Genomic DNA, 57,671 nt, shown 5'->3' with positions numbered 1-57,671 from the left:
CTATTATTTACAAAGGGCTGCTTATGCCCGAAGATATTAATATTTACTATACCGATCTTAATGACCACGACCTGGTAACCAAGCTCGCCCTGGTACACCAGCGATTCTCTACCAATACCTTCCCGAGCTGGGATCTCGCACAACCTTTTAGATATATGTGCCACAATGGAGAGATCAACACGCTGCGGGGCAACTTAAGCCGAATGAAAGACCGGGAAGAGCTCTTTAAAAGTGACCTTTTAGGAGAGTATATTAAGGAGATACTTCCTGTTACTGCCGAAGGAAAGTCAGATTCTGCCTCTATGGATACGGTGCTGGAACTTCTTTTACACACCGGCCGCTCCCTGCCCGAAGCCATTATGATGATGGTTCCTGAAGCATGGGAAAAAAATCCTGTGATGAACCCCGCAAAAAAGGCATTTTACGAATACAATTCGTGTATCATGGAACCCTGGGATGGGCCCGCTTCTATTCCCTTTACAGATGGCAACTACATTGGAGCCCTTTTGGACAGGAATGGATTACGCCCTTCGCGCTATACCGTAACCAAAGATGGGTACGTGGTAATGGCTTCGGAAACAGGAGTCATTGAAATAGCCCCCGAAAATGTGGCACGGCATGGACGTCTTGAACCGGGCCGAATGTTCCTTGTAGATATGAATGAAGGAAGGATCATTGAAGATGAAGAAGTTAAGAGCAATATTGTTGCTGAAAGACCATACCAGCAGTGGCTTGATGAAAATTTACTACCGCTTTCTAATGTTCCCTACACCGGAAATAAAACTCCTGTAGAAAAAACCGATTTCAAGACAAGACAAAAACTTTTTGGTTATACCCAGGAAGATATCAATACCATCATTGCGCCCATGGCAAATTTGTCAAAGGAAGCAATAGGTTCTATGGGGTCTGACACTCCGCTTGCAGTACTTTCAGACAAGCCGCAGCTTTTGTTCAATTACTTTAAGCAGCTATTTGCACAGGTGACCAATCCGCCCCTGGACGGAATAAGGGAAGAAATTGTTACAGACATCAGCCTTTCTTTAGGAGAAGACAGGAACCTTTTTGAGATAACGCCTGAACATGCTAAAAAACTCCGTATCCAGAATCCCGTGATCTCTAATGAAGACCTTGACAAAATCAGATATATAGACATCCCCGGATTTAAAGCTGTTTCTATCCCCATCCTATACCAGGCTGATAAAGGGCTTAACGGTATGGAAGAGCGACTGGATGAGATCATCATTGAGATTACCGCAGCGGTTGACAATGGATGTAACATCATCATACTTTCAGACCGTAATACCAATAAAGACCTGGCGCCCATTCCATCGCTGCTGGCTTGTTCATACGTGCATCACACCGTAAAAAAACATCATAAAAGATCTGGCTTTGAGATTGTAATAGAGTCTGCCGAACCGCGTGAACCTCATCATTTTGCGTTGTTGTTTGGTTATGGCGCCAGTGCGATCAATCCGTTCATGGTAAATGAGATCATTTATGACCTGGTAGAAAAGAAAGAGCTGGATGTGACAGACCCCGAAGTTGCCGTTCAAAACTTCAATACTGCAGTGGGAAAAGGAATCATCAAGATCATGAATAAGATTGGGATCTCTACCCTGCACTCCTACCGCGGGGCACAGATCTTTGAGATCCTGGGGCTCAACAAAAAATTTGTAAACAAATATTTCTGCAGTACGCCTACCCGTATAGAAGGAATAGGCCTGTATGAGGTTGAAAAAGAAATTCAGAAGAGGTACCGCAAAGCTTTTAATCCCGCAGAGGATCAAAAGGGTATGGATCTCGAAATAGGTGGAGATTACAGATGGAGGAGAAACGGGGAAAGACATATGTTTAACCCCGCCACTGTTGCAAAGCTCCAGCAGGCAGTGAAACAAAATAACCCAAAAAGCTATGAGGAATATTCGAGGCTGGTGAATGAACAAACCCGCAACCTCATGACCATACGGGGAATGTTTAAGTTCAAAGATCTCAACCCGGTACCTATAGAAGAAGTAGAACCGTGGACGGAGATTGTAAAAAGGTTTAAGACAGGAGCTATGTCTTTTGGTTCCATCAGCAAAGAAGCACACGAGAATTTATCAATCGCAATGAACCGGATGAAAGGTAAAAGTAATTCGGGTGAAGGAGGAGAAGATGAAAGCCGTTTTCACAAAAGCCCCGATGGCGACTGGAGAAATTCGGCCATTAAGCAGGTAGCTTCAGGAAGGTTTGGTGTTTCTATCAATTACCTCACCAATGCACAGGAGATCCAGATCAAGATGGCCCAGGGTGCAAAACCGGGAGAAGGCGGGCATTTACCTGGCCCAAAGGTAAATCAGGAGATTGCAAAGACGAGAAATTCCACCCCTTATGTGGGGCTTATCTCACCGCCGCCACACCATGACATCTATTCTATTGAAGATCTTGCCCAGCTTATTTTTGATCTTAAAAACGCAAACCGGGAAGCGCGAATCAACGTTAAGCTCGTTTCTAAAGTTGGCGTAGGTACGATTGCAGCCGGGGTAGCAAAAGCCAAAGCAGATGTGGTCCTGGTTTCGGGTTATGACGGTGGTACGGGAGCCGCTCCCCTTACATCTTTGCGCCATGCCGGACTCCCATGGGAACTGGGAATAGCCGAGGTACAGCAAACCCTGCTCCTCAATGACCTGCGAAGCCGGATTGTAGTGGAATGTGACGGACAGTTAAAAACAGGAAGAGACGTAGCCATAGCATGCCTGCTGGGAGCCGAAGAATTTGGTTTCTCGACAGCACCACTGGTAGCTTCGGGTTGTATCATGATGCGTGCCTGTCACTTGAACACCTGCCCCGTGGGCATCGCCACCCAGGATCCTGAGCTGCGAAAGAACTTTAAAGGCACCCCCGAGCACGTGATCAACTTCATGTATTTTGTTGCACAGGAGCTACGGCAAATCATGGCCGATCTGGGTTATAGAACCATTAATGAAATGGTAGGGCAAAGCCAGAAACTGGATATGAACAAAGCCATAGAGCACTACAAAGCCCAGGGAATTGATCTTTCTAACATCCTATACAAGCCGGATATTGATGAAAGCATGACTTTATACAATTCAAAGCAGCAGGACCATCGCCTTGATGATGTTTTAGATTTTGAGATCCTGAGACAGGCACATCCGGCCATATACAGGAAAGAAAAGATGAAGCTGGATTTTCCTATTACAAATATCAACAGGACTACAGGCGCTATAATCAGCAACGAGATCTCAAAAATCCACGGGGCAAAAGGTTTACCAAAAAACACCCTTACCCTTAATTTTACGGGAGCTGCAGGCCAGAGTTTTGGTGCATTTGCCACCCGGGGCCTTACACTTAATGTAGAAGGAAATACCAATGATTACTTCGGAAAAGGCTTAAGTGGCGCCACATTATCAGTTAAAAAACCTTCAACCGCAACTTTCAAATCAAATGAGAATGTCATTATTGGAAACGTTGCCCTTTACGGTGCCACAAACGGCGAGGCTTACATCAACGGAATTGGAGGAGAGCGCTTTTGCGTCCGAAACTCGGGTGCCAGGGCAGTTATCGAGGGAATTGGCGACCATGGTTGTGAATATATGACCGGAGGCGTTGCAGTGATACTTGGGAACATCGGAAGGAATTTCGCTGCCGGAATGAGCGGCGGAGTAGCCTATATCTACGATCCTCAAAATAAAGTAGATAGCCATAACTTTAATATGGAAATGATCGATTTGGAGAAACCTTCCGAAGAAAACCTGGAAGAATTAAAAACACTCATCCAGAATCACCACAGTTATACCCAAAGTGATGTAGCCAAAGAAATACTGGAAGCCTGGGAAACTGCTGCTACTGGCTTTATAAAAGTTATGCCTGTGGAATACAAAAAAGCCCTGAAGATTTTGGAAGAAGAAAAGTTGAGAAATGCCCAGACGGAATTAAAAACAGCCTGAAATGAATAAATTAAGAGGATTTTTAGAATACAATAGAAGAGAAGAAGAAACCCTTGCCGTTAAAGACAGGGTTAAGAACTATAAAGAATTCACTCAGGAAATGAACAACGAGGAGCTCCAGGAACAGGGCGCCCGTTGCATGGATTGCGGAATTCCATTTTGTCACAGCGGCTGTCCCGTTGGTAATCTCATCCCCGATTTTAATAATGCAGTGTATAAGAATGACTGGAAACGGGCTTCAGAAATTCTGCACTCCACCAACAACTTTCCCGAATTCACAGGCAGGCTTTGCCCCGCACCCTGTGAATCGGCTTGTGTTTTGGGGATTATAAAATCGCCCGTAGCCATAGAATTGATGGAAAAGTATATTCCTGAACGCGCTTTTAAAGAGGGATGGATCCAACCTGCACCTCCAAAAGTACGCACAGGGAAAAAAGTGGCGGTGGTAGGATCTGGACCGGCAGGTTTGGCAGCAGCGCAGCAGCTCAACAGGGCAGGACATTGGGTGACAGTCTTTGAAAGAGATAAAAAACCAGGAGGATTACTGCGATATGGCATACCCGATTTTAAGATGGAAAAATGGGTGATAGATCGCAGGTTGAATGTTTTGGAAGAGGAAGGCATCACCTTCAAAACAGGAACCAATATTGGAGTAAATTATGATGTGGAAAAGCTGAAGGAATTTGATGCTGTAATTCTATGCGGCGGTGCCACTCAGCGCAGACCTCTACCCATTGAGGGAGCAGATGCACAGGGAGTGGTACAGGCTATGGAGTTCCTTAAAAGAAACAATGAAGTAGTTGACGGGCAGGCCGAACCAGCAGAAGCCCTCAACGCCCGTGATAAACATGTAATTGTAATTGGCGGGGGAGACACAGGATCAGATTGTGTGGGGACTTCTAACAGGCACGGTGCAAAATCTGTAACAAATTTCGAGATCATGCCTATGCCGGCAGAGACCCGTACAGATGCCAGCCCATGGCCCTACTGGCCTTTTACCCTGAAGACTACTTCTTCTCATGAAGAAGGTGTTGAAAGAAACTGGAGTATTGCCACCAGGGAGTTTATAAAGGATAGCAACGGAAAGCTGAAGGCCCTCAAAACTATAGAAGTGGAATGGGTAAATACCGGAACCGGCAGACCTCAGCTAAGGGAAATTCCCGGAAGTGAGAAAGAATGGCCGTGTGACCTGGCTCTCTTGGCCCTGGGATTCACCGGGCCAGAAAAGACCCTGAGTGAGAAACTAGGTTTGGAGGTAGATGAAAGAACCAATATAAAAGCCGAAAATAACTACCAAACCAATATTCCAAATATATTTACGGCAGGAGATATGCGCCGCGGGCAATCTTTAATTGTCTGGGCAATTTCTGAAGGCAGGGAAGCAGCAAGAAGTGTTGATATGTTCCTGATGGGAACCACGCAACTTCCTACCAAAGGGCCGGGAGATTTACCGGCCGCTTAACCGTTATAACAAAACAAAAAAGCAGCCTTGATAGCTGCTTTTTTGTTTCCATTGTTTCTAAGCAAACGACTTATTGTGCAGGTTAAACACCTCCTCAAGATCGAGGTCTTTTACTGAATCTACAATAAAATCGGGTTTAAAGGCATAGTCATTCAGGCTCTCTCTGGTAGAAATTCCCGAAAGCGTAAGTATGGTAGTGTAACCCAACTGCACGCCGCCTAAAATATCTGTATCCATAGTATCACCAATGATCACAGTTTCCTTTGCTTCAAGTCCGAGATATTTGCGGGCAGAACGCATCATTACCGGGCTGGGTTTACCTACCGAAAATGCCTTTTTTCCTGTGGCTTCTTCAATCATAGCCACTACGGCACGAATCCCCAGGTTGGTCCAGCCTGTTTTTTTAGGGGATGGGTCAAGGTTTGTGGCTATAAGCCGCGATCCCGAAAGGATCATATCTACTGCCGAATTCACCATTTCAAGAGTGAAATTGCGGCCCTCTCCCACCACTACAAAATCTGGACGTTGATTCACAAGATTATATCCTTCCCTTGCGAGGCTGGTAATCAACCCGCCTTCGCCCAGGACGTAAGCACTGCCGCTGGGCTTCATAAAGGAGAGGAAAGAAGCTGTTGCCATGGCACTCGTGTATACATTCTGCTCAGTAATATGAATTCCCATTTTTGCAACTTTATTCACCGCATCTAATGGGGTACGCTGGCTGTTATTGGTCATAAACAGGAATGGAATATCCATTTCCTGAAGTTTTTCAATAAACTTATCGGCTCCGGGGATCAAAGTGTCATTTCCATAGATCACTCCATCCATATCTATTAAAAATCCCTTTTTCATAGGCTTTAAATATTGATTGGCTAAAAGGTTCTCACAGCACCAGAATTTGGTGCAGTATTACGTCCTGAAGTTACGCAATCTTTTAAAACCGGTGGTTAGAGCAAAAAAATATTATCATTAAACTCTTTCCCTTTGAAGACCCGTGCGTAGAACTCCAAATCTCCTCGTGTAGTTTGAAAGGAAGCTGTTAATTTATCCTCCAGTTCATCAAGCGGAAATTGATACACCGTGATCTCGGGATAAGATGCAGCTCTTTGCTTCGACTCATTCACCCCAATCTCAATCTTCTCAAGATGCGCGTTGTAGGAGGCGTATTTTGCAAATAGATTGTGCTTGATAAGTTCCACTAAACCTCCAGGCAGGCTCTTATTTACCCTGCAGCTTTCAATCATTTTTCCCAGCGAGATCTTCCAGAGCGACCTCATCTCATTTTGGGTTACGTAAGTTGTGGTCATATTTTCTAAGTTTTATGCCGAAACAATTTCTTCTTTTCTGAAATTTTCTTCAGAATGACCCTTCAAAAATGTCATTTTTGAACAGCCTTTTTGAAGGGAATGGATATTTAAGTAAAATCCGAAAATCACTTTTCAAATAACAACATTGTTACTTCAATTTATTAGCAACAAAATTTAAAATTGAGATTAAATTTATATAAAAAAAGACACAACCCCCTATAAATCACTGGGATAAATTATATTTTTATGATAAAATGAAATCCTACCCCCAAATTTTATGAGGTTAATATTTATAAATGACATTTTTATTAAATTGATTATATGGAAATCCACACAAAGTCATTTGCGGGTAGAAAAATGAGCTTTCCCTTCCAAAAATCATAGTCTATTCTACCCTTTTTGAAGGCTAATCTACTTCCAGAGAAGGGGAAAATTATTTTTTAACCTGTCATCACCTGAAAATTTCAGAAAAAAATTTATTCGATCAGAGAAATCGTAAAAGAGTATTCGTAGCTGTCATTTTCAAGCCTGTAAGGTTCATGAGGGTAGGCGCCCCAGCTGTTATCACCGCCCAAACCGCGCTGTTTATAATCAATATGAAGAAATACCTTGTCCTGCACCTCAAGGTCTACAGGATGTCTTCCTGTTTTCCTTTCTCCTGCATCAAGATCTTCTGTAGAAATATTTAGCGCACTAAACCCTAAAGGTTGACCTCCGGTGATTTTAATTCCGCTGCCAGCATTATCTTTAAGGGAAACCCAGCGAACATCGGTTTTGTACCCGGCTTCCTGCGGCCTTATATATTCCCATGTGAATTGGTTTGCCACCTTATCCTTATAAACACCTAAAAAAGCCGAAGTATTTCTATCGGAATAATTTTCCCAGGGCCCACGGCCATAATATTCCAGATGCTCAAAGTTTCCCTCCAGGATCATGCGCATACCAAATCTTGGAATTTCCGGAAGATCTTTTTCAGAATTAAGAGTTGCGGTAACCTGAATATTTCCGTTGTTTTCAATTAAATAATTGACCAAAAAAGGAACATCTACCCCTGCCAGGTGATAAATAACCGTTATTGGCTGACCTGCTTTTGTCTTTTTACCCACTTCGACCTTAGTAACTTCAGAATTATAAGTTGCTTCTTTCCATGCCTTAAGTCTTTCGGGCATCCTGTTCCCATAGTCATTATCTGTAGGTGCCCTCCAGAAAAATGGTTCGGGAAATTGAGAAATCGGTGCTTTATTAAAACCTTTCAGCTTATAAATTTCAAAATTTCCGGTTCCTGTATTAAACACTCCTTCAACCATAGCTGTTGAAAATGCCATTTTTTTACCATTTTTCCTGATTTGAAGTTGGCCTGAAGTAATATCTTCCGATTCAAAAAAGTCATTTTTACTTAACCCGAATTGTTCGCGTGCAACTTCATGTCCCGCCGGAACCAACGCCCTTGCATTTTTTGAATAAGCATAAACGTTTAAGAAATATTCTTTATCACCGGGTGCTGGGAGTTCGATTTTCACCTCTTTAGAATCATTGGGTGCTACTTCTGCATTAAACTTCCCGGTTTTCACCACTTCTCCATTCGCTAAGAGTTCCCATTGAAAATCAAACTCATTTAGATTAGTGAAATTAAATTTATTCTTTACCTGAATTGCATTTTCCTGCTTTTCAAATTTAATGTTCTGATGCACCTTTTTCACCTCGTGAAGTGCGGGATGCGGGGTACGGTCTGCACTTACCAATCCGTTAGCATTAAAATTCCCATCATTATAAAGGTGCCCGCCGCCAAGGTCACCTCCATAAGCCCAAAATTTGCGGCCATCTTGGGTTTCGGCGTGTAGCCCTTGGTCTACCCAGTCCCAGATAAATCCGCCCTGCATGTGATCGCTGCTCTCGATAATATCCCAGTATTCCTGGAAGTTTCCGCTGCTATTACCCATGGCATGCGAATACTCGCACATGATGAAGGGCCGGGTTTTACTTTCATCTGCAGCATAACTCCTCATATAATCCAGACCCGGGTACATTGGTGCCACAATATCGGTATTGCGCTCCTGCCCGGCCTGTTCAAATTGCACCGGTCTTGTGGTATCTCTTTCTTTGATCCAGTCATACCCATCAAAGAAAACCGGGCCGTTCCCACTTTCATTGCCTAATGACCAGATAATAATTGAAGTATGATTTTTGTTGAATTCCAGCATTCGTTTCATACGATCCATATGTGCAGGTGCCCAATCTTCCAAAAAGGCGGGATGAACCGTTTTATCAAAGCCTCCCTGGTGTTCGGCTCCCATGCCGTGGGTTTCTATGTTTGCCTCGTCTACCACGTACATCCCGTATTCATCTGCCAGATCATAAATGCCGGTATCATGAGGATAATGGCTCATTCTTATTGCATTGATATTGTTTTTCTGCATCAATTCAATGTCTTTTACATTGATTTGACGATCTGGCACATGCCCTTTTACAGGGTGATGCTCATGCAGGTTCACACCTTTTAGGGTTAGTGGCTCTCCATTAATCATCAATTGGGCATTTTTTATCTCAATTTCCCTAAACCCCGTTCTTCCAGCCAGTGCAACCACTTCTTCCCCTTTTTTATCTAAAAAGGTGATAGTGTAAGTATAGAGGTGAGGATATTCTGCGCTCCATTTCTCTACGGAAGGAATTATTTTTTTGAACTGAACTTCCTTCTGATGCTTTGAAACCTGTTTTGTCTCAGAATAAATTTCTCTTCCCCCGGCATCCAGCAAAGTGAATTTTACCTGGGGCTTTACTGTTCCTCCCTTATCAAATTCCTGAAGTTTTACATCTACAACAAGATTTCCATCCTTGTAATTATTGGTAAGACCACTTTTTATGAAATAATCCCATAGCGTGGTTTTAGGCAATGCCTGTAAGTGAACGTCACGTTCAATCCCACTTAAACGCCAAAAATCCTGATCTTCCAGGTAACTGCCATCATGCCATCTAAATACCTGAACAGCCAGAAGATTTTCTCCTTTTCTCAAAGCTGAAGTGATATCAAATTCAGCCGGGGTCTTGGCAGCTTTGGTCATCCCTACTTCGTTACCATTCACGAAAATTCGGGCATAACCTGAAATGGAACCAAAATGAAGAATAACCTCTTTATCGGTCCAGGTCTCAGGCACTGTAAAGGTTTTGCGATAAGAACCTACAGGATTGTAGATCTCTTCCTCCCCTTCTTTAGTATTTAAATTCAGGACTTCTCCATTGGATGCTTTTTTTTCAGAAGGATAGCCTATATGCGGCGGATTCTTCGGAAAAGGATAAACTACATTGGTATAGATAGGAATATCATAACCTTCCAATTCCCAATTGGAAGGAACATTAATTTCATTCCAGGCATCGTCTTCCAGATTTACTTTGTAGAAATCAACAGGCCGTTGACTGGGATGCTTAACAAGATTAAATTTCCATTTACCATTTAAACTCTTGTAAAGACTGGAGGATTCCCTTTTTTGCCCCAATGCTTTAGATGCCGACTCAAACAGTACGAAGTCACTGCGGCCTTCCAGTTTGTTCCTGTCGATTTTTAAAGGGTTTTCCCATTCGTGGCTCTGCTGGGCAAAAGTGTCATTATTCACCAATGTTGTTAGGAGGATGAAGAGTAGGTGCTGGATTTTCATTTAAAAAAAATTACATTTTAGGACAAAGAAGACTCCTGGTCTTTTATTTATTCCTCACCATTGCTGGTTGTAGGAATAATCTGATCTAAAAGTATTAAAATATTACCTCTTAACATTTTGTATGGGAAGAAAAAAGAAGAATTAGTTCCCGTCTTTAGCCTGAAGTAAAGGCTTTAAATGCCTCTGCAGAATCATTCAATGCAAAAATTAAAGCTTTTAGAAGTCAATTTAGAGGGGTGAAAAATGTAGAATTTTTCCTGTACAGATTAACTACATTATTTAGCTAGTCCACAACTTTTGTTCTTGATCCCTTTTGTTCTTGATCCATGATCAGCTATTTGCCATACCTCTAAAAACAAAAAAACCGAATTGTTTTCACAATTCGGTTTAACATTTACTTTGTTGGCCTACTAGGGCTCGAACCTAGACTCTTCTGGACCAAAACCAGACGTGTTGCCAGTTACACCATAGGCCACTGCTGTAATGCGGATGCAAATTTAAAACAAACTTTTACTTCTACAAATATTTTTTTGAAATTCTTTTTGAACCTCCAAATCACGCCCCTTCAAAAATGGCATTTTTGACACCTTTCCTGGAAAATTTTTGGGTTCCATAAGCAATAGCGGGGAAGTTAAAACCATGTGCTGCACCAAAATATCTTCTTTTAAAATGCGTTCTTCCCACAATAGCTTAATTATTCTTAAATTCGCCACTGTTCTCAAACTCACTAAAATGACAGACTTTAACTTTACCCGGTGGAACAAAATTCTTGGCTGGGTGGTTTTTCTCATAGCACTTACTACCTTTTGGTTAACTGTTGAGCCCACGCTTAGTTTCTGGGATGCAGGAGAATACATTGCCACCTCTTCAAACCTCGAGGTGGGTCACCCTCCCGGGGCACCGCTCTATCAAATGATGGGTGCGTTTTTCTCCATTTTTGCCAGTGAACCTTCACAGGTAGCCTACATGGTGAATTTAATGTCGGTTTTTGCCAGCGCATTCACCATTCTGTTCATGTTCTGGTCTATTGTTCTTTTAGTGCTCAAGATAAGCGGACCTGTCTCTGAGATCTCTGCGGCCAAAAAAGCTGCCGTTCTTGGAAGTGCCGCTGTAGGTTCTCTTGCCTTTACTTTTACCGATAGCTTCTGGTTCAACGCCGGGGAAGCCGAAGTTTACGCCATGGCAACCTTCCTCATGTCTATCCTGTTTTATTTGGGATTGCTGTGGGAACGCGATATGTTCGCACCTCGCGGCAACCGCTGGGTTATCCTCATTAGTTTTATCATAGGGCTTTCTTTTGGGGTGCACTTTATGGGGCTACTCACCCTGCCCGCCATAGGTTTTCTTTACTATTTCAAGAACTTTTCAAAGATCACCGTCAAGAATTTTATCGTTGCCAATTTGGTAGTGGTCGCCGTGCTTATGTTCATCTTTAAGCTGCTGCTGCCCTATTCTCTTGACTTATTTTCATCTACAGAGATCTTCTTTGTCAATACCCTGGGGCTTCCGTTCAATTCGGGAACTATTTTTACAGCCCTTGTGCTTATTGCTGCTTTTTACTTCGGAATAAAATACACCAGGCAAAAACAATACTTTCAGCTAAATACCTTACTGCTTTGCATCCTGTTCATCTTTATTGGTTTCTCCTCCTGGCTGATGCTGCCTATTAGGGCGAACGCCAATACGGTGATCAACGAAAATAACCCAAACAACGCCCGCGAACTGCTGGCTTATTACAACCGGGAACAGTACCCCGAAACGCATTTATTCTACGGCCCACAATTCACAGAGATCTACAGCGGGCTGGATGAGAACAACCCTTATATTGACGATAAGCCGAAATACGAAAAAGACGAGGCTGCCGGAAAATACGTGATTGTAAACGACTACAAAAACGCGAAACAGAATACAGATGATGATCACAAAGCCATACTGCCGCGTATGTGGAGTACAGAACATGCTTCAAATTACATGGAATTCACCGGCCCTTTAGAATTCACCATCAAACCCGAATATCAGCAAGAAGAGCAGCTTATTGCCGCTGTGAATGAATTTAAACGGAACTTTAATCAGGGGAACGTAGATTACGAGCAATACAACAGTTTTTTACGCCGCTTCAGGGAATATCTTGATGTTGAAAAACCTTCGTTTGGCTCCAACCTCAATTACCTTTTTGAGTACCAGATGGGTTACATGTACTGGCGCTATTTTATGTGGAATTTTGTAGGCCGACAAAACGACGTTCAGGGAAAATATACCGACCAGAATGGAAACTGGATAAGCGGGATCGACTTTATTGACGAGGCCCGCCTGGGGAATCAGGATCAGCTTCCTTCAGACGCACTGAATAATCCTGCAAGAAATACTTATTACTTCCTCCCGCTGATTTTAGGAGTGCTGGGGCTCGTTTTTCAGTATACAAAAGACAAGAAGAATTTTTGGGTGCTGCTCGTTTTCTTCCTCTTTACGGGTATTGCGCTAAAAATTTATCTCAACGAACGGCCTTTTGAGCCACGGGAAAGAGATTATGCACTGGTAGGATCTTTCTACGTATTTGCTATTTGGATAGGCTTTGGGGTTTATGCCCTTTTTGACATCCTTAAAGATTACCTGAAACCAAAGATCGCAGTACCCATTGTGGTCACGGCTTCCCTGCTCGCAGTACCTGCAGTACTTGCAAGCGAAAACTGGGACGATCATAACAGGGCTAACCGTTATACAGCGCTGGCCATGGCAAAAATGTACCTTGACAGCCTTGACGAGGATGCCATACTCTTCACTATTGGAGACAACGATACTTTTGCCCTATGGTATGCCCAGCAGGTAGAAGGCTACCGTACCGATGTACGTATAGTGAATACCAGCCTGTTTATGACCGATTGGTATATTGACCAAATGAAACGGCAGGCATGGGAAAGCGAGCCCATACCGGGGCAGCTTGTTCACGAGCAGTACACTTATGGAACAAGAGATGCAGTGTGGTTTCAACCTGTAACCCAGGACACCATGAACATTCAAACCTGGATGAACTGGATTGCGAGCGATGACCCCCGCACCAAAGCAGATCTTATGAGCGGCCAAAGTGTGAGCACCTTCCCTACCAAACATGTGAGAATTCCTGTGAACAGGGAAAATGTGCTGGAATACGGTATTGTAAAACCGCAAAATGCTGATGAGATCGTAGATGAGATCGTGATTGAGCTCAACGAAGATATCTTATACAAAAACCGTTTGTTGATGCTTGATATTGTAGCCAACAACGACTGGAAACGCCCAATATACTTTACCGGCGGAAGCTTTGGAGATGATGATTACCTGTGGATGAAAGATTACCTGCAACTGGATGGCGTGGCCTACAAACTGGTTCCTATTAAGACTCCGGTGAATCCGCGGAACCCGTTTGATATGGGACGTTTAGATGCCGATAAGATGTACGACATCGTGATGAACTGGTACTGGGGTAATTCGGGAGACCCGGGCTTATATTATGATCCTGAAACCCGCAAAAATGCCATTACATACCGCAGCAACCTAGCACGTCTTGCCGAAGCATTGATGAATGAAGGAAAAATGCAAAGGGCAGAAGAGGTTATGGATCTTGCGATGGAAAAAATGCCTGTAGCACATTTTGAATACTACACCCTACTTGAACCTTTTATACAGGGTTATTATGAAGTAGGCCAAAAGGAAAAAGCAAGGGAGTTGTGGCAACAAGTAGCGAAAAAGTACCAGGAGAACCTCACCTATTTTAGTTCCCTTGAACTGGACAGGCAATTCTCACGCGGCAATGAAATAGTTACAGACATTGAGCGGTACAGAAGCCTTGTAGATGTGTTGATTATTAATGATACTGAAGAAATAGCCCGGGAAGAGGCCGATAAATTCAACCAGTACCTAATGCTGTTCCAGCACTTCTACGCAAGGCCTGAAGAGACGCCCGAAGAAATCCCTGCCAGGGAAGCAGAGCTGCTTCAGCAAGAGATCAGGGATTCGCTGTAAAGCCGTTAAAAGAGCAGAATGAGGGAGCGTATACCCCGGGTGATAAAACTTCTGTATCCAAAAAGGATATGGGATGTTGCCACCCGGGAGAAAAGTCTTTACCTCAGCTTTGATGACGGCCCTATTCCTGAAATTACGCCCTGGGTGTTAGACCAGCTTAAAAAATACAATGCCCGCGCGAGTTTTTTCTGTATTGGTGACAATGTTCGCAAACATCCCGATATTTTCAGGATGGTGGTTGAGCAAGGCCATACGGTTGGAAACCACACCCACAATCATTTGAATGGCTGGAGAACTTCTGTCGCAACCTATCTTGAAAATGTGCGGCAGGCACAGGAGGTGATAGAAAAAGAACTTCCGCAGAGAACAGGTCTCAAAAATGCCATTTTTCGCCCCCCGTATGGGAAGATCAGAAATGTGCAGGCCAAAAAGCTTCAGCAGGAAGGTTACAGCGTTGTGATGTGGAGCATTGTGAGTATGGATTATGACCAGCGGCTCTCTTCAGAAAAAGTCCTTCAGAATGTACTTAAAAATGCCGTGCCCGGAAGCATTATCGTCTTCCACGACAGCATAAAGGCCGAAAAAAACCTGAAAGCAGTCTTACCACAGGTGCTGGAACATTTTCAGAAGCAGGGCTACTCCTTTAAAGCGCTGAAATAAAGAATAATACGCTAATATTTTTCAGAATCAGGTTTGTTTTTAGATTATATTTATCTAAAAATGAGCAGCATGAAAAAAGTTACCCTTTTTCCCCTTTTACACCGGAACGAATGGCAGATAGGTATAAAATTCCCTTTTGATCAGGAAATAAAAACCAAATTACAGAAGCTTGACGTTGTGAAATGGACCCGCACGCACAGTTGCTTTTACAGCCTTTACACGCCAGACAATAAACAGCTGCTTTACAACAAACTGCGCGAGGGCAAAATATTTGTTGATTACAGCGAACTTCAAAATTTTAAGCTGCCGGCAAAGGAAGCCAAACAACCACAACCTGTATTGGAATTCAGCCCCGCCCAGAAGAAGATCATGCATGAATACGTGAATTACCTAAGAGGTCAGCGCCTTAGTGAAAGCAGTGTGCGCACCTATTATAGTTTTGTACTGAAGTTTGTACACTACGTTGGAGACAGGCAGGTTTCAGAATTAAGAAAACGGGATATTGAGCTCTTTGTAGAGCAGTACATTGCAGCCGAAAATTATGCCCTTAGCACCCACAGGCAGTGCATAAGTGCCCTAAAACACTTTTTACAGCTTTACGACACTGAACATATTGATGTCAACGAAATCAAGCGACCTTCTAAAAGCAGGTATTTACCGGTGGTGCTCTCCAGCCAGGAGATCATGAAGCTGCTGCAAGCCACCAGGAACCTGAAACACCGCGCCATTTTGGCCATGATCTACTCGGGCGGACTTCGCATTGGAGAGCTGCTCAATCTAAAGCTGGCTCATATAGATATTCACAGGCGGCAAATTTTTGTAAAGAATTCGAAAGGTCGTAAAGACAGGATGGTGGTGCTTGCCGAAAGTATGTTGCCATTGCTGAAGAACTACCTTAGCACCTATGTGCCTCGTGTGTTTTTTGCTGAAGGCCTTTACGGCGGAGCTTACAGCCCACAAAGTATAAGAACATTTCTTGCCGACTCCTGCCGCCGTGCCGGGATCAAAAAAAGGGTTACCCCACATACCCTAAGGCACTCCTATGCAACACATATGCTGGAGAACGGCGTAGACATACGTTACATACAGGAGCTACTGGGGCACTCCAAACCCGAAACTACCATGATCTACACCCATGTCTCCCGAAAAGATATCCTGAAAATTGAGAGCCCCTTAGACGTGATGGTCAAGCAAATCTACAAATCTGACTTAGAAGAAGACCACCTGTTACTGCCACCACAGCATATTGCTGATAAACAGCTATATTAATGGGGATAAACATATTGAGCGTAATTATTCAGAAAAATTCTGCTCCATTCTTAAGATATACGTATATTTTAATTAATTTTGCACGTATAATTATTTTGTTATGGATACAAAGCTGACATTAAAACTTAACCAGGAAATAATCGAACGAGCGAAAAAATATGCTTCAGATAATAAAATGAGCTTATCAAGAATTGTAGAAGCATATTTACAATCGTTGACAACCGACAAGAAAAATTCAGATTTTGAAATTTCTCCTTTCATTAAAAGTCTGGCTACTGGAACAAAAATTCCGATCAATTTAGATTATAAAAAAGAATACACAGATTCATTATGGGAGAAATATAAATAAATGAAAAAGAGATTATTTCTAGATACAAACGTTATCCTTGATTTACTTGGAGAACGGGATCCTTTCTATGACTCAATTGCTAAAGTAGCTTCACTAGCTGACAAAGAAGAACTAACCTTACTTGTTTCCCCAATTTCATTTGCTACACTAAATTATTTTATTTCAAAATTTGAGTCTGCAAAAATTGCTCAGGAGAAACTGAGAAAATTTAAAATCATATGTGAAATCTGCAAACTGGATGCACACATTATCGAAAAAGGACTGAACTCTGATTTTAAAGATTTTGAAGATACTTTACAATATTTCAGTGCTACAGATTCCAATTGTGATATTATAATCACTAGAAATGGAAAAGATTTCAAAAAGTCTTTGTTACCTGTTATGAGTGCAGATGAATATTTGCAGAGTATAAAACCAAAATAACTCCGCCCAACTTAAGTCGGTTATAGCAAATAGCGGGTTTTGCCGAGAAAGTGTAATTTAGAAAACAAAGAAACAAACCGGAAAGCCGTAAAAGTCGAGTCCCTTACTCCACAAACTGGCGATAACCAAGACCGTTGGGTATAATTCTTAAGCAACCTTTTACTATTTTATAGTCATATATATAAATGGAATCCATGAAAAAAGTTATAATTCTTCTATTTTCCTTCATTGCTTTAAGTTGTAGCAAAAATGAGGATGACTATATCGATTCTATAGAAACGGATATTGACTTCATGCCAGTAGAAATTTATAACAATTCAAATGTATCAGAGAATCCCACATTAAAACTTAAACTAATAACAAGAGAAAAATTTCCTTGGCATAATTATAGTTTAATAACAACACAAACTATAGAAGATAATGAACTGATAATACGATTTGAGAAAATCTCAGTTCCAACAATTTGCTTAACTGCCATTGGTCCGGCGATTTCTTACATTGATTTACCAGAAAAAATTAACAAAGTCACTTTTATCAATGGGAATATTACTGACAAGTATTCAATTACAATAGATCAGGAAAAGGTTTCAATAAACAATATTGAAAATAATTTCACGAGCTTATTGTTTAATCAAACTTTTAGATATCCTCAAAATTCATTTGCTTATGTCTCTGGGACAAATACTGATAATACAGAAATTTATGACCGGTTTTTAGAAGTTCTGAGAGAAAATCCCAATTTCACTGAATTTGAATTTGAAGGAGAAGGAAGAATACCTTATCCTACTATTTCAGATGGGCACTGGGTTAACCATGCTTCTAAATATTTTTTATATACAGATTACGATGAATTTGAAAACTTAAAATTAATACTCGAGAATTTTTCAAGAGAAAATATTGAGAAGAATTCAGGGGCCTCTATTTCCATTTACGGCTGGAATAATATAAGTTTTCATAGTTGGCTTAATAACTAAAAAACTATGCTTAATAACTAAGCGTTCGTGTGGCCGGTACGGCCCAACATGAACGCCCTGTTGACTGAACCGGTTCTTTGCTGGTTGTCCTATATGGGTTTTAGTCTATTTTTTAGAGGTGTGATTTGGGAAGGTGGAAGGTTGAGCTATTTAATAACTAAGCGTTCGTGTGGCCGGTACGGCCCAACATGAACGCCCTGTTGACTGAACCGGTTCTTTGCTGGTTGTCCTATATGGGTTTTAGTCTATTTTTTAGAGGTGTGATTTGGGAAGGTGGAAGGTTGAGCTATTTTTCTGTCCCGGTAAATTTTGGAAGTAAATGGAGATTTTACTCTCCACTTATGTTTTCTATTCTGGTTGATTCGATTTTTTCAGTTGTTTTGTTCCCTTTTGACAATAGATCTCCTGTTACACCGTAAAGCAGCGTTGATCGGGAGGGCTATTTCTTCTGTGTTTTAATTTTTTTCAGCCATTGAACCGGAGGTCCGCGTGCAGTAAAAGTGGTAAGCGTAATGAGATTTCCTTTTTTACAGGTCGGGCAAACCCGGTGTTGTAAGGGTTCTTTTTTCTTTAAATGGGCAGGGCCTAAAGTTTCCTGTAATTCCGGAAGGCTGTTCCTTTTGTGATAGGAGCTTAAGATCCCGTAATGGCGGATCCGAACAAAGCCTCTGGGAAGCACGTGCATTGCAAAACGCCTGATGAACTCTGCATCTGGTAGGTACGTGTTAGATTTCCTTCCCCCGTGTCGGTAATCTTTGACAGAAAAGGTGACCTTTTTATTATCGAGGTTCTTGATTCGATGGTTGCTTATGGCGATTTTATGGGTATAGCGACCAAGATATTCCACTACCTGTGGAGGACCTAAAAACGGACGCTTGCAGTAGACTACCCATTTGTGCTTGAACAGGCTTTCATAGAAGCTTGTGGATTGGGGTTCCAGTTCCTTCCGAAGGGCAGCCACAAAGCGAGCCCTGAAGACTTTACTCATAGCCTTCACCGGGAACAGATATTTGCCATTGTTCCTGGCCGGTTTCCATTTGCCTGATTTTGTAATCCCTCCACCGGGTATAATACAATGCAGATGGGGGTGCAGGGAGAGGTTTTGTCCCCAGGTGTGCAGGATTGCGATCATCCCAGGATTGGCTCCAAGGAACTTTGGGTTTGATGCAAAGCCTTTGATTACCTGCCAGGCTGTTTTGAACAACAGGCTATACATCTGTTTTGGCTCATACAGGCATAAGTGGTTAAGCTCACAGGGAAGGGTAAAGACCACGTGGAAGTAAGGCACTTTGAGGAGCTCTTCTTCCCGTGCCCTGATCCATTCTTCCCTTTTGTGCCCCTGGCACTTTGGACAATGCCGGTTGCGGCAACTGTTGTAGCTAAGGTGTAAACGTTGGCAGAAAGGATTGAGACAGCGGTCGATGTGACCACCCAGAGCAGCAGTACGGCATTTTCGCACCGCATGCAGGGTTCTGAGCTGCCAGCTGTTGGCACAATGATCAGCTAAGACCTCCTGGTTACGCTCTAACACCTGAGCTACTTCGTAAGTAGCAGATGCCATTACTATTTGTTGTACAGCCTGTCTAGCGGACTGAACGGCTTTTGCCTACCCAATTGTGCCACGTGAAGATAGGTTAAGGTGGTTTGGATATCTGCATGCCCCAAAAGATCCTTTACGCTCATGATATCCAGTCCCATTTCCAATAGGTGTGTCGCATAGCTATGACGAAGGCTGTGAGTGGTGATCTCTTTTTGGATACCGCTATGTTTGCGTGCCTCCCGTACGATCCATTGAACTCCTCGTGTGGACAAGGCAGTGGGATTATTTTCCCTGTCATAGCCATTGAAGCACCAGGTCGAAGGATTCTCTGCTGTAATGTACTTTTTCAGGCCACGGATCTGCAGCTTTGATAGAGGGACATATCGGTCTTTACGTCCTTTGCCCTGACGGATGTGGAGCATTTTTCGATCAAAATCCAGATCCCTGAGCTGAAGGTTGCGCAGTTCGAAACAACGAAGGCCACAGCCATAAAGCATAGCAAGGACCAGGCGGTGTTTAAGAAGTTTTGGTGCTTTTAGAAGTTGCTTTACCTCACTACGGCTCAGTACCACCGGAAGCTTGTTGGGTCGTTCGATGGACGGAAGAATCACCTGCATCTCTTGCATTCCACACATACGATAAGCATACCTAAGGCCGTAAATGGTATGCTTAAAGAAACTGTCGGATGGTGTTTTATGCTGTGATTTTAAAACGTGCAGGTAATCCAGAATTTGTTCCTCATCAAGATCAAGGGGACTGCACTTAAAATAAAGGGTTAGGTGCGCAAGGCAGCGGGAATAGTTGGTAAGGGTACTTTGACTTTTACCGGCCAGTTCAACAGAACGCTTTAATTTGCGGTACAATTCATTAAACTCAGGTACAGAATTACAGGCCCTATCAATGAGAGTGCTACTTTTTTTTCATAACTTTCAATGTTTATTATTAGATACTTAAAGGTAGTGAATAGTGATCGAAAGGTTTCTTGAAGCTACCTTTAGGTTTAGTTCAATATCGGGTAAGCGCAAATAACGGGCATTCAAGAAAAAATATAATATAGTATCTTAAGAAGAAAATGCTAAAACCGTCAAATCCGTGTCCCCTACTCCACAAACTGGTAATCACCGCAAACCGTTATCAATAACACTTAAACAGAGATTCGAATTGCGAAATAAATATTTTGAATTATCACCGAAACAAAAAAGAAGCTTTTATATAAAGTTGATCTCAATTGTTTTATCTATTCTAATACCAATATTTTTTATTTCGTTTTATTTTAAGGTTTATTTCCTCGCACCAATTATTTTCTGGGTTGTACTTTCAATTATAGCCTCATTTTTCGATATGCCATCGATGATAAAAAATGGAAAATTACAATACGAATCTTCACTTTTAATTTCTGAAAAAGAAAAAGATAGTCAAATAACAATTCATGGAGGCACCTTGTTTGATTATTACTTTGTCTTAAACAAAGACGATATTGGAAAAAATAGAAGGAATGTTATCCTCTCAGAATACTTAAACGGAATTCTGAAATTAGTAGCATCGAACAATGAAAAACCCAATTTAGAAATAACCGGCACTACGTATATACTGAACCCGAGAACGGTAAATAAAATTGGATTTGAAGTCCAAAAAACGAATCCGGCACAACTTATCATCCTGATTTTAAATTATCCAAACTTAGTTTTTACCAGGTCTTTCGCAAGTAAATTTCTCCGGGGCAAGCCCACGGAGCATTATATAGGAGAACACGTTTTCAGACTTTAAACATTTACTAACGAGGCAAGCCTCGGAGTATTTACCCCCTTAGAATAAAAAATTGTCCTTCCCCAACCTTAAGAACATCAAAACATATAAATCAAATATTGAAAAACTGGGAGAGAATAGACAGAGAATTTCTAAAATTAGAGATGCATTACAAAGTACTATTTCCAAAAATGGTCAATAAGCAAATACCAGAAAGCCGTTTAAAAGACATTTTTGACTACCTTTAAAAAGGTAACTTAACCGACAAATCTGCGTTCCCACCCTACTCTCGCCACTTGTCGTTTTACGAACCGGCAGCGTAAATGCTTCCTAAATATCCAGATTGAAAGAATTACATGACTTCAATTGCGCGACTTTACATATTAATTTTTATTCTCACTTTTTTCCTAAGTAATTTTACTTCGGCCCAAGGATTTGATGATCAGGAAGGAAACAGATCTACCAATAAGATTGAAATCAGTTTCAAACCACAATTTACGGCCATTATGGTTCCTTTTGAAGATTATCCATCAAACAGAAACGCTGATTATGAGATAGGCAGTAACTCACGAATCTATGGCCTGGAAATTTCAGCTACCTTAAATTACAAATCTTTTATTGGTATTGGAGCAGGAATTGGTTCAGAAAACCTTTTACTGGAAAATGAGAATATAGATTACCTTCCTGTATTTTTAGAAGTTACTCCTTTCCCCGCAGCCAATCCTAAAAAAGGTTTTGCTTCATTTTCTGGTAGAATTGGGACACACCTGGGTGATCTTGATAAAAAAGGTGTCTATTTAAGAGCAGATTTAGGTTATTACATTCCTTTGATAGATCATATCACTCTATATTTTAAAGTCTTATTTACACATCAAACCCTGTATAAAAGTTTCCCTGATGTTGAGAGGCTCACAAACAAGTATTCATTTAATGGAATAGGTTTCGGTTTTGGTTTGGAATTTTATTTGTGAAAGCGAGGGTTTCCAAATAAACTAACTCAAACGGCAGAATACCTCCCAAAAATGTCATTTTTGACTACCTTTAAAATTAAACCTGTAATTGATGTATTGGAGTTCAAAAACCGAATCTTACTTAACATATAAAACCATGCACAGCCCAGTGTGCAGCAAGTGGAGAATGCCGAAACATCAGTAATTCAGCTTTTATATAGCAGCTTCGAATATTTGTAGATGCAGACAATTCCAAAACTGAATTCTTGAACAAAGAAACCGGGAAACTCTCTGCCAGTAACAGCATATTATAACTAGAAGTGCCACATTTAAAACCATCAAAAGTGAACAAATTAACCAGAACCAGAACGCTACTACTCATTTCTGCAGGAATATTTATCATCGCAATCGCCCAACTGGTGAGCCACTTTATAAATATTTCTGAAAAATACGATTTTGCAATTGGCCTTATTGAAGGCTTAGGCTTGGGGCTCATGGTGATTGCTTTAATAAAAGGAAGTTTCAGGAAAAAACTTTCTCACTGATTTTAAGCCGATACAAAGCATCGAAGTCAGTACATCTACAACGCATAATTTCCCTTCTGAAAAAGCCCAGCATTTTTTTCAAATGAAATGCAGATAGTGAAGACTGTCTTCATCCTGGCCCGGGAACAGGAGTAACAATTCTGCATCATCTCTTTTGTAATAACTCCAATTCGGTCTATCTTGCAGGTCCATTTGAAAGTAAAGACCATGAAAGAGAAAAACGTGCTAAATTACCTTGAAGCAGTTTTAAAAAATATGCCCAATGACTGGGTAACACTCACTACCCACAGGCTGGACATCTACAATGAAGAACAGGCAAAAACTCAGTTCTTAAGACAGTTCGAAAATTTATACCAGAATAATAATTCCAAAAAAGAAGCACTTAGTGCCTTACCTACCGCTTTTGATTATATCCGGCTGGGACATCCACTGTCCAGTATCCTTGAATGGACCATTGCCCGCCTGAATGATCTAAAGCCACAAAATGTGATCAGTTTTTCATCCAGGACAGTTCCCATGCTTGCCGTGCTCAGAAAAAATCTTTTCGCCAAGAAGAACACCCGCATTCTTTATACCGAAGAATTACCCGGCTTTTTTGATGCCGATGTTGTTAAACGGGTTTACGGATATAACTTCGAATTAAAGCAGATCAACAATCTGGAAGAAATCCCTGAATTTGATGGCAGTACAATCCTCATTTCCCAAAAAGCGGATTTTGGTACTGTTGACCTTCCGGCTACGGTCGACTTTTTTATCCAGATCCATCCACAGCTTGGCAGTATCTTACTGGTAAATGGAGATCAAAATGACGATTACGTCTCCGAAATTCAGCATGTGCGAAGAAGGGAAACCATAGCCATGACTCCGGCCGATTCTTTTGCTGCCTTACAGCTTATAACAGGGAAATCATATAAACCCTCAAAAAGTGATCTTGCAGCCAATAAAGCCAGTGTACTAAAGTCGATCAAAGAGATTACCGCTACCGGTTCTCCGGCCTTACTGGCGTCATCTGGGCTTTCTATGCAGTACGCTATTATGATGGGGCTTGTTGACAGTGCGCTTGAAAAACATCCGGGAAAAGACATAAAATTCATTGTGCCACCTAACTGTTATGGCGGCACAAACGACCAGGCAAGAAGGGTCGCCGCCTGCCTTGACCAGGTCGAGATCGTTGACCTGCTTGTTGACGGAGACAACAATATGGTAGATAGCATTGATGCGGTTTTAGAAAAGATCGCACAGCAGGATGCCGTTCCTTATATTATTGCTGAAATTCCTACCAATCCACGAGTAGAAGTGCCCAATCTTGATAACCTAAAGGCAGTTCTCGGGAAAGCACGCGAAACCGCAAATGGCCAGCCTGCTATTGACCCTGTTTTTATTTTAGACCAAACCTTCTGCCCAAATGTGCAGTTCCCGGCTAAAGATGGCATTCTTTCTAATACGCGAGTCATCTCTTATGTGAGTGGTTCAAAATTCCCCAGTGGCGGAAAATGTACTGCGGGCTATTGTGTTGCCAATGAAAAAGCCGAAGGGTTGCTTGATAAAATTGACAGGCATCTAAAACTTTGTGACAATGAGGCTACCCATCTTCAGGTTGAAATACTGGCTGAGCAACTTCCGTCAATGAACCAAAGGATCAAGGATGCTTACAAAAACACACGGGAATTTGTCAATTACATCCACGAAGCCTTACCCGGGGCAAAAATAAATTTTGTTTCCGAAGAACTTGCGAGCCAGGGATTCACCCCGTCGGTATTTTCACTCGATCTTCCTACAAAAGGCGACAGTAAAGAAGAAAGGGAAACTTATAAAAGGGCATTAAATCAAAAGCTTATCGGCATGATGATTAGAGAGATCCCCAATGAGAGCAAGTACTGCGTGAGCTATGGGCAATTAAAAGGCTGTTACTGGACCATTCCTGCAACCTCTACCCAGGGAACTACTAAAGAAGACGATAAAGACTACATTGCGCGGGTTTCTGTATCGCCAAATCTTGATCTTGAACGCCATAAGCAGGTCTTTTCAGATTTTGTAGCGCAGATCTGACTATTGTAGCAGTGGTTTTATAAACTTCCCCCGTTGCTTTGCATTTTTCTGCGGAAATTATCTTCATGAACTGAAGAACTATTTGAAGCAGTTTCCTTCAGAAGTAAAGCCGAACAAAACTAAAACAGGTTCCAAAAATGTCACTCTAAAATGGCATTTTTGGAACCTGTTTTTATACATATTCTTTAATGAGGCCTATCAGCGTGTTGGCATCCTGTTCACCGCTCTGCCTCCACTTCATCTCCCCTTCCTTATAGATCATTAGCGTGGGCAGGCCTTTTATTCGCAAAGCTTCAGCAAGTTCAGAATTCTTATCAACATCAATTTTAATGACCCTGGCCCTGTCGCCCAATGCCGCTGCAACATCTTTTAAAACCGGATTCATAGCTTCGGAAGCTTCATGCCAGTGGGTGTAGAACTCCAGCAGGACCGGCACCTGCAAATCGATTAACTCTCCAAATTTCGACATATACCTGAAATTTATAGTCGGCTGCAAAAACATGAGTTCCTGCAGCCTTTCTCAAATATAGTCAAAAGTTTGTTTTATGCGGGTTTTGGCCCCTTCCGAAGTTCAATTACCGAAACTTCAGGCCAAATACCTACCCGACCCGGGTAAGCCAAAAATCCGAAGCCACGGTTCACGTTAAGAAAACGTCCGGCTTCATTATAGATCCCCGCCCAGTGTTCATACCTGTACTGTGCCGGGCTCCACTTAAACCAGCCGGGAATTTCTATTCCAAACTGCATCCCGTGGGTATGTCCGCTTAACGTAAGATGAAATTTCTTTTGATCTTTCTTCACCTTTTCCTGCCAGTGAGATGGATCGTGCGACAGGAGGATCTTGAATTCCTCTTTAGAAAGTTCCCTGGCTGCTTTACTAAGATCACCCACCTGCTTAAACCCGGCGCCCCAGTTCTCTACTCCCACAATTGCAATAGCATCACTGCCACGGGTAATTTTCTTGTGTTCATCAAGCAAAAGGTTCCAGCCCATCTCCCGATGCACTCCTTTAAGAGCCTCCAAATTTGCCTTTTTTGCAGTGGCAGATTCCCAGTTCACATAATCGCCATAATCGTGATTTCCCAGCACCGAGAAAACCCCATCGGGCGCAGAGATGGTGGAAAAAACTTCCTTCCACGGGTCCATTTCAGATGCTGTATTGTTCACCAGGTCTCCCGTAAACATCACGGCATCGCTCTTTTGCTCATTAATTAAATCTATGCCGTAGCGGATCTTTTCAGGATTGTCAAAACTTCCGGAGTGAATGTCGCTTATCTGGGTGATCCTGTAGCCGTCAAATGCTTCAGGCAGGTCGTCAAAATGTAAAACGTACTTTAAGACTTTATAGTTGTATCGCCCCTGGTACATTCCGTAGAGTAGCGAAGCGAAGGGAATGGCTGCGATTCCCATGGCAATCTGGCTCACAAACTTACGCCGAGACGGCAATGAATAATCTGCATTTGAATGTGCCAGTTTTTGAAAACCACTCACCACCAACCTTACCAGATCTTCGCCAAATAAAAGCACAAAAAGGATAAGTTTAGGCACAAAAAAAGCGAGAAAGAACCCAATCGCATAACTACGCGCCCCGGTAAGCCCCTGTTTTTCGGGCACATTGAACTGGTACAGCAAATATCCCAAAACCCCCAGGGAAAGAGCGAGATAGATAAAGTAGATCCAGGAATGGCGGGTAACGGTTTTAAAAGCCTGATATGCGTATATATCGAGAATGACGTAAATAATTACAAAAATGATCCAGCGCATGTAAAAATTTTTAAGCTGCAAAGGTACTGCGAAAGCCCTGCCAAAAGTTGCGGCCTGCCAAATCTTTCATTTATAGCACAATTAATATTTTGCATAAGTAAGTACTTCAGCATTTTAAAATGTAATGATCTGGCACAAAATTTCTGCGGAAGAGAATTGCATCGGCCTAACTTCAGCAAAAATATATGCTCCGAGCTTGTAAAATGGTCTTAAACAGGCTAATAAATTTTCAGCTTAAAACCTGAGCATTCTCATACTGGCGCAGCTTTACAGGCACACAATTTCTGGATCAGTTTTCATACATTTACGGCAGATTTTTCTTTAACTGTGCTTTAGCTAATTTGAAAACAAATCATTTTACAAAGAACACCTCACGTGGTGCAGCCAAAGCAACTACAGTTTCCCTTTATAATGATTGCGCTAACCTGTCAAAAATGGCATTTTATCAACGTGTTTACGACACCCCCACCGGGGAATATCTTTTTCGGCCCTTGCCGCTACAACGTTTTCTGGCGCTAAGAGAAGTGTGGCAAAAAAAGGCAACCAATAGCAAACTCCCTACTAAACCCTACATTTAAAAATGGAACAAAAAAAATCCTATCGTACCGCATTTATTTTTCTTACTGTCCTCTTCTTTTTATGGGGCTTTATTACCGTGCTGGTTGACTCGCTTATCCCCAGGTTACGAGAAGTCTTTACGCTTTCGTACTTTCAGGCAGGGATGGTTCAATTTGCCTTTTTTGGCGCCTATTTCTTATTGTCAATCCCGGCGGGCTGGCTGCTCTCTAAAATAGGATATAAAAAAGGGATTGTACTGGGGCTTTTCACCATGGCTACAGGGTGCCTCCTGTTTTGGCCTGCGGCATCTTACCGCGTGTTTGGAGTATTTATGCTGGGCTATTTTATACTGGCGGGTGGGATCACCATCCTACAGGTGGCAGCCAACCCATACGTAACTATACTGGGCCCGGCAAAGACTGCATCCAGCCGTCTTAACCTTTCGCAGGCTTTTAATTCCCTGGGAACTGCTATCGCTCCGGCTTTGGGAGCTTTATTGATTTTAAGCGACAAGGTAATGACCAAAGAAGAGATCGCTTACATGACCGAAGCTGAACAGGTAAAATACTATGCTTCGGAAGCTGCAGCCGTACAAACGCCTTTCGTGGGTATTGCAATTTTTATCATCCTTATCGCACTGGTATTCCTTTTTGTAAACCTTCCGAAGGTAACAGATACCGAAGCTTCTAATGATTATGGCATAGTGCTTAAAGACCGAAATCTTATCATGGGTGCCTTTGGTTTGTTCTTCTACGTTGGTGCCGAAGTAGCGATAGGTTCATATATGGTCAACTATTTCCTGACTCTTAACCTGCCTGACGTGATTCGGGAAACGCCATTTATGCGAACCCTCGCCGAATGGATCCTGTCTTCGGGCGTTACCACGTCTACAGATATGGCCGTAGTGGGTGTTTTTGTTACCTTCTATTGGACCGGTGCCATGATTGGCCGCTTTATTGGTTCCTATCTTACCAAAATTCTTAATCCGGCAATGGTATTGAGCACCTTTGCTGTCTGTGCTATTGGGTTGGTATTCATTTCAAATATTACCACGGGGCTGGTAGCCATGTGGACGCTTATCGCGGTAGGGCTGTTCAATTCTATCATGTTTCCCACCATTTTTAGTCTTGCACTTGACGGGCTTGGCGACAACAAACCACAGGGCTCGGGGGTATTGTGTACCATGATTGTGGGTGGTGCCATTATTCCTCCTGCTTTTGGATACCTTACAGATTCCTTCGGATTTAATCTTGCCCTTATCCTGGTCATGTTATGTTATGGGTATATCTTTTTCTACGGATTTAGAAACAGGAACAGAGAATTATCCGTGTAAAAGTCAGGTTACTCCTGAAGTTTATAGATAAAAAAGCGTTGTGCCGGTATGTTTTTCAGAAAAAGCATACCGGCATACTTTTTTGAGGGCGCAGGGTTATTGGCTTTAAACTTACAATTCACTGCTATTGGATTAACACTGAATACATAAACCTCACTCCCGTGCAAGGCACCTTAATACTCATTTAAGTTTCGTAAATTTATCCTCTTAAAATTTAATTCATGCCCGAACAAAAACGCCTATTCCTTCTCGATGCTTACGCCCTGATTTTTAGGGGATATTACGCTTTTATCAACAATCCCATTGTGAACTCCAAGGGTCTTGACACCTCGGCCATTATGGGCTTTATGAATTCGCTGTTTGACGTTATAAGGCGTGAGCAGCCCGATCATTTGGCCGTGTGTTTTGACAAGGAAGGAAGTGTTGCCCGCACCGAATTGTTTGAGGCTTACAAGGCGCACCGCGATGCCACGCCCGAACCTATTTTAAAAGCTATTCCTTACATCCAGGAAATATTGACTGCCATGCACATTCCCGTGGTGGTGCTGCCCGGCTGTGAGGCCGATGATATTATTGGCACCCTGGCAAAACAGGCAGAAAAAGAAGGTTATAAAGTCTTCATGGTAACGCCCGATAAAGATTTTGCGCAGCTGGTCTCCGAAAACATCTTTATGTACCGCCCGGCCCGCATGGGTAACGGAATTGAAATTTGGGGAATCCCCGAAGTACAGAAGAAATTTGCTGTAGAACGCCCCGAGCAGGTGATAGATTTCCTCGGAATGATGGGCGATGCAGTAGATAATATTCCGGGACTGCCGGGAGTGGGTGAAAAAACTGCCAAGAAATTCCTGAAAGAGTTTGGCAGCATGGAAAACCTGCTGGCAAATACCGACAAGCTCAAAGGGAAGATGCGCGAAAAAGTGGAGGCCCATGCCGAACAGGGTATGATGTCTAAACAATTGGCCGCCATTATGACCGACTGTGATGTGAAATTTCACGCTGAAGATTATGAACTTTCTATACCCGATGCCGAAAAGGTACAGGAGATCTTTGAAGAACTGGAATTCAGGCGTCTAAAAGAGCAATTTTTGAAGTTGTTTTCGGGAGAAGAAACAGCCAGGCCTACCCAGGTAACCAGCACAGCTACCGCAAAAGCCCAGGAACGGGAAGCAGGAGCCGGACAATTTTCCCTTTTTGGCACCGAAGCAGCCGAAAGTGTGGAGAAATTTTCAGGAAGAAAGACCATTAAAGATGTACCTCATGTATACCAGAGCGTAAATTCCGGTTTTGCAATGGAGCTTTTCCTTCAGAATTTAATGAAGCAAAAATGCGTTTGTTTTGAGTTCACCACCACCGGAACGAACCCTCTTTCCGCAGAAATTATTGGTGTTGCATTTTCATGGGAAGCCGGAAAAGGATTTTACCTTCCGGTACCCGAAGATCGGGCCGAAGCACAGGAAGTCATGGAAAAACTCCGTCCTTTCTTTGAAGCTGAAGACATTGAAAAAGTAGGGCAAAACTTAAAACACGATATTAAAGTACTGGCCAAATACAACATCAGGTTTAAAGGACCGCTGTTTGATACCATGATCGCGCATTATCTTATCAACCCCGATATGCGCCACAGCCTGGACGTACTTGCAGAAACATACTTAAATTATTCTCCCGTTTTTGTGGAAGAATTGCTGGGAAAAGGAAAGAACCAAAAATCCATGCGCGATATTTCGCTGGAACAGCAAACCGAATTCAGCGCCGAAGATGCCGATGTCATTCTTCAGCTGAAACAGCATTTTACACCTGAATTAAAGGAAGCCAATACTGAAAAACTTTTCAATGAGATTGAGATTCCGTTGGTACGGGTGCTGGCCGATATGGAGCTGGAAGGGATAAAACTGGATAAAGATTTCCTGGCGAGCCTTTCCGAAGCATTAGATAAAGATATAAAGCACCTTGAAAATACCATTTTTGAGACCGCAGGAGAAGAGTTTAATATAGGCTCTCCAAAACAGCTCGGTATCATTCTATTTGAAAAACTGAAACTGGTAGAGAAGCCAAAAAAGACAAAATCGGGACAATATTCTACGGGTGAAGAAATTCTCTCGGCCCTGGCGCCGCAGCATGCAATAGTGCGACAGGTACTCGACTACCGCGGACTCGTAAAACTCAAGAATACCTATATTGATGCCCTGCCCCTGCAGGTAAATGAGAATACGGGCAGAGTACATACAGATTACATGCAAACGGTCGCGGCTACCGGAAGATTGAGCTCAACAAACCCCAACCTTCAGAATATTCCAATCCGTACCGAGAGGGGACGACAGGTGCGACAGGCCTTTGTTCCAAGAGATGAAGACCATATTTTACTGGCGGCAGATTATTCGCAGATAGAACTGAGAATTATCGCAGCCTTGAGTCAGGAAGATAATATGATCTCTGCATTTCAACAGAATCAGGATATTCACGCTTCTACTGCTGCAAAAGTCTTTAATGTACCTATAGAAGAGGTGACCCGGGAGCAACGTAGTAATGCAAAAACAGTGAACTTCGGAATTGTTTACGGAGTTTCAGCTTTTGGATTAAGCAATCAAACCGAACTCTCAAGAGGAGAAGCAAAAGAACTTATAGACACTTATTATAAGACCTATCCAAAGCTTCGGAATTTTATTAGTGAACAGGTAGAATTTGCCCGTGAACATGGGTATGTGCAAACAGTGCTCGGCAGAAGAAGATATTTGCGGGATATCAATTCCCGTAACCAGATGGTGCGGAGTGCAGCCGAAAGAAATGCTGTAAACGCCCCCATACAGGGAAGTGCCGCCGATATCATTAAGCTGGCTATGATTAATATCCACGAAAAGCTACAGGAGGGCAATTACCGAACAAAAATGTTGCTACAGGTTCATGATGAACTTGTTTTTGATGTGTACCGTCCCGAATTACAGGACATTGAAAAAATGGTGAAACATGAAATGGAGAACGCCTTTAAAATGGAAGTACCCCTGGAAGTAGAGCTTGGCCTGGGAGAAAACTGGCTGGAAGCACATTAAGGGATAAGGTCTAAGGATTAAGGAGATAGATGATTCAATTATGTTACTTATGATGTAATCTCATCTACAAAAGTTTCCATATATTGAAACTTTGCATTAGTTTTGTTATTGGAGAACAACAAAGCAATCTGAATGGAGAAAAAGTTTGAAGTCGTTTTTCTAGAGCAGGCAATTGACTTTCTTGAAAACCTGGACGAGAAAACGAGAAAGAAAATTTATTACAATTTAGATAAAGCGAAACTTGTAAACGACCCAAAATTATTCAAGAAACTTACAGATGATATATGGGAATTCAGAACCAAATTCAGAGGACTACAATATAGATTATTTGCCTTCTGGGATAAAACGGGAAAAACTGAAACACTTGTAATTTCCACACACGGCATTATCAAAAAAACCGATAAAGTGCCAAAAGAAGAAATTGAAAAAGCAAAACAGATAAAGAAAGAATATTTTGAGCAATAAAAATCAAAGGTTATGGACACCCCAAAGGAAAAAATGAAAATGATGACGCTCGATCAAATGAAAGACAAACATATTGGTGAAGTTGGAACAAAGGAGCGTGACAAACATGAGTTTGACCTGAAATTGGAAGTTTTAGGAGAAATGATAAAATCTGCCAGAAAAGAAAGACAACTGACTCAAGAACAGCTCGGAGAATTGGTAGGTGTTCAAAAATCGCAAATTTCCAAACTAGAACGAAATGCAAAAAACGTAACTATTGAGACGATTTTGAAAGTATTCCGAGCTTTAAAAGCTAATATCAAATTTAGTGTTGAATTGAAAGATGAGGATTTTAAAGTAGCATAAGCACTGCAGGTATAACAAGGGTTTTAAATACTAACTTTTGTTTGCCAAAACCATATTCCTTAAACATTATTCCTTATACCTTAAAAAAGAAGAGGCTGTCTGAAAAGGCAGTCTTTTTTTGTATAAAAAGGTGGAGCTGCTTATTTTTAAAGTATGAGCAGAAAAGTAGTTTTTAAGACTTATCATCAGAACCAACTAAGTCTTATTCCCCCAAGCTATGATGATCTGGTTCCGAAAAATCACCCTGTCCGGATTGTCAATACCATTGTAGATCATTTAGATATTAGCGCTCTTGCGAAGAGCTATAAAGGAGGAGGCACCTCCAGCTATCATCCACGGATGCTTCTAAAGGTGGTGATCTATTCTTACCTGAGAAACATTTATTCCTCAAGAAAAATTGAACAGGCACTACAGGAGAATGTTCATTTTATGTGGCTTAGCGGACAAAGCAAGCCAGATCATAACACCATCAATGATTTCAGAGGCAAAAGATTAAAGGGTAAGTTTAAAAACATCTTCAATCAGGTAGTTGTATTACTGGCTGAACAGGGAGTGCTATCTCTCAAAGAACTCTACGTAGATGGCACCAAAATAGAGGCCAATGCCAATCGCCATACCTTTGTATGGGGCAAATCCATCAAGACCAGTAAAGAGCGAATTAAGAAACAGCTCAAGGAACTCTGGGCCTATGTTGAGAAGGTTTATGCGGAAGAACAGATGCTTCCTAACCAGCCCGACTTTGAAGAGATCGATCCTGAAAAAGTAGCACAGACCATTGATACTATCAATCAGGCTTTGCAGGATAAAGAGGTAGATAAAAAGGTCAGACAAAAGCTAAACTATGCCAAAAAAAACTGGCCGAAAAACCTGGAGAAGTACACTGAACAGGAAGCTATCCTGGGGAAGAGAAACAGCTACAGTAAAACAGATCCCGATGCCACCTTTATGCGCATGAAGGATGATTATATGCAAAACGGACAGTTAAAGCCGGGATATAATTTACAAGCCTCTACCAACAACCAGTTTATCACCAACTACACCCTTGCTCAAACTACTGCTGATACTACTACTTTAAAAGAGCACCTTAAAGATCATATCGAATCCTACGGTCAAACTCCTGAAACACTTACCGCTGATGCGGGCTATGGTAGCGAAGAAAACTATACAGACTTAGAAGACAAGAACATTACTGCTTTTGTAAAATACAATTACTTCCATAAAGAGCAGCGGGATAAAAAGTACAGGGAAAACCCGTTTCATCCCGACAACTTCTTTTACAATCCAGAAACAGATACTTATTACTGTCCCATGGGGCAGGCGATGAGAAAAACTCATACCTACGAAGGGAAAACCAAAAATGGTTTTATTCAGCAAATCCCCCGCTACCAGGCCCAGAACTGTCAGGGATGTCCTTTGCGGGGTAGCTGTTATAAAGCCAAGGGAAACAGGATCATTGAACGCAACCACAACCTGATCCGCCTGAAAGAGAAAGCAAAAAAACTACTGCTTAGCGACGAAGGAATAGCTCATCGTAAGCGCAGGTGTTGGGATGTAGAGGCCGTCTTCGGAAATATTAAACAAAATATGGGCTTCAAACGGTTTATGCTCCGGGGTATGGAGAAAGTAACCACCGAAATAGGGTTAATAGCGATGGCACACAATTTAAAGAAGTTCAATATAGTCTAGAGGGGGCTATATAACCAACTTTTTCAATGCTCACTACAACGTGAAAAAGGAAAAACCCTCCTTGAAAATCTTATCATGAAAAAAGGCCACCTAAAAATTACTTTTTAGACGACCTCTTCTTTTTTGGGGCAAAAATTACTTTATTCAGCTCTTTGGTATACCATATCAATTTGCTTGATATCGGAAGCTACAGTGTTTCCCGGATCTTTGGCTACATAAACAGCCGAATCGGTCTCTGCTTCAGTCAGTGTTACTTTTAAATATTCTTTCCCATTTTCACTGAAGCGGGAAACGGTTTTAGACTGGGTATACTCCACACCATTCACTGTAAAAGTAACGGTAAGGTCATTCCCACTTATTTGATATGTCGCAGCGTACTGGCCTGTGGTAGCGCAGGTAAATTTTCCAGAAGTACCGTCAAAAAACAGTCTGGCATGTTCGGTCAAAACATCACCATCGGTTTCAAAAACAAAAAACATATTGTCAAAACAATCGGTTTCTTTAAGGAGATCATAAGTAGAATTCCCATCCAGATCAAAATCTACAGTCTTTCCTTCTCCAACAGAGGTCATGGAATACATGTTCCAGGTGCCGGCCAAATCATTCATAGTAAGATTTTGGGTGGGCACAGTAGAGGTTGTGGCATTAAGGGATAGCGCATCATCATTCACACTATCTGCAGAACAGGAAATTAGCATACTTAGTCCTACTCCGCCAATCATCATTCTTTGTAACGTTTTTTTCATTTCTTATCCTTTTCTTTTTCATTGAAACAGGGTGCAAAGATAAATGCAGTTAATCTTTTTTAATAATTTTTTAACACAAAAAAATCCTTTAGTCGGTGATTATGTGCTTTTTAACGACTAAACCCTTTAGGCAAGCGGCCAGAGGAAGGGAAAATTCATTCAAAAAAAGTTTCTGAAAGAAGAAGGCGGGGCAGTGGGTTTCACTAATCCCATTATGAAGAGAAAAAAGGCTCTTATTATATAAAAGTAAATACTCCTGAAAATCAGTTTATTTAAACCTTTTAAATTATTGAAAGTGCCATTTGTAATATAAATTTATAGTTGTACATTTGCACCCCTGTTTTATGCAGGGAATGGAATGTTTAATTATTAAGTAAATTTAATTAGTGTGGACACATTAAGCTACAAAACGGTTTCTGCCAACAAAGCCACTGTAAATAAGGAGTGGGTTGTTGTAGACGCTGAAGGACAGGCCCTGGGCCGCCTTTCTTCTGTAGTAGCAAAGCTACTAAGAGGAAAGTACAAAGCTAATTTTACCCCACACGTTGATTGCGGTGATAACGTAGTTGTTATCAATGCCGAGAAGATCAACTTAACAGGAAAGAAATGGGACTCTAAAGAGTACATTCGCCACACCGGCTATCCTGGGGGTCAAAGAAGTTTAACTGCAACGGAATTATTCACAAAAGGTCCTGAGAGACTTGTGGAAAATGCAGTAAAAGGAATGTTACCAAAGAATAAACTTGGAGCAGATCTTTTCCGTAACCTAAGAGTTTTTGCTGGATCTGAGCATGACGTTCAGGCGCAAAAGCCAAAAACTATTAACTTAAACGATCTTAAGTAATGGAAGTTATTCACAAAATTGGCCGTAGAAAAACGGCTGTTGCACGTGTGTACGTTTCTACAGGAAGCGGGAACATCACTGTAAACAAAAAAGACGTTAAGGATTACTTCTCTACAAGCACGCTTCAGTACAAGGTAAGACAGCCTCTTAACATGACCGGAAACAACGAAAGCTTTGACATCAAAGTAAATGTTTACGGTGGTGGGATCACAGGACAGGCCGAAGCTATTCGCCTTGCCCTTTCAAGAGCTATGGTAGAGTTAGACGCCGAGAACAGAAGCACTCTTAAGCCAGAAGGATTACTTACCAGAGACCCAAGAATGGTTGAACGTAAGAAATTCGGTCAGAAGAAAGCTCGTAAGAAATTCCAGTTCTCTAAACGTTAATATTATTTGGTGTTTAAAGACACTAAAAGTTCATTTAAATCATTAGATTTTTGTTGTTACTCCGGAATCACACTAAGCTCGTCGAAGTGCCGGTGGTTAGTTTAGCATCTAAACGGTCAGGGCCTGATATTGTATCGCCACCTGGTTGTTGCTATCTCAACAGAACGTAAACTATTACAAAAATGGCAAACAAAGTAGAAGTAAAAGAATTACTTGATGCAGGTGTACATTTTGGACACCTCACAAGAAGATGGAACCCGAACATGGCGCCTTACATATACATGGAGCGCAATGGGATTCACATCATCAACCTATACAAGAGTGCTGCTAAAATGCAGGAAGCCGGTGAGGCTCTTAGCAAAATTGCAGCCAGTGGTAGAAAAATACTCTTCGTAGCTACCAAGAAACAAGCAAAAGAAATTGTTGCTGAACAAGCCGAAAGAGCTAACATGCCTTACATCACCGAAAGATGGCCTGGTGGTATGTTGACCAACTTCGTTACTATTCGTAAAGCTGTTAAGAAAATGGCTTCTATCGATAGAATGAAGAAAGACGGTACTTTCAACACACTTTCTAAGAAAGAACGCTTACAAGTAGATCGTTTAAGAGCTAAGTTGGATAAAAACTTAGGTTCTATTGCCGATATGAGCCGCCTTCCAGGTGCCCTATTCGTAGTAGACATCACTCGTGAACACATCGCGGTTAAAGAAGCTCAAAAATTAAACATTCCAATTTTTGCAATGGTTGACACCAATTCAGATCCAAGAGATGTGGATTATGTTATCCCTGCAAACGATGATGCTTCCAAATCAATTAGCAAAGTAGTTTCTTACGTGGCCGACTCTATCGTAGAAGGCCTTTCTGAAAGAAAAGCTTCAGGAAAAGAAGGTAAAGAAGAAGATTCTGCAGAAGACAAACCTGCAAAAAAAGCTCCTAAGGCAAGAAAGCCAAGAGTAGAAGCTGAAGTTCCGTCTACAGATCCACAGGATAAAAAAGACATGAAAGAAGCTCAGCAGGATGTAAAGCTGGAGTCTAAAAAAGAGACTTTAGCTAATGCAAGCTCTAACGACGAAGAAGAATAGAAGTTAATAATATTGATCTGTAAGTCGTTTGGTTGCATTCATTTGAATTTAACTAAACGACTTATTTTTTTTTAATAAAATACATTTAAGACTATGGCTAATATAACCGCCGCAGAAGTAAATAAATTGAGAAAAGCAACCGGTGCCGGTATGATGGACTGTAAAAAGGCATTGGTTGAAGCCGAAGGAGATTACGAAAAAGCTATTGAAGTACTTCGTAAGAAAGGCCAAAAAGTTGCTGCCAATCGTGCCGACAGAGAATCTTCTGAAGGAGCCGTAATTGCTACAGTGAATGAAGGCAACACCAGAGGTGTGATCGTTTCCCTTAACTGTGAGACAGATTTCGTTGCTAAGAATGAATCTTTCATTCAACTTGCTCAAGACTTCGCTGATCTTGCTTTGAACGTAAATTCAAAAGAAGAACTACTTGCAAAAGATTACAAAGGCATCACTGTACAGGAGAAATTAACTGAACAAACTGGTGTTATTGGTGAGAAAATCGAGATTGGTGACTTCAGGACTCTTGAAGCTCCTTTCGTAGGTTCTTACATCCACGCAGGTAACAAGATTGCTGTTTTGACAGGACTTTCTGAACAAACAGAAAACGCTGACGAAATTGCCAAGAACGTTTCTATGCAGGCAGCTGCCATGAACCCTGTTGCTCTTAATGAAGAAGGTGTTGACCAGTCTGTGATCGAGAAAGAAATAGAGATCGCTAAAGATCAACTAAGACAGGAAGGTAAGCCAGAAGGTATGCTTGACAATATCGCTAAAGGTAAGATCAAGCGTTTCTTTAAAGACAACACTCTTGTAAACCAGGATTTCATCAAAGACAGTAAAATGTCTGTTGCTGAATATGTAAAGTCTGAGAATGCCAATCTTTCTGTAGTTGCTTTTGAAAGAGTTGCTTTAGGATAAGCATTAAACTTTTTATACAATAAAAAACCCGCTTCCAAAAAGGAGCGGGTTTTTTGCCTTTTTTGAGACCCATTATTGTCGTTCAAAGATCATAAAAGCACCTTCAACCTCAGGATTGGTGGTGTAAAAATTTCCTATCTGGAACCTTGCGGGATCAAGTTTCTTAAAGAAAAATCTACGCATATCTTCCTGTCCGGGTTTACTCAAATGAATTGAATCTCCTTTAATTTCATAAGAGAAATTCTCTTCATTGCCCTCTCCATCTATTTTTACCATTTTATTTTCCGAAGAAAACAAAAGTGTGGTGCGTTCATATACAGGTTGCACTTCAATCCATGTGCCCGGCAGGGTTCCTTCAATAGCATCATTCTTATCACAGGAAAATCCTAAAAAGATACTCAAGACCAGTAAAGCCTTTAAAACAACTGTTTTCTTCATTGTGAAATTTAATTTGAAGTAATTATTTCTTCATGGTTAAAAATAGGAAAATCATCTTCCCTGCCGGCACGTGCCAATAATCTTTTTTATCGCTATATCACATTAATAAATTCCTTAGTTTTGCACAACCCATCAAATCACGTAGATGCATTACAAAAGAATTTTATTAAAACTTTCGGGCGAGGCTCTCATGGGAACCCGCCAATACGGAATCGACCCAATACGTTTAGCCGAATATGCCAAAGAAATAAAAGCAGTGACTAACAGGGGAGTTGAGGTAGCTATAGTCATTGGAGGTGGTAATATCTTTAGAGGGGTGGCAGGTGCGAGCCGTGGAATGGATCGCGTAACCGGAGACCACATGGGAATGCTGGCCACGGTAATCAATGGCCTGGCCCTGCAATCGGCCCTCGAAGATGCCGGTATTCAAACCAGGTTACAATCGGCCATAAAGATCAATGAAGTGGCCGAGCCATTTATCCGAAGAAAAGCTATGCGACACCTTGAGAAAGGCCGGGTAGTCATTTTTGGAGGTGGCACAGGTAATCCCTACTTCACAACAGATTCGGCAGCAGTTTTACGTGCTATCGAAATAGACGCAGACGTTATTCTAAAAGGTACACGCGTTGATGGAATCTATACAGCAGATCCTGAAATTGATAAAAAAGCAAAGAAATTTGACTTTATCAGCTTTGACGATGTACTTACAAAAGGATTAAAGGTGATGGACACTACGGCTTTCACCCTTAGCCAGGAAAATAAATTGCCAATTATCGTGTTTGACATGAACAAACCGGGCAACCTAGAAAAGGTAGTAATCGGAGAAAAAATTGGTACCAAAGTAAATTTTTAGACAAACAAGACTTATATAATTTTTAAAAATTAATTTTTAGAAATGGACGACGAGTTAGATTTTATAATCGATAGCACAAAAGAAGCAATGGATCAAGCCATTCTTCACCTTGAGAAACAATTACTCAACATTAGGGCCGGGAAAGCCACCCCGGCAATGCTTGGAAGCGTGAGAGTAGATTACTACGGAAGCCAGACCCCGCTTAACCAGGTGGCCAACGTAAATACGCCCGATGCGCGCACCCTTACCATTCAGCCATTTGAGAAGAACATGATCACTGCCATTGAAAAAGGTATTATGCAGGCAAACCTCGGATTCAACCCAATGAATAATGGAGACAGCGTGATCATTAACGTTCCCCCTTTAACAGAGGAGCGTCGTCGCGAATTGGCAAAACAGGCCAAAGCCGAAGCTGAAGATGCAAAAATTGGAGTAAGAAACGACCGCAAAAATGCCAATCAGGACATTAAAAAGCTTGATATTTCTGAAGACCTTCAAAAAACGGGAGAAGCCGAAATCCAAAAGCTTACAGATACCTATATCGAGAAGATTGAGAAGGTGCTGGCCGTAAAAGAAAAAGAGATCATGACCGTCTAATAAGACAGTTGAACCATACCTTTCAAAAAGCGGCTTTTTAAGTCGCTTTTTTTGTCCTTTTTCGGGATCGCTACGTTGGAAAAAGTTTACATGCTTTCATACCTTTGCAAAACAAATTTTTCCCATGTCTAAAATCCTCGGCTTTGAGTTCTGGAATACTGTTGCACGCACTATTCTTCGGAACAGGATCCTCATCCTGGTATTAATTACTGCCTGTACCGTTTTTCTCGCTTTACAGTGGAAGAACATGAGGTTTTCCTATACTGAAGCCAACCTCCTGCCCGATGATGATCCCATTAACCTCCAGTACCAGGAATTCCTGAATAAATTTGGGGAAGAAGGGAATGTTATTGTCATGGCTGTTAATGATACAGCACTCTTTACCCCCAGGAATTTTACCGCCTGGAATGAACTGGCCGACAGCTTAATCAATTTTCAGGAAGTTGAGTTCACTGTAGCCTTAGGCAACTTAAAAAAACTTGAAAAATTTGAAGATCCGGGGCGTTTTGAGATGGTTCCGTTTATCAAAGAGGCTAACCCCAATGACCAGCAGGTAAAAGAATACCGGGAAAAATTGTTTCAGGATTTGCCATTTTACGAAGGTCTTGTTTACAGCAGGCATTCCAATACCGTGCAAACTGCGGTGTACCTGGACCAGGAAATAGTGAACACCGGCCAGCGCAAGACTTTTGTAGTAGAAGAGCTTATCCCGTTAGTAGAAAAGTTTAAAGAGGAGTATGGGCTAAATGTTTATGTATCGGGCATGCCGTATATACGCACCCTCAACTCCCAAAATATTATTGATGAAATAGGATTGTTCATTGGCGCAGCCTTACTGGTGACCTCCCTTATCTTCTTCTTTTTCTTTAGAAGTGTGCGCGCTACCGTAATTTCAATGATTACTGTAGTTATAGGTGTAATGTGGGCTTTTGGCGTGCTGGGGCTTTTACATTATGAGATCACCGTGCTTACCGCTATCATTCCGCCATTAATTATTGTAATAGGAATTCCCAACTGCATTTTCTTCATTAATAAATATCAGCAGGAGATCCAGAAACACGGCAACCAGGCAAAGTCACTGCAGCGGGTAATTACCAAAGTGGGGAATGCTACGTTGATGACCAATCTTACCACAGCCTCAGGGTTTGCCACCTTTATACTTACTGAAAGTACCCTGCTCAAGGAATTTGGGATAGTAGCTTCAATAAACATCATTGCGATCTTTATTCTAAGTCTGCTCATTATCCCCATTATCTACAGTTACATGAATGTGCCGCGGGAAAAACACCTCAAGCACCTCAATAAAAGATGGATTGGTGGCTTTGTAAACTGGATGGAAAGAATGGTGAAGCACCACCGCATTGCCATTTTCATTATCTCCCTTATTTTACTCGTATCGAGTATCATTGGAATTTATACCATAAAGGTTTCGGGAAGCCTGCTGGAAGATATGCCCCAGGAGGCAGCATTCTTTAAGGACATCAAGTTCTTTGAGGAAGAATTTGATGGTGTAATGCCATTAGAAATTGTTATTGACACTAAGCGGGAGCAGGGAGTGATGAAGCTGCCAACTTTAAAGAAAATGGAGGAACTCCAGGAACTTATTGCCGAAGAAGATGAACTTTCCCCTCCCCTTTCTATAGTCAACCTGGTGAAGTATGCCAAGCAAGCGTATTACAATGGCAACCCAAAATACTACCAGCTGCCCACTTCACAAGAAAGAACTTTTATCTTGCCCTATGCAAAGGGGCTGGATGCCAGCGGTGACAACCTGCTCACCTCTTTTGTAGACAGCACAGGCCGCTACGCCCGTATGACCAGCTTTATGAAAGATATTGGCACCCAGGAGATGGAAGAGATCGAAGAAGACCTGTGGCCAAAGATCAGGGAGATTTTTCCTGAAGATCGGTTTTCGGTAGAAATGACCGGGAAGGCCTTAATATTTCAGAAAGGGACCAATTATCTTGTAAAGAATCTTGTCATCTCCTTAAGCCTGGCTATTTTTCTGATTGCTGTGATTATGGCCTGGATGTTCCGTTCGTTTAAAATGATCCTGGTTTCTCTAATCCCGAATCTACTGCCGTTGCTGGTAACTGCCGGAATGATGGGCTTTCTTGGTGTACCTATAAAACCCTCGACCATTCTTGTATTTAGTATTGCCTTTGGAATTTCGGTAGATGATACCATACATTTTCTCGCCAAGTACCGGCAGGAGCTTAAGGCGAATAACTGGAAGGTGAAAAGATCGGTTTATGCGGCACTGCGGGAGACGGGTGTAAGCATGTTCTATACCTCAATTGTGCTTTTCTTTGGCTTTTCGGTATTTATGATAAGCAGTTTTGGAGGCACCGTTGCTCTTGGCGGACTTGTTTCGGCAACTCTTTTATTCGCCATGCTTTCTAACCTGCTACTGCTTCCGGCTTTACTTCTTTCACTTCAGAAGGAAATCGCTAACAAAGATGTACTGCGGGAGCCAACGATAAATATTATTCCGCAGGAAGAGGATTCCGAAGAAATTTCAGAAGAAGAGGATCCAAAAATGTGATTTTTGACACCTAATTTTGTCAGAAGCCTTTATTTTATTACTTGTAAGGCAAGTGCGGAAAAATTATCTTTGCTCTTCAAATAGAAAAAGATGATCACAGGAAAAGTTGCAGAACTTTTAGAAAGCACTCAGTATTTGCAGGAAGTTGAAGTAAAAGGTTGGGTACGTTCCTTTAGGAGCAACCGGTTTATAGCTTTAAATGATGGCTCTACCATCAACAACATGCAATGTGTGGTAGACTATGAAAAGCTAAGCGAAAATACCTTAAAGCGCATTACTGTTGGTGCTGCGATAAAGGTGACAGGAACCCTGGTAGAGAGTCAGGGTAGCGGGCAAAAAGTGGAAGTACAGGCAAACGCCGTAGAAATTCTTGGAGATGCAGATCCCGAAGAAGTGAAGTACACCATTCTTTCTCCAAAAAGGCATTCTCTCGAGAAACTTAGGGAGCAGGCGCACCTTAGGGTGAGAACCAACACTTTTGGAGCCGTAATGAGGCTAAGGTCTAAACTGGCATTTGCCATTCACAGCTATTTTCAGCAAAACAATTTTCACTATGTGAACACTCCAATTATTACCGGAAGTGATGCTGAAGGTGCGGGAGAAATGTTTAGAGTGACTTCTTTTGATCTTGATAATGTGCCGCGTAACGAAGATGGTTCTATTAACTATAAAGAGGATTTCTTCGGAAAAGAAACCAATCTTACCGTATCTGGCCAACTCGAAGGGGAGACTTATGCTTTAGGTTTAGGCCAGATCTATACTTTTGGCCCTACTTTTAGAGCTGAAAATTCAAACACATCACGCCACCTTGCCGAGTTTTGGATGGTAGAGCCAGAAATGGCATTTTGTGACCTTGCCGGAAATATGGACATTGCTGAAGACTTCATCAAATATGTGCTGAAGTATGTGCTGGACAACTGCAAGGATGATCTTGCTTTTCTTGAAGAACGCCAGGCAAATGAAGATAAGGCAAAACCGGAAGCCGAACGTAGTGCTATGAGCCTTAGCGATAAGCTGAGATTTGTGGTTGAGAACAACTTCAAAAGAGTAAGCTATACCGAGGCGATCGATATCTTAAAGAGCTCTAAGCCCAATAAGAAGAAAAAATTCAATTACATCATTGAAGAATGGGGAGCCGATCTTCAAAGTGAGCATGAACGATACCTTGTTGAAAAGCACTTTAAATGTCCTGTAATATTATTTGATTACCCTGCCAACATAAAAGCGTTTTACATGCGTTTAAATGAAGACGGAAAGACCGTACGTGCCATGGACATCCTTTTTCCCGGAATTGGAGAGATTGTGGGTGGCTCGCAACGGGAAGAACGCCTTGATGTCTTAAAACAAAAAATGCAGGCGCTTGATATAGATGAAAAAGAACTTTGGTGGTATCTTGATACCCGAAAGTTTGGAACCTGTGTACACAGTGGGTTTGGACTTGGGTTTGAAAGACTGGTGCAGTTTGCTACCGGTATGGGGAACATTAGAGATGTGATCCCTTACCCAAGAACACCCCTAAACGCCGAGTTCTAAAAAGCCTTTCATCCTAAAGTACTCATAAAACAATCTGCGTTCGTTTACGTTTGTAGATTGTTTTTTTTATTTTTATAAAAAGCCAGTAAGATTATGCTAAAACAGCAGTTAAATTTTAAATTATCTCAAAAGCTTTCTCCTCAGCAAATACAGTTGATGAAGCTTATCCAGCTGCCTACACAGGCTTTTGAGCAACGGCTTAAGCAGGAGATGGAAGAAAACCCCGCCCTTGAAGGCGGGAAAGAGGAGAGTGACGAGTACGAAGAAGATTTCAAGACAGACGATTACCAGGATGAAGACCCAGGCAATGAGAGCATTGAAGCCGATATTGATGTTGATGAATACCTGAGTGATGACGAGATACCCAATTATCGTTTGCAGGCAAACAATTACAGTGCAGATGACGAAGACAGACAGGTACCCTATGCTTCCGGAACTTCTTTCACCCAATATTTAATAACGCAGTTAAGTACGCTTAGACTTGACGAATCTGAAGAAGAGATTGCTGAATTTCTTGTAGGAAGTGTTGATGAGAGCGGCTACATAAGAAGATCTGTTCAGGATATTGTTGATGATCTCGCTTTTACACAAAATGTATATACCGACGAGGAAACTGTAGAGAAAGTACTTAAATATGTTCACGAGCTCGACCCTGCAGGGGTAGGCGCCAGAAGTCTTCAGGAGTGCCTGTTAATTCAGTTAAACAGAAGGGACCAGACAAGACCTGTAAGCCTTGCAAAAGACATTATTGAGAAGTCCTTTGACCAGTTTAGTAAAAAGCATTACCAGAAACTTCTTTCAAAGCACGATATTTCTGAAGAAGACCTTCGAAATGCCATAGAGGTCATTGAACATCTCAACCCTAAACCCGGTGGTGCCTATGCCGGCAACACCAGGGCTGTGGAACATGTGATCCCCGACTTTACAATTAAAATAGCAGAAGGCGAACTTGAGTTGAGCCTTAACGGCCGGAATGCCCCCGAAATGCATGTCTCCAAAGATTACAGTGAGATGCTCAAAGGCTATAAGGAATCACGAGAGAAAAGTAAGGCCCAGAAGGATGCGGTCATGTTCATCAAACAAAAGCTGGATGCTGCAAAGTGGTTCATAGAAGCCATAAAACAGCGACAAACCACACTCTTTGTTACGATGAGTGCCATCATGAACTATCAAAAAGAGTATTTCCTCACCGGCGATGAAAGAAATTTAAGACCAATGATCTTAAAGGATATTGCCGATGAGATCGATATGGATGTTTCTACGGTTTCCCGTGTTGCCAACAGTAAATACGTAGATACTCCCTACGGAACAAAGCTGATAAAGGATTTCTTTTCTGAATCTATGAAGAACGATCAGGGAGAGGATGTTTCGACAAAGGAGATCAAGAAAATTCTTGAGATGACCATTGACGATGAAAACAAGAGAAAACCCCTTACAGACGAGAAACTTGCGAAGATGCTGAAAGAAAAGGGATACCCTATTGCGCGGCGTACCGTTGCTAAATACCGGGAGCAACTGGATATTCCCGTTGCCCGCCTTCGAAAAGAAATTTGATGAAGCTACTCGTAAGGTCAGCTTCCTTCCTCTTCCACCCCATTTGGATGCCTTTTGCGGGTACTTTGATCTATTTCCTTATAACACCAAGGTTTTTCCCGATAGAAGTGGTAAAAGCCAAGTTACTGGCCGTAGCCATTATTACCATCTTCATTCCCATTGTCTATGTTTACATGCTAAAAACTTTGGGCAAGGTAACAGATCATCATCTAAGGGATATAAGGGAGAGAAAATGGCCGCTATTACTCTATGCGGGGCTGGATTTTGTGGTGCTCAAATATGTACTCAATACCTTTGACTACCCTGCGTTGTATTACTTCTTTGCCGGCATCATGACCTCTGCGATACTTGGGCTGTTCTTTCTACTTGCAAAGGTAAAGGTAAGCCTGCACATGATGGGCCTGGCAGGGTTACTGGGATTTTTAATCCTGCTAAGTGTACACTTTAATCTCAACCTGGTTTACAGCGTAAGCTTTCTGATAGCCATTACCGGCCTCACAGCCTCGTCCCGACTCCTTTATGCCGCCCACTCGTATAACGAGTTAAGTATAGGGTTTATTCTTGGCTTACTGCCCCAGGTTATAGCTGCTCTGGTTTGGCTATAGCAGGTAAAAAGTGAGCCCAACCTGAAATGTTTTTAGATCGAGATCCTCATTATTTACTGTAACGTCTTTAAAGAAGGAATTGAGACTATAGTAAAAGGAAAAATTAAAGGTATTATATCCAAAAGTAAAGGTCGCCCCTAACCGCAATCTCTCAAATTCAGAAACATTGGTTTCTTTAAAGGTATTTCCATCCTGAACAAATTTTGACTGGAAATAATAGACATATGATGGTCTTATCCCGGTATAGATCCGCCAGAATTTGTAACTCTCGGGTGTGGATGTACGCCATCTAAACTGCACAGGGAGATCAATAGACTGTGTAGTAAAGCGATTGGCATCAAAGTCTACCCTGTCCCTGTTAAGTACCACAAAACGGGTCGCTTCGCCTCCTGGGTCCTCTCCTATAAAAAGATTTTGTCCAAAAGTATCAATAGACCAGCCCAGCCCCACACCAACACCAATATTTCGACGGGCGTTAAGCGGAAAATCTCTTATAAAGCCAGCATGAAAACCTCCTGAAAACTGAGAACTCTTTACTTCTGAAGGTCCACCGGTAACAATATTATACGTAAAGCCAAAATAGATCTGGTCTTCCCGATACAAACTATCTACAACTGAAGGGATCTCATTCCTTTCCTGCGCTTGTAAAAAAAGCGGGAAGAAAATTAAGAGAAGAAAATGCCATTTTTGGATGTTATGCATTGAAGTATTTTAACCAAAGATAATACGAAGCAAAACAGCATTCAAAAAAATCCCCTTTCAAAAGACTTGAAAGGGGATTTTAAAAAAATAATGAATTGATTTTAGTCAAAGTTTTGTGACGCCTTACCAGAACGGGTAGTGTAATTGATTTTAAGAGCTTCAGCTTTTCTAAGCTCCATTTTTATATCAGATACAAGGCCCATATTGGTTTCGTGGTCAACTTTAAGCGCTGTTGTAAGGAAAGGAATAAGTTCCTCTCTCTTAGTTTCTCTTTCGGCGTAAATGAACTGTTGAATATCAGTAACCTCTGCGAAGTTATCATTTAGCTGTATCCTGGCTTCGGTACCAAAATTTTGTTGAAACCTGGAACTCGGTTTACCTGCATAAATGTACATCACAAGATCTTTCTTATCAAGCTTTTCCACCTGGTCGGCATAAGGCAATGTGTTTTGCACTTTCAGGGTGGTCTCCCTCATTGTTGTAGCAACCATGAAGAAGAAAAGAAGCATAAATACGATATCAGGCAGAGCCGAAGTATTGATCGCGGGCAGTTCACTACCTTTTTTCTTATTGAATTTTGCCATAAGTTCTTAGTTTTCGCGATTAATTTTTAGGATCGGCTTCAGAAAGTTTTTGAGGCCACATATCTTTAATTTCCTCAATTTGTTCCTTCAACCTATCTTTATTTCCGCTATAATTGACACTGTTGTAATCAGCTTCCATTTGAGTAAAGGACTTGCCGTACAACCTTTGGGCTGAACGATCACGCAACTCGTTATATGCTCCTACCAGTTCGTTTTGAACTGCAATGTAAGTACCATATTCGGTTTGCCTGTCATTTACAAGCATAATTACTGCTTTGATAGGATTATCTGAAGAAGTAGGATCTCCGGAGCCCTGGCAATAGTCACATGCCTCGGGGCCTACCCCGCCACCATTGTCTAAAAAGGCAACAGCAGCTTCTCTAAGATCCTTAAGCTCCATGAGCTCATCTTCTACTAACAGATCATTATTTCGGTTTACAATTACCTTGAAAATGTTCTTTTCTTTGATAATTGGCGGTTCCACATTTTCATCCTGCATTGGAGGCAACTTTCTGCTGATACCGCTATCTGTCTCAATAGTTGTGGTCACCAGGAAGAAGATCAAAAGCAAGAAGGCGATGTCGGCCAATGAACCGGCATTAACTTCAGGTGTAGATCGTCTGGCCATAGTTTCTTTAGTTTATAAGTTTTCTTACTCCCGAAAGTACCATTAGCAATACTGCAGCTCCGGCAAGGATGTAGAAGGTCACAAGACCTGCTCCTACCCAGTGGTCTGCACTTGCTGAAAGCATTGTTCCATCACTAAGAGTTTTCTCGGTACCATCTGTAAGTACATAGGCAATTGCCACTACGATAATAAAAGATCCGACTGCAATAAGGGTCCTTTTAATATCCCCTGAAAACAAACCTTTTATTACGAAGAACAAAACCAGCAGTACAATTATAGCAAACACAAGATATGCAACATATAAGAATGGAGATACCACGCTTGCCTGTACATCGGCTGAATTTTCTATAGCATCATCACCAGCCATGAGTACTCTCCCCCAAAGGATGAGCCCAACCACTCCGATGACGAGCGCTAGATATTTTAATATTTTATGTAAGGTCATAATTAAATCTTGGTATTATTATACTCTTCTTTTATTCTTGTACTCTACAAGTATATCCATCAAAGTGATAGAAGCATCTTCCATATCGTTTACAATACGGTCAATCTTAGCAATGATGTAGTTGTAGAAGATTTGAAGAATAATAGCTACGATCAAACCAAATACTGTAGTAAGAAGTGCGATTTTAATACCACCTGCAACAAGTGAAGGCTGCATATCTCCCGCTGCTTCAATTCTATCGAAAGCTTCGATCATACCAATTACCGTACCCATGAACCCAAGCATAGGAGCAAGAGCGATAAACAGAGATACCCATGATACGTTTTTCTCAAGAAGTCCCATTTGAACACCACCGTAAGCTACAACCGCTTTTTCAGCAGCTTCTGTACCTTCTTCGGCACGGTCAAGACCTTGATAGTAGATAGAAGCAACAGGACCTTTTGTGTTACGACAAACATCCTTAGCAGCTTCAATACCACCTGTGTTTAGTGCATCCTCAACATCTTGCGCCAATTTTTTTGTATTGGTAGTAGCAAGGTTAAGGTATATAATTCTTTCAATTGCAATTGCCAGACCTAAGATCAAACAAAGAAGTACAATTCCCATAAAGCCAGGTCCACCTTCAATGAAGCGCCTTTTCAGCTCCTGGTGAAATCCTACATCTTCGGTTTCTGCTTCTTCAGCAACAGCCTGATCTTCATCCTGAACAAAGTTCACCATGGTAGCCGGCAGGGCATTCACGTTATTTGTCGCATTCACATCTACGGCTCCGAACACCATAATTGTAGCGATCACCAAAATTGAAAATAATCTTTTCATTACTTTTTGTCTTAATTTAATTAGTTAACGGGTTAAAGATATAAATATTTATTCAAATAAAAATAACTAGCAGAGAGGAAGGGATTCGAACCCTCGATACCCTTGTGGGGTATACACACTTTCCAGGCGTGCGCCTTCGACCACTCGGCCACCTCTCTAGTAAAAATACAATCCAGTGCTTTTTTTAACTTTTTCTGAACAGTTCGCCAAATAACGAAAAAAAAGAGAAGCTGGTCAAGTAACAGCAGCAAAAATTACGACATTTCCCCACGTAAAGATGTTTCAAAAATTGTTCTGAAAACTTTTGGGCTAAGTTCCTTTGCCAGGAGGTACATCATTTTAGTCACAGCAGCCTCAGTAGTAATGTCTTTCCCCGACACTACGCCAATCTTTTTAAGCTGCGTACTGGTTTCATACTGCCCCATGGCCACACTGCCCCCAATACACTGCGTAACATTAACAATGACAACCCCGCAGGAGATCGCATCTTTTAAAAGCTGAACAAACCAGTCTTGAGTAGGCGCATTTCCGCTACCATAAGTTTCCAGTATCACCCCTTTCAAACCTTCTTTGGCCAATATGTGCTCCAGCAGGCTCCTGTTAATACCCGGAAATATCTTTATCAAGGCAATCTCATCGTTAAGCCCCTTGTGGAGTTTCATCTTTCGGCGATTGTGCGGCTGCCATAGATAAGCATCGTTCACAGCCAAATGCACACCTGAATTTACCAGCGGCGGATAATTTGGGGAAGCAAAAGCCTGAAAATGTTCTGCATTGATCTTAGAAGTGCGGTTACCGCGGTACAGCTTGTACTCAAAATAAAGACCTACCTCGGTAATAACAGGTTTACCGTTCTTCTGAAGCCCTGCAATTTGTATGCTGGTAATAAGATTTTCTTTAGCATCTGTCCGCAGGTCTCCAATAGGCAGTTGTGAACCGGTAAAAATCACGGGTTTAGACAAATTTTCAAACATAAAACTCAGGGCCGAGGCGCTGTAAGACATAGTATCACTACCATGCAAAACCACAAACCCGTCATACATCTCAAATTTTTCCTCAATGATTTCGGCCATCTGCAGCCAGGAAGCCGGGTTCATGTTTGAAGAATCTATAGGACGTTCAAAACTTATGGTATCTATATTATGTTCAAGAAGTTTTAATTCGGGAATATTTTGAAGCAGCTCACTAAAATTAAAGGCTTTAAGAGCTCCTGTCTCAAAATCCTTCACCATACCAATAGTTCCACCGGTGTAAATAAGGAGAATATTAGCGCTGGTTTTCATGCTGATTCTTCTGATTTATTACCGGATTGGCATACATAAGGAGGTAACTGTTCACCTCAAGGGCATTTTTAAAGTTGACACGCCGGGTAAGACGCCTTTCAAATTGCCGCTTTTGCTTTGAAGTATAATTTTCCTGAAACATGCTGCTACCGTTCAAAAGGTCAAAGGCAATATAATTGGCAGGCCACAGCTTGTAGTTCTGGTGCACGCGATAATCTATGCTGGCGGTTATCTTCTGAAGCTGCTCGTTCATTGAACCTGCTTTTGCTTCAATTTCACCCAGTGCCGCTGCACTAATAGGTTCCCCGGCCGAGATATGTATTCTTCCCTTATTCCCCAGAGCACCCTTCAGGATAGATTTAAAATCTTCGTTTGCCGATTTAATGTAGATCTGCTCCATTCTTTTTGCTAGAATTTCGGGCAGTTTAAGCACATCTGTAGGATCAAATTCATAAGAGATCGCCACAGGGACTATCTTCAGTTTTGTAAAATATTCGGCAACAGAGTCATCTCCTTTTGCCATGGCCAGCATTTTCAACACTCCCTGCTGGGTATTATCATTTCCGTCTTTGGTTCTTCCCTCCCGCTGTGCCATCCATACCGAGCGTTTATCTTCAAGCAGTAGCTTTCTTATATATTCTGAAAGCTTTTGAGAACTCTTCAGCATTTCCCTCGGACTAATTCCCCTTTTTACAAGAAAATTTCGATTGAGGCGTGAAAGGGCCAGTAAAAATGGCTTTTTTACGAGGTTATCACCAATGGCTGAAGCAGTCATTCGCAAATCACTCTCGTACAACACACAGTTTAAGAGAGAAGTATCTAGAACGATATCGCGGTGGTTGGAAATATAAAGGTAAGATTCGTCTTTATCAAGGGAATCGAAGCCGGAGTAAGTTAGACCTTCAGAACTTTTACTCAACACCTTTTGAACGGTGTGATAAATAATCTCGGTTTGAAAATCCCTGATGGAGTTGCACTGCACAACCTTTTCCTCTATTTTTTCATAAGCAACATTCGGAAAAGTAAAAGTTAATAGCCCTTTTATCATAGGATGCCTAACATAATCTTTTAGAGCATCCTGCACTTCGTCATCATTATAAAACCGAATATCGTCGTAATTTGTCACTGTTTCATCATTAGAGTTAGCAAAAAAACAAAAATATAAGCACAAGTCTCTGCTATATCCCAAAAATCTCCCGGGAGTTACGGGTAGTAACTTCAGCTATTTCTTCGGGACTCGTGTTGTAAACCTCTGCCGCTTTTTTAAGCACTTCAACAATATACAGACTTTCATTCCTTTTTCCCCTATAGGGTACCGGTGCCAGATATGGCGCATCGGTTTCCAGCACAATTTCACTAAGCGGAATTTCACTTAAGAACCTGTCAATTTTGCCATTTTTGAAGGTTAATACCCCGCCTATACCCAGCTTCATATTGTAAGAAAGGGCTTTTTTGGCTTGCTCCAAGGTTCCGGTAAAGCAATGAAAGATACCAAAAAGGCCTTCTCCTTTTTCCTGTTCCAGGACTTCAAAAACTTCATCAAAAGCATCGCGGCAGTGAATAACTATCGGCAACTTATGCTTTTTAGCAAGCTGAATTTGATACCTGAAGGCTTCCTGCTGAATTTTTAGTGTAGATTTATCCCAATAAAGATCAACACCGGTCTCGCCCACGGCATAGAACTTTCTTTCCTCAAGTTGCTTTTCGACTATCGCCAGCTCCTCCCGAAAGTTTTCCTTTACATGCGTAGGATGGAAACCGGCCATGAGAAAAATATGCTCCGGAAATGCCTTTTCCAGGGAGTACATATCTTTAATATACGTAGAATCTATTGCCGGAATAAAGAACCTGGTGATATTGGCAGCTATGGCTCTTTCAATCATTTCCTTGCGGTCGTCATCAAAAGATTCACTGTAGAGGTGTGTATGTGTATCGGTAATTGTCATAACGGCAAAATTAATTTATTTTATACAGCTATCTTTGTCAAAAAAGAAAAGAATGGCATCTCTCAAGAAGTTACTCAAGGAAAAAGGATATAAAAAAATTCCACTTACCTATACCGCCACTCAGCATTTAGAATTAAAGGCTAAAATAAATCAAATAGAAGGAAATTTCATTCTTGACACAGGCGCATCAAGCACCTGCGTAGGCCTGGAAGCAGTCTCTCATTTTGAACTCCTGGCCGAAGACAGCGACATTAAAGCTGCCGGTGCGGGTGCCACCAATATGATGACCCAAATTGCCCAGAAGAATATCATTGAAATTAAAGGCTGGAAAAAAAAGAAGGTCGACCTGGTGCTTTTCGACCTGCGCCATGTAAATGATGCCCTGGTAAAACACAAAGCCGAAAAGGTACAGGGAATCATTGGAGCCGACATTCTAAAAAAAGGAAAAGCTATTATTGATTACAAATCAATGAACCTTTATCTCAAGTAATTTAAAATTGGGGGATTCTCCCCATATGTGAGCGGTAGTGTTTTTTCTAACTTACAGTCACCAAAAAAATCTATCGCTATGAATTTCTTCAACCTAAAGCACCTGCCGGTGTTTCCGGCTTTAATGGCAGCATTGATTATTTTTGTACTATTGCTCAACATCTACACCCTGTTGGCTTATTAGTACAAAAAAAGAAAGGCAATGATCCTGAAATCATTGCCTTTCTTTTTTACTATTTTAGAGACCCTAGAGCTCCAAAGCTCTTTTCACGTCGTTATCCATCAGCAGTTCTTCAGGATTTTCCAGAGCTTCTTTTACTGCCACAAGGAATCCTACAGATTCTTTACCATCAATAATCCTGTGATCATACGAAAGGGCAACGTACATGATAGGACGAATTTCTACGTGACCGTCAATTGCCACCGGACGGTCTACAATATTGTGCATCCCGAGAATTCCACTTTGTGGAGGATTGATAATTGGAGTTGAAAGCATAGACCCAAACACTCCACCGTTGGTAATGGTAAACGTTCCGCCGGTCATTTCATCTACAGTGATCTGCCCATCCCTCACCTTTATTGCAAGGCGTTTGATCTCAGCTTCCACAGCTCTAAAACTCATGTTTTCGACATTTCTCAACACCGGAACCATAAGACCTTTTGGGCCAGATACAGCAATACTGATATCTTTATAGTCGTACTTCACCTGGAAATCTCCATCAATCATTGAATTCACTCCGGGGTAAAGATCAAGTGCGCGAACCACGGCAAGAGTAAAGAAAGACATAAAACCTAGGCTTACCCCATGCCTGTCTTTAAACTCATCTTTGTATTGTTTGCGAAGCGAGAAGATTGCAGACATATCTACTTCATTAAAAGTAGTAAGCATGGCGGTATCATTCTTAACCTCTACTAAACGTTCGGCTACACGGCGGCGCAGCATAGACATTTTCTTACGCTCTTCCCCGCGCTTACCATTCCCGGGAGTACCCATTGAAGGCTTGGCATTGGTCGCATCCTCTTTGGTGATCCTGCCGTCACGACCGGTTCCCTTCACAGACTTCGCGTCCATTCCTTTTTCATCGAGGATCTTTTTAGCAGCCGGCGAAGGACTACCTGTAGCATAAGGATCCTGCTTTTGGGCCGGTGTACTTGGTTTTGAAGACGATTCAGTTTTGGCTTCAGCCTTTTTATTGTCTTTCTTTGAAGATTCAAGTTCTTCTTCTTTAGCCGAAGACGCTTCCTTCTCTTCTTTTACCATTTCTTTAGAATCACTCTCTCCACCTCCGGGTTTTGGAGCATCGGTATCAATAAGGCAAACCACCTGCCCTACAGCTACAGCATCGCCTTCTTCTGCCTTAAGGGTAATGATCCCACTCGCTTCTGCCGGAAGTTCAAGGGTTGCCTTGTCACTATCTACTTCGGCAATTGCCTGATCTTTTTCTACATAATCTCCGTCTGAAACCAGCCACTGTGCGATTTCAACTTCGGTAATTGATTCTCCCGGAGAAGGGACTTTCATTTCTAAAGCCATGATTTCTTCTTTTTTATTTTTATACGCCAACTACTGTTGGCAAATTTTCTAATTACTTAACAGTGACCTCTAAGGTCTTATCAAAAACAGATTCTATTACTTTTTCGTGACGTTTTTTAAACCTCACCGAGCTTCCTGCCGCCGGCGAACCGTAAAACTTCCTGCTACATACTCTAAAGTTCTTTGTCTCCTCTAAATGTAGCAACAAATGGCTATAAGCTCCCATGTTTCTTGGCTCTTCCTGTGCCCATACTACATCATCGGCATTTTTGTACTTGCTAATTACAGCCTTTATTTGTTCTGCCGGTAGTGGGAACAACTGCTCAATTCTAACCAGAGCCACATCATCACGTTCTAATTCCTCTCTACGCTCAAGAAGATCATAGTAGAATTTACCGGTACAAAATACTAAAGATTTTACTTTATCGGCTTTAGCTTCAGCATCATCTATAAGCGGCTGAAAAGTTCCGTTAGCAAACTCTTCTTTTGTAGAGACTACTTTTGGGTGCCTAAGCAAACTTTTTGGAGTAAAGATAATTAATGGTTTTCTATAGTTCACCTTCATCTGCCTTCTCAACAGGTGAAACATATTCGCAGGCGTGGTAACATCGGCTACAAACATATTGTCTTTAGCACATAATTGCAGGTATCGCTCCATTCTTCCTGAAGAATGCTCTGCACCCTGACCTTCATAACCATGAGGCAGGAACATCACCAATCCATTCTGAAGCTTCCATTTATCTTCGGCTGCCGAAATATACTGGTCAATCATAATTTGAGCTCCATTACTGAAGTCCCCAAACTGTGCTTCCCAAATAGTTAAGCAGTTAGGACTTGCCATGGCATAACCATAATCAAACCCTACAACCCCATATTCAGATAAAAGCGAATTATATACTTTAAAGTCACACGAAGAACCTTTTCTGGTATCGCAGATTGTGCCTTTGATCTGGTTCAACAGGATGATCTCTTCTTCACTGTCTTCTACCTTAACTACGGCGTGACGGTGAGAAAAAGTTCCTCTTTCAACATCCTGCCCGCTCATTCTTACATAGTAACCCTCTTTAATAAGAGTACCGTAGGCCAGTAATTCGGCCATACTCCAGTCAAGGCTATTGCTTTCAAAGAACATGGTGCGACGAAGCTCCACCAGTTTCTTAATTTTTCTAAGGAATTTTTTATCTGAAGGAAGCTCTGATACGGCCTGGGCCACTTCGGTAAGCACTTCCATATCAATGGTAGTATCTACCTCTTCCATCATGCGGGATTCATCTACATGCTCAAAACCTTCCCACTCATCCTGCATAAAAGGAGTGATCCTGGTCTTTTCCTCTTTACGGGAATCCTCGAGATTCTCTTCCAGCTTTGCCTTATACTCTTCTTCCAGTTTCTTCACATGAGAATCATCAATAATTCCCTGTTCCTGAAGTTTTTCAGCATAAATATCCCGTGGGTTACTATGGCTGGCTATGGCTTTGTAAAGTTTTGGCTGGGTAAATCTTGGCTCATCACCTTCGTTATGCCCGTATTTTCTATATCCCAGAAGATCTATAAAGACATCTTTCCCAAATTGCATCCTAAAGTCCAGTGCAAAAAGTACGGCATGTACCACAGCTTCCACATCATCGGCATTAACGTGCAATACAGGAGACTTGGTAACCTTAGCCACATCTGTACAATAAGTGGATGAGCGGCCATCAAGATAGTTGGTAGTAAAACCTATCTGGTTATTCACTACAATATGAATGGTACCGCCGGTGGTATAACCTTCCAGCTGTGACATTTGAACAATCTCATAGACTATACCCTGCCCGGCAATTGCTGCGTCACCATGTACAATAATAGGCAGAACAGCATCGGCCTTATTTTTATAGTGTCGGTCTTGTTTACCACGGGTAATTCCCTGCACCACGGCCCCTACTGTCTCCAGGTGGGAAGGGTTGGGGGCGATGTTTATGTTGATCTCTTTCCCGTTATCGGTCTTGCGACAGGAAGTCCATCCCAGGTGATATTTTACATCCCCGTCAAAAACATCTTCTTCATAATCTTTGCCGTCAAATTCAGTAAAAATGTCTTTCGCACTTTTTCCGAAGATATTGGTAAGGGTACTAAGCCGCCCTCTGTGGGCCATTCCCATCACAAAATCTTTCACACCCAGGTCGGCCGCTTTTTCGATGATAGCATCGAGCGCCGGAATCAAACTTTCTCCTCCTTCGAGAGAAAACCTTTTCTGCCCAACATATTTGGTATGAAGAAAATTCTCAAAAGAAACTGCTTCGTTGAGTTTCTTTAGAATATGCTTTTTTTGCGGCGCAGTAAAAGCGGGTTGATTTTCATTTATATTTAGCCTGTCCTGTATCCACTTTACCTGTTCAGGATTTCTAATGAACATATATTCTACGCCAATAGAATCGCAATACACCTTGCGAAGGTGCGCTACAATCTCTCTAAGGGTAGAAGGTCCTAATCCTAAAATATCTCCCGCATTAAAAACAGTATCGAGGTCACTCTCACTGAGGTCAAAATTCTGAATATCTAACGTGGGGCTATATTTTCTTCTTTCCCGTACCGGATTGGTCTTTGTAAAAAGGTGGCCGCGACTGCGATACCCTTCGATCAACTTTACCACCCGGAATTCCTTGAGTACAGAATCGGACATTTCTACTGGCTCACCGCTTTCGGGGTGTTCAACGTATGTCTGTCCATTCCCCGAAGTCTCCAAACCAAAGTCAAAACCCTGGAAAAAAGCTCTCCAGCTGGGTTCTACACTGTCGGGATATTGTAGGTACTGGTCGTAAAGTTCAGCGAAATATGCTGTATGTGCGGCATTTAAAAATGAAAATTTATCCATAATATGAAACTACCTGTTTCTTTTTTGTAAAACGTTACAAAAGTACAATTTTTAAAAAAGAAGCACAGGAGCATTTAATATATTTACCTTATACCTTAAAAACTTTTAACATTATGAACTTCTTTCTCAGTAACAAAAAGAAGCTTTTGCTTTTAATTATAACGCTATATTCCACTCATTCATATTTGGTTGCACAGGAGAGAGAGGTGCCAAAAAGGGCA

The 57,671-nt window shown here is 41.7% G+C and carries 49 protein-coding genes and 2 tRNA genes (2 of these 51 cut by a window edge); 30 read left to right on the top strand and 21 right to left on the bottom strand.

Annotated features, from left to right (window positions below):
- Positions 1-3,947: the 3' portion of a glutamate synthase large subunit gene (gltB, locus tag VS868_RS08890; RefSeq protein WP_345596819.1), read on the top strand. 577 nt of this gene lie to the left of the window's left edge; the window shows 3,947 of its 4,524 coding nt (coding positions 578-4,524); its start codon lies beyond the left edge, outside the window; it ends in the stop codon at positions 3,945-3,947.
- A 1-nt stretch (position 3,948) separates the two neighbouring features.
- Positions 3,949-5,409 carry a glutamate synthase subunit beta gene (locus VS868_RS08885; RefSeq protein ID WP_345596817.1) on the top strand — a complete coding sequence of 487 codons (1,461 nt, stop codon included), beginning with the start codon at positions 3,949-3,951 and terminating at the stop codon, positions 5,407-5,409.
- Positions 5,410-5,466: 57 nt separating this feature from the next.
- On the opposite strand, the gene VS868_RS08880 is transcribed toward VS868_RS08885, so the two are convergent.
- From VS868_RS08880 to VS868_RS08865, 4 genes are all read right to left on the bottom strand, one after another.
- The gene (locus VS868_RS08880) at positions 5,467-6,261 is read right to left on the bottom strand and encodes an HAD-IIA family hydrolase (RefSeq protein WP_345596815.1); all 795 of its coding nucleotides are present in this window, start codon (positions 6,259-6,261) and stop codon (positions 5,467-5,469) included.
- A gap of 95 nt (positions 6,262-6,356) precedes the next feature.
- Positions 6,357-6,716: a hypothetical protein gene (locus VS868_RS08875; protein ID WP_266067975.1), complete on the bottom strand. Its 360-nt coding sequence runs from the start codon at positions 6,714-6,716 to the stop codon at positions 6,357-6,359.
- Positions 6,717-7,192: 476 nt separating this feature from the next.
- On the bottom strand, positions 7,193-10,366 hold the full coding sequence (locus VS868_RS08870; RefSeq protein ID WP_345596812.1) for a glycoside hydrolase family 2 TIM barrel-domain containing protein: 3,174 nt from the start codon (positions 10,364-10,366) through the stop codon (positions 7,193-7,195).
- 402 nt (positions 10,367-10,768) lie between these two features.
- A tRNA-Gln gene (locus VS868_RS08865) sits at positions 10,769-10,841 on the bottom strand.
- 257 nt (positions 10,842-11,098) lie between these two features.
- Between VS868_RS08865 and VS868_RS08860 the strand changes: the two genes are divergently transcribed.
- The 6 genes from VS868_RS08860 to VS868_RS08835 all read left to right on the top strand — a co-directional run bounded on the left by VS868_RS08860 (position 11,099) and on the right by VS868_RS08835 (position 18,040).
- Complete coding sequence (locus VS868_RS08860) at positions 11,099-14,365, top strand: DUF2723 domain-containing protein (protein WP_266067978.1); 3,267 nt, start codon at positions 11,099-11,101, stop codon at positions 14,363-14,365.
- Positions 14,366-14,383: 18 nt separating this feature from the next.
- A complete protein-coding gene (locus VS868_RS08855; RefSeq protein WP_345596809.1) occupies positions 14,384-15,025 on the top strand; it encodes a polysaccharide deacetylase family protein in 642 nt (213 codons plus the stop codon).
- 69 nt (positions 15,026-15,094) lie between these two features.
- A complete protein-coding gene (gene xerA / locus VS868_RS08850) occupies positions 15,095-16,294 on the top strand; it encodes a site-specific tyrosine recombinase/integron integrase (protein ID WP_345596807.1) in 1,200 nt (399 codons plus the stop codon).
- Positions 16,295-16,394: 100 nt separating this feature from the next.
- Complete coding sequence (locus VS868_RS08845; RefSeq protein ID WP_266067980.1) at positions 16,395-16,643, top strand: DUF6364 family protein; 249 nt, start codon at positions 16,395-16,397, stop codon at positions 16,641-16,643.
- Positions 16,644-17,066: a PIN domain-containing protein gene (locus VS868_RS08840; RefSeq protein ID WP_266067981.1), complete on the top strand. Its 423-nt coding sequence runs from the start codon at positions 16,644-16,646 to the stop codon at positions 17,064-17,066.
- Between the two features lie 194 nt (positions 17,067-17,260).
- Positions 17,261-18,040 carry a hypothetical protein gene (locus tag VS868_RS08835; RefSeq protein WP_345596803.1) on the top strand — a complete coding sequence of 260 codons (780 nt, stop codon included), beginning with the start codon at positions 17,261-17,263 and terminating at the stop codon, positions 18,038-18,040.
- Between the two features lie 439 nt (positions 18,041-18,479).
- Here VS868_RS08835 and VS868_RS08830 read toward each other — a convergent pair whose 3' ends face one another.
- The gene (locus tag VS868_RS08830; RefSeq protein ID WP_345596801.1) at positions 18,480-19,601 is read right to left on the bottom strand and encodes an IS91 family transposase; all 1,122 of its coding nucleotides are present in this window, start codon (positions 19,599-19,601) and stop codon (positions 18,480-18,482) included.
- Between the two features lie 2 nt (positions 19,602-19,603).
- Positions 19,604-20,443 (bottom strand): tyrosine-type recombinase/integrase, encoded by an 840-nt coding sequence (locus VS868_RS08825; protein WP_266071261.1) that lies wholly within the window; start codon positions 20,441-20,443, stop codon positions 19,604-19,606.
- A 229-nt stretch (positions 20,444-20,672) separates the two neighbouring features.
- Between VS868_RS08825 and VS868_RS08820 the strand changes: the two genes are divergently transcribed.
- The 4 genes from VS868_RS08820 to VS868_RS08805 all read left to right on the top strand — a co-directional run bounded on the left by VS868_RS08820 (position 20,673) and on the right by VS868_RS08805 (position 24,870).
- The gene (locus VS868_RS08820; protein ID WP_345596797.1) at positions 20,673-21,347 is read left to right on the top strand and encodes a hypothetical protein; all 675 of its coding nucleotides are present in this window, start codon (positions 20,673-20,675) and stop codon (positions 21,345-21,347) included.
- 335 nt (positions 21,348-21,682) lie between these two features.
- Positions 21,683-22,297 carry a hypothetical protein gene (locus VS868_RS08815; RefSeq protein ID WP_345596795.1) on the top strand — a complete coding sequence of 205 codons (615 nt, stop codon included), beginning with the start codon at positions 21,683-21,685 and terminating at the stop codon, positions 22,295-22,297.
- Between the two features lie 323 nt (positions 22,298-22,620).
- Complete coding sequence (locus VS868_RS08810; RefSeq protein ID WP_266067989.1) at positions 22,621-22,821, top strand: hypothetical protein; 201 nt, start codon at positions 22,621-22,623, stop codon at positions 22,819-22,821.
- Between the two features lie 207 nt (positions 22,822-23,028).
- Positions 23,029-24,870: a cystathionine beta-synthase gene (locus VS868_RS08805; RefSeq protein WP_345596792.1), complete on the top strand. Its 1,842-nt coding sequence runs from the start codon at positions 23,029-23,031 to the stop codon at positions 24,868-24,870.
- A gap of 172 nt (positions 24,871-25,042) precedes the next feature.
- Here the strand turns inward: VS868_RS08805 and VS868_RS08800 are convergent, their stop codons facing one another.
- Complete coding sequence (locus tag VS868_RS08800; protein WP_266067991.1) at positions 25,043-25,339, bottom strand: thioredoxin family protein; 297 nt, start codon at positions 25,337-25,339, stop codon at positions 25,043-25,045.
- Positions 25,340-25,413: 74 nt separating this feature from the next.
- Complete coding sequence (locus VS868_RS08795) at positions 25,414-26,634, bottom strand: metallophosphoesterase (protein ID WP_345596788.1); 1,221 nt, start codon at positions 26,632-26,634, stop codon at positions 25,414-25,416.
- Between the two features lie 341 nt (positions 26,635-26,975).
- On the opposite strand from VS868_RS08795, the gene VS868_RS08790 reads away from it, so the two are divergent.
- From VS868_RS08790 to VS868_RS08765, 6 genes are all read left to right on the top strand, one after another.
- Positions 26,976-27,212: a hypothetical protein gene (locus VS868_RS08790; protein ID WP_345596786.1), complete on the top strand. Its 237-nt coding sequence runs from the start codon at positions 26,976-26,978 to the stop codon at positions 27,210-27,212.
- A gap of 2 nt (positions 27,213-27,214) precedes the next feature.
- Positions 27,215-28,525 (top strand): sugar MFS transporter, encoded by a 1,311-nt coding sequence (locus VS868_RS08785; RefSeq protein WP_345596784.1) that lies wholly within the window; start codon positions 27,215-27,217, stop codon positions 28,523-28,525.
- Positions 28,526-28,746: 221 nt separating this feature from the next.
- The gene (gene polA, locus VS868_RS08780; protein ID WP_345596782.1) at positions 28,747-31,572 is read left to right on the top strand and encodes a DNA polymerase I; all 2,826 of its coding nucleotides are present in this window, start codon (positions 28,747-28,749) and stop codon (positions 31,570-31,572) included.
- A gap of 132 nt (positions 31,573-31,704) precedes the next feature.
- Positions 31,705-32,037, top strand: coding sequence for a type II toxin-antitoxin system RelE/ParE family toxin (locus tag VS868_RS08775; RefSeq protein ID WP_266067996.1), 333 nt, complete (start codon positions 31,705-31,707; stop codon positions 32,035-32,037).
- A gap of 12 nt (positions 32,038-32,049) precedes the next feature.
- Positions 32,050-32,382: a helix-turn-helix transcriptional regulator gene (locus VS868_RS08770; protein ID WP_345596779.1), complete on the top strand. Its 333-nt coding sequence runs from the start codon at positions 32,050-32,052 to the stop codon at positions 32,380-32,382.
- Positions 32,383-32,535: 153 nt separating this feature from the next.
- Positions 32,536-34,068, top strand: a complete 1,533-nt coding sequence (locus VS868_RS08765; protein WP_345596777.1) for an IS1182 family transposase — start codon at positions 32,536-32,538, stop codon at positions 34,066-34,068.
- Positions 34,069-34,208: 140 nt separating this feature from the next.
- Here VS868_RS08765 and VS868_RS08760 read toward each other — a convergent pair whose 3' ends face one another.
- Positions 34,209-34,814 carry a lipocalin family protein gene (locus VS868_RS08760; RefSeq protein WP_345596774.1) on the bottom strand — a complete coding sequence of 202 codons (606 nt, stop codon included), beginning with the start codon at positions 34,812-34,814 and terminating at the stop codon, positions 34,209-34,211.
- A 388-nt stretch (positions 34,815-35,202) separates the two neighbouring features.
- Here VS868_RS08760 and rplM point away from each other — a divergent pair, with 388 nt between their 5' ends.
- The 4 genes from rplM (at position 35,203) to tsf (ending at position 38,044) form a co-directional block, all read left to right on the top strand.
- On the top strand, positions 35,203-35,658 hold the full coding sequence (rplM, locus tag VS868_RS08755; RefSeq protein WP_266067999.1) for a 50S ribosomal protein L13: 456 nt from the start codon (positions 35,203-35,205) through the stop codon (positions 35,656-35,658).
- A complete protein-coding gene (gene rpsI, locus VS868_RS08750) occupies positions 35,658-36,044 on the top strand; it encodes a 30S ribosomal protein S9 (RefSeq protein ID WP_029035773.1) in 387 nt (128 codons plus the stop codon). The genes rplM and rpsI overlap by 1 nt, the downstream gene beginning before the upstream one ends.
- Before the next feature lie 182 nt (positions 36,045-36,226).
- Positions 36,227-37,126 carry a 30S ribosomal protein S2 gene (gene rpsB, locus VS868_RS08745; RefSeq protein ID WP_266068000.1) on the top strand — a complete coding sequence of 300 codons (900 nt, stop codon included), beginning with the start codon at positions 36,227-36,229 and terminating at the stop codon, positions 37,124-37,126.
- Positions 37,127-37,219: 93 nt separating this feature from the next.
- On the top strand, positions 37,220-38,044 hold the full coding sequence (gene tsf, locus VS868_RS08740) for a translation elongation factor Ts (protein ID WP_266068001.1): 825 nt from the start codon (positions 37,220-37,222) through the stop codon (positions 38,042-38,044).
- A 72-nt stretch (positions 38,045-38,116) separates the two neighbouring features.
- On the opposite strand, the gene VS868_RS08735 is transcribed toward tsf, so the two are convergent.
- Entirely contained in the window at positions 38,117-38,482 is a 366-nt protein-coding gene (locus tag VS868_RS08735; RefSeq protein WP_266068002.1) for a hypothetical protein, read from the bottom strand.
- A gap of 145 nt (positions 38,483-38,627) precedes the next feature.
- Between VS868_RS08735 and pyrH the strand changes: the two genes are divergently transcribed.
- The 6 genes from pyrH (at position 38,628) to VS868_RS08705 (ending at position 46,169) form a co-directional block, all read left to right on the top strand.
- On the top strand, positions 38,628-39,335 hold the full coding sequence (pyrH, locus tag VS868_RS08730) for a UMP kinase (RefSeq protein ID WP_266068003.1): 708 nt from the start codon (positions 38,628-38,630) through the stop codon (positions 39,333-39,335).
- A gap of 42 nt (positions 39,336-39,377) precedes the next feature.
- Positions 39,378-39,932, top strand: coding sequence for a ribosome recycling factor (gene frr / locus VS868_RS08725; protein ID WP_266068004.1), 555 nt, complete (start codon positions 39,378-39,380; stop codon positions 39,930-39,932).
- A 124-nt stretch (positions 39,933-40,056) separates the two neighbouring features.
- Entirely contained in the window at positions 40,057-42,477 is a 2,421-nt protein-coding gene (locus tag VS868_RS08720) for an efflux RND transporter permease subunit (protein WP_345596765.1), read from the top strand.
- A gap of 90 nt (positions 42,478-42,567) precedes the next feature.
- Complete coding sequence (gene asnS / locus VS868_RS08715) at positions 42,568-44,010, top strand: asparagine--tRNA ligase (RefSeq protein ID WP_266068006.1); 1,443 nt, start codon at positions 42,568-42,570, stop codon at positions 44,008-44,010.
- A gap of 93 nt (positions 44,011-44,103) precedes the next feature.
- Positions 44,104-45,564: an RNA polymerase factor sigma-54 gene (rpoN, locus tag VS868_RS08710; RefSeq protein ID WP_345596762.1), complete on the top strand. Its 1,461-nt coding sequence runs from the start codon at positions 44,104-44,106 to the stop codon at positions 45,562-45,564.
- Positions 45,564-46,169 (top strand): hypothetical protein, encoded by a 606-nt coding sequence (locus VS868_RS08705; RefSeq protein WP_345596760.1) that lies wholly within the window; start codon positions 45,564-45,566, stop codon positions 46,167-46,169. Before rpoN ends, VS868_RS08705 begins: the two co-directional genes overlap by 1 nt.
- On the opposite strand, the gene VS868_RS08700 is transcribed toward VS868_RS08705, so the two are convergent.
- The 9 genes from VS868_RS08700 to VS868_RS08660 form a co-directional block, all read right to left on the bottom strand.
- Positions 46,164-46,871, bottom strand: coding sequence for a porin family protein (locus VS868_RS08700; protein WP_345596758.1), 708 nt, complete (start codon positions 46,869-46,871; stop codon positions 46,164-46,166). The two genes, VS868_RS08705 and VS868_RS08700, sit on opposite strands and share 6 nt — an antisense overlap.
- Positions 46,872-46,972: 101 nt before the next feature.
- Positions 46,973-47,455, bottom strand: coding sequence for a biopolymer transporter ExbD (locus VS868_RS08695; protein ID WP_345596755.1), 483 nt, complete (start codon positions 47,453-47,455; stop codon positions 46,973-46,975).
- 19 nt (positions 47,456-47,474) lie between these two features.
- Positions 47,475-48,083, bottom strand: coding sequence for a biopolymer transporter ExbD (locus tag VS868_RS08690; protein WP_345596753.1), 609 nt, complete (start codon positions 48,081-48,083; stop codon positions 47,475-47,477).
- A gap of 7 nt (positions 48,084-48,090) precedes the next feature.
- Entirely contained in the window at positions 48,091-48,528 is a 438-nt protein-coding gene (locus VS868_RS08685) for a hypothetical protein (RefSeq protein ID WP_266068012.1), read from the bottom strand.
- An 18-nt stretch (positions 48,529-48,546) separates the two neighbouring features.
- A complete protein-coding gene (locus VS868_RS08680) occupies positions 48,547-49,347 on the bottom strand; it encodes a MotA/TolQ/ExbB proton channel family protein (protein WP_266068013.1) in 801 nt (266 codons plus the stop codon).
- Positions 49,348-49,417: 70 nt separating this feature from the next.
- A tRNA-Ser gene (locus VS868_RS08675) sits at positions 49,418-49,505 on the bottom strand.
- A gap of 96 nt (positions 49,506-49,601) precedes the next feature.
- On the bottom strand, positions 49,602-50,630 hold the full coding sequence (locus tag VS868_RS08670; protein WP_345596749.1) for an asparaginase: 1,029 nt from the start codon (positions 50,628-50,630) through the stop codon (positions 49,602-49,604).
- Entirely contained in the window at positions 50,614-51,756 is a 1,143-nt protein-coding gene (locus tag VS868_RS08665; protein ID WP_345596747.1) for a 1-acyl-sn-glycerol-3-phosphate acyltransferase, read from the bottom strand. The genes VS868_RS08670 and VS868_RS08665 overlap by 17 nt, the downstream gene beginning before the upstream one ends.
- Positions 51,757-51,808: 52 nt before the next feature.
- Positions 51,809-52,576, bottom strand: a complete 768-nt coding sequence (locus VS868_RS08660) for a TatD family hydrolase (RefSeq protein WP_345596746.1) — start codon at positions 52,574-52,576, stop codon at positions 51,809-51,811.
- 52 nt (positions 52,577-52,628) lie between these two features.
- Between VS868_RS08660 and VS868_RS08655 the strand changes: the two genes are divergently transcribed.
- Positions 52,629-53,066 carry a retropepsin-like aspartic protease gene (locus tag VS868_RS08655; RefSeq protein ID WP_265162370.1) on the top strand — a complete coding sequence of 146 codons (438 nt, stop codon included), beginning with the start codon at positions 52,629-52,631 and terminating at the stop codon, positions 53,064-53,066.
- 246 nt (positions 53,067-53,312) lie between these two features.
- Here the strand turns inward: VS868_RS08655 and odhB are convergent, their stop codons facing one another.
- Together odhB and VS868_RS08645 are read right to left on the bottom strand one after the other, a co-directional pair.
- Positions 53,313-54,599 (bottom strand): 2-oxoglutarate dehydrogenase complex dihydrolipoyllysine-residue succinyltransferase, encoded by a 1,287-nt coding sequence (odhB, locus tag VS868_RS08650; protein ID WP_345596744.1) that lies wholly within the window; start codon positions 54,597-54,599, stop codon positions 53,313-53,315.
- Positions 54,600-54,651: 52 nt separating this feature from the next.
- Positions 54,652-57,450 carry a 2-oxoglutarate dehydrogenase E1 component gene (locus VS868_RS08645; RefSeq protein ID WP_266068019.1) on the bottom strand — a complete coding sequence of 933 codons (2,799 nt, stop codon included), beginning with the start codon at positions 57,448-57,450 and terminating at the stop codon, positions 54,652-54,654.
- A 113-nt stretch (positions 57,451-57,563) separates the two neighbouring features.
- Between VS868_RS08645 and VS868_RS08640 the strand changes: the two genes are divergently transcribed.
- Positions 57,564-57,671: the 5' portion of an alpha-ketoglutarate decarboxylase gene (locus VS868_RS08640; RefSeq protein ID WP_345596740.1), read on the top strand. The gene runs 429 nt beyond the window's last position; 108 of the gene's 537 nt are visible here — the first part of the coding sequence; it begins with the start codon at positions 57,564-57,566; the stop codon falls past the right edge of the window.

Origin of the sequence: Salinimicrobium sp. 3283s (assembly GCF_039602225.1) — a bacterium.
In the GTDB taxonomy this organism is placed as follows: Bacteria; Bacteroidota; Bacteroidia; order Flavobacteriales; family Flavobacteriaceae; genus Salinimicrobium; species Salinimicrobium profundisediminis.
Note: the sequence above shows the minus strand (reverse complement) of the source record. Positions and strands in the feature narration are given on the sequence as shown.

Excerpts from the sequence above, each read along its gene's own strand:
- VS868_RS08830 (WP_345596801.1), bottom strand. The coding sequence starts at position 19,601 with ATGGCATCTGCTACTTACGAAGTAGCTCAGGTGTTAGAGCGTAACCAG.
- VS868_RS08770 (WP_345596779.1), top strand. The coding sequence starts at position 32,050 with ATGGACACCCCAAAGGAAAAAATGAAAATGATGACGCTCGATCAAATG.
- pyrH (WP_266068003.1), top strand. The coding sequence starts at position 38,628 with ATGCATTACAAAAGAATTTTATTAAAACTTTCGGGCGAGGCTCTCATG.
- rpoN (WP_345596762.1), top strand. The coding sequence starts at position 44,104 with ATGCTAAAACAGCAGTTAAATTTTAAATTATCTCAAAAGCTTTCTCCT.
- VS868_RS08840 (WP_266067981.1), top strand. The coding sequence starts at position 16,644 with ATGAAAAAGAGATTATTTCTAGATACAAACGTTATCCTTGATTTACTT.
- rpsB (WP_266068000.1), top strand. The coding sequence starts at position 36,227 with ATGGCAAACAAAGTAGAAGTAAAAGAATTACTTGATGCAGGTGTACAT.
- VS868_RS08880 (WP_345596815.1), bottom strand. The coding sequence starts at position 6,261 with ATGAAAAAGGGATTTTTAATAGATATGGATGGAGTGATCTATGGAAAT.
- VS868_RS08785 (WP_345596784.1), top strand. The coding sequence starts at position 27,215 with ATGGAACAAAAAAAATCCTATCGTACCGCATTTATTTTTCTTACTGTC.
- VS868_RS08870 (WP_345596812.1), bottom strand. The coding sequence starts at position 10,366 with ATGAAAATCCAGCACCTACTCTTCATCCTCCTAACAACATTGGTGAAT.
- VS868_RS08700 (WP_345596758.1), bottom strand. The coding sequence starts at position 46,871 with ATGCATAACATCCAAAAATGGCATTTTCTTCTCTTAATTTTCTTCCCG.
- VS868_RS08875 (WP_266067975.1), bottom strand. The coding sequence starts at position 6,716 with ATGACCACAACTTACGTAACCCAAAATGAGATGAGGTCGCTCTGGAAG.
- VS868_RS08670 (WP_345596749.1), bottom strand. The coding sequence starts at position 50,630 with ATGAAAACCAGCGCTAATATTCTCCTTATTTACACCGGTGGAACTATT.
- VS868_RS08815 (WP_345596795.1), top strand. The coding sequence starts at position 21,683 with ATGACTTCAATTGCGCGACTTTACATATTAATTTTTATTCTCACTTTT.
- VS868_RS08805 (WP_345596792.1), top strand. The coding sequence starts at position 23,029 with ATGAAAGAGAAAAACGTGCTAAATTACCTTGAAGCAGTTTTAAAAAAT.
- VS868_RS08705 (WP_345596760.1), top strand. The coding sequence starts at position 45,564 with ATGAAGCTACTCGTAAGGTCAGCTTCCTTCCTCTTCCACCCCATTTGG.
- VS868_RS08655 (WP_265162370.1), top strand. The coding sequence starts at position 52,629 with ATGGCATCTCTCAAGAAGTTACTCAAGGAAAAAGGATATAAAAAAATT.
- VS868_RS08690 (WP_345596753.1), bottom strand. The coding sequence starts at position 48,083 with ATGGCCAGACGATCTACACCTGAAGTTAATGCCGGTTCATTGGCCGAC.
- VS868_RS08800 (WP_266067991.1), bottom strand. The coding sequence starts at position 25,339 with ATGTCGAAATTTGGAGAGTTAATCGATTTGCAGGTGCCGGTCCTGCTG.
- VS868_RS08760 (WP_345596774.1), bottom strand. The coding sequence starts at position 34,814 with ATGAAAAAAACGTTACAAAGAATGATGATTGGCGGAGTAGGACTAAGT.
- VS868_RS08695 (WP_345596755.1), bottom strand. The coding sequence starts at position 47,455 with ATGGCAAAATTCAATAAGAAAAAAGGTAGTGAACTGCCCGCGATCAAT.
- VS868_RS08680 (WP_266068013.1), bottom strand. The coding sequence starts at position 49,347 with ATGAAAAGATTATTTTCAATTTTGGTGATCGCTACAATTATGGTGTTC.
- VS868_RS08860 (WP_266067978.1), top strand. The coding sequence starts at position 11,099 with ATGACAGACTTTAACTTTACCCGGTGGAACAAAATTCTTGGCTGGGTG.
- VS868_RS08835 (WP_345596803.1), top strand. The coding sequence starts at position 17,261 with ATGAAAAAAGTTATAATTCTTCTATTTTCCTTCATTGCTTTAAGTTGT.
- VS868_RS08720 (WP_345596765.1), top strand. The coding sequence starts at position 40,057 with ATGTCTAAAATCCTCGGCTTTGAGTTCTGGAATACTGTTGCACGCACT.
- VS868_RS08885 (WP_345596817.1), top strand. The coding sequence starts at position 3,949 with ATGAATAAATTAAGAGGATTTTTAGAATACAATAGAAGAGAAGAAGAA.
- rpsI (WP_029035773.1), top strand. The coding sequence starts at position 35,658 with ATGGAAGTTATTCACAAAATTGGCCGTAGAAAAACGGCTGTTGCACGT.
- VS868_RS08765 (WP_345596777.1), top strand. The coding sequence starts at position 32,536 with ATGAGCAGAAAAGTAGTTTTTAAGACTTATCATCAGAACCAACTAAGT.
- VS868_RS08645 (WP_266068019.1), bottom strand. The coding sequence starts at position 57,450 with ATGGATAAATTTTCATTTTTAAATGCCGCACATACAGCATATTTCGCT.
- VS868_RS08845 (WP_266067980.1), top strand. The coding sequence starts at position 16,395 with ATGGATACAAAGCTGACATTAAAACTTAACCAGGAAATAATCGAACGA.
- VS868_RS08795 (WP_345596788.1), bottom strand. The coding sequence starts at position 26,634 with ATGCGCTGGATCATTTTTGTAATTATTTACGTCATTCTCGATATATAC.
- tsf (WP_266068001.1), top strand. The coding sequence starts at position 37,220 with ATGGCTAATATAACCGCCGCAGAAGTAAATAAATTGAGAAAAGCAACC.
- odhB (WP_345596744.1), bottom strand. The coding sequence starts at position 54,599 with ATGGCTTTAGAAATGAAAGTCCCTTCTCCGGGAGAATCAATTACCGAA.
- VS868_RS08855 (WP_345596809.1), top strand. The coding sequence starts at position 14,384 with ATGAGGGAGCGTATACCCCGGGTGATAAAACTTCTGTATCCAAAAAGG.
- xerA (WP_345596807.1), top strand. The coding sequence starts at position 15,095 with ATGAAAAAAGTTACCCTTTTTCCCCTTTTACACCGGAACGAATGGCAG.
- VS868_RS08660 (WP_345596746.1), bottom strand. The coding sequence starts at position 52,576 with ATGACAATTACCGATACACATACACACCTCTACAGTGAATCTTTTGAT.
- VS868_RS08775 (WP_266067996.1), top strand. The coding sequence starts at position 31,705 with ATGGAGAAAAAGTTTGAAGTCGTTTTTCTAGAGCAGGCAATTGACTTT.
- asnS (WP_266068006.1), top strand. The coding sequence starts at position 42,568 with ATGATCACAGGAAAAGTTGCAGAACTTTTAGAAAGCACTCAGTATTTG.
- VS868_RS08735 (WP_266068002.1), bottom strand. The coding sequence starts at position 38,482 with ATGAAGAAAACAGTTGTTTTAAAGGCTTTACTGGTCTTGAGTATCTTT.
- VS868_RS08685 (WP_266068012.1), bottom strand. The coding sequence starts at position 48,528 with ATGACCTTACATAAAATATTAAAATATCTAGCGCTCGTCATCGGAGTG.
- frr (WP_266068004.1), top strand. The coding sequence starts at position 39,378 with ATGGACGACGAGTTAGATTTTATAATCGATAGCACAAAAGAAGCAATG.
- polA (WP_345596782.1), top strand. The coding sequence starts at position 28,747 with ATGCCCGAACAAAAACGCCTATTCCTTCTCGATGCTTACGCCCTGATT.